Origin of the sequence: Hydrocarboniphaga sp. (assembly GCF_028291725.1) — a bacterium.
Taxonomy (GTDB): domain Bacteria; phylum Pseudomonadota; class Gammaproteobacteria; order Nevskiales; family Nevskiaceae; genus Hydrocarboniphaga.
Map to the genome: position 1 here is coordinate 1 of NZ_JAQGNT010000030.1, position 50,004 is coordinate 50,004.

A 50,004-nucleotide genomic window follows, 5' to 3' on the forward strand; every position below is an offset into this window, starting at 1 on the left:
AGGGTGGCGCGGAGCGCCGGGTGAGGGGCTTCTTCCCGCCGAACAGCCCCTCATCCGCCCCTTCGGGGCAGCATCGAACGCAAGCGGGAGAAGGGACCGCAATGCTTAAGGTAGTGCCATTGGGGTCTCGACCCGCCGTTTTCTCCCTCGAAAGCAACAGCGGCGGGTCATGACCCGCCCTACGGCCGTGTGGACTATTATAGAACTAAAGTGAATATATCAAGTATCACATATTCTTTTGAGACCTAATCGCTCGTCCGTACGATGACCGCACACCGGCAGGGTCCGGGAGACCGGCACTACATGAACGCAGACGTACACCGACTCGACGAAACGGAATTCAAGCTCGCCGAACGCATCGTGCAGGCCCTGCGCGGGCTGCGCTATGGCTCGGTCGAGATCGTCGTGCATGACGGCCGGGTGGTTCAGTTCGAGCGTCGCGAACGAGTCCGTTTCGATCGCAGCGAAGAGTCCACGAAGCGGTAGGGAAGCCGCTTTTCGAGCTGGCAGATCAGCAGCACCGGCAGAAAGTTTTCCGCTTTCCAGCAGATCCATTTGATCCATCCATTTGATCCATCCATTCGATCTTTGATCCAAGCGCGACGCGTCCATGACCGTCGCCTTTACGGGGGTTATTAGTCATGAAGAGCAATGCAACGAGCAAACCGGCCGCATTCGTACTGAGCGCGACCGCCGCCGCCCTGCTGGCGAGCTTCGCCGGCGCAGCAAGAGCCGAGGATGCGCCGACCACCGCCGATCTCGACCAGCGCATCAAGGTGCTGGAACGCCAGCTCGAGATCCAACAGGAAGATGCCGCCGCCAAGGCCAAGGATGCGCCGGTGGTCACCGCCAGCGATAAGGGCTTCTCTTTCAAAAGCCCGAAGGGCGACTACGAATTCAAGTTCAAAGGGCTGGTGCAATCCGATTTCCGCTATTACCTCGGCGACGGCCCCTCGGGCGTCGCTCCGGCGGCCACGAATCCGCGCTTCAACGACACGGTGCTGCTACGCCGCGTGGAGCCGACGTTCGAACTAACGGTGGGCCAGATCGGTTTCGTCCGCATCCAGCCGCAATTCAATGGCAGCACGCCGGCAACGTCTGACGTTTATGGCGAAGTGCGCCTGCTGCCCGCGTTCTACGTGCGCGCCGGTAAGTTCAAGGAACCGGTGGTGCTGGAAAATCTGCAGTCCACATCCAACATCGAGTTCATCGAGCGCAGCCTGGTCAACGAGATCGGCCCGAACCGTGATCTGGGTCTGCAGATCGGCGGCGAATTCCTGGGCGGCACTACCAGCTACGCCTTCGGCTATTTCAACGGCGCAGCGGATGGCCGCGATGCCGACAGCACCACCACCAACACCGGCAGCAACGACGTCGACAATCGCAAGGAACTCGCGGCGCGCCTGTTCACCGAGCCGTTCAAGAACTCTCCGGGCCTGTTCCAGGGCCTGGGCTTCGGCGTCGGCGGCAGCTTCGGCCCCAAGGTCGAAGCCCCCAGCGCCAGCGATTCCACGACACAGCAGAACTTCCTGCCCCGCTACCGCTCACCTGGCCAGAACACCGTTTTCCAGTACCGCTCTGCGACGGCGGCGAGTACGACTTGCAAACTCAACACGGGTGCAACCGGCGCCTGCACCAGCGCCAACGGCGTGGTCACCGTTACGTCCGCCGGCTCGAACGGCGTCTATGCTGATGGCGACGAAACCCGCATTTCACCCCAGGCTTACTGGTACTACAACAGCTTCGGCCTGCTCGGCGAATACATCATCTCGTCGACCGAGGTCTCCATCGACCCCAGCTCGGCCAAGCTGAAGAACAAGGCCTGGGAGGTCTACGCCAGCTACCTGCTCACCGGTGAAGACGCGACCTACAGGGGCGTCAAGGTCCGCAACGCTTTCAAGCTCGGCCAGCCCGGTTGGGGCGCCTTCGAGATCGCCGCTCGCTATGCCGAGTTGGAGATCGATAGCGACGCCTTCCCGATCTACGCCAACCCGGTTTCCGCCATCTCCAAGGAGAAGAGCTACACCGTCGGCGTGAACTGGTACCTCAACAACAACGTGCGCTGGGAAATCAACTACTCCAGCACGAAGTTCGACGGCGGCGGCGGCGGCACGGCTACGGCGCCGCTTGATCGGCAGGACGAAAAGGCGCTGTTCGGCCGCTTCCAGTTGTCCTTCTAAACGAACTCCACACGAGACAACGACATGAAATCCGCCCTCAAGAATCTGAGCGCGCGCATCGCCATCGGCGCAGCCGCCCTGCTGCTGCCGCTCGCGAGCTACGCCGCCAACGTCGAGCTGCTCAACGTCTCCTACGATCCGACCCGCGAGTTGTACAAAGCGGTCAACAGCGCGTTCGCCGAGCAGTGGAAGGCCAAGACCGGCGACACCGTCACCATCAAGCAATCGCACGGCGGCTCGGGCAAGCAGGCCCGCGCGGTGATCGACGGCCTTGAAGCCGACGTCGTCACGCTGGCGCTGGCCGCCGACATCGATGCGATCGCCGACAAGGCCAAGACGATTCCGGCCAACTGGCAGAAGCGCCTCGGCCACAACAGCTCGCCCTACACCTCGACCATCGTGCTGCTGGTGCGCAAGGGCAACCCGAAGAAGATCAAGGACTGGGACGATCTGGTGAAGCCGGGCATCAGCGTGATCACGCCGAATCCGAAGACCTCGGGCGGCGCACGCTGGAACCACCTCGCCGCTTATGCCTACGCACTGAAAAAGAACGGTGGTGACGAGGCCAAGGCGAAGGCCTTCCTGGCGGCGCTGTACAAGAACGTGCCGGTGCTCGACAGCGGTGCTCGCGGCGCGACCACGACCTTCGTGCAGCGCGGCATCGGCGACGTGCTGATCGCCTGGGAAAACGAGGCCTTTTTGTCGATCGACGAGTTCGGCGCCGACAAGTTCGAGATCGTCGCACCATCGCTGTCGATCCTCGCCGAGCCGCCGGTTTCAGTGGTGGACAAGGTCGCCGCCAAGCATGGCACGACCAAGGTCGCGGAGGCCTATCTGAACTTCCTCTACACGCCGGAAGGCCAGGAGATCATCGCCAAGAACTACTACCGCCCGATCGACGAGGCCGTGGCCGCCAAGTACGCGGACAAGTTCCCGAAGCTTGAGCTGGTGACCATCGCCGACTTCGGCGGCTGGACCAAGGCCCAGGCCACGCACTTCGCCGACGGCGGCATCTTCGACCAGATTTACGGCGCCAAATAGCAAGCCCCGTCTTCTTTGTAGGTCGGGCTGAAGCCCGACCTACAAAGTCTCCCGACTACATCGCTTCAAAGGACCCATGAACAAGAAGCACTGGCTGGCAGCCTTCGCAACGACGGCCCTGTTGGGCTGGGCTTGCGTTGCCAGCGCAGCCGAGCTGCTCAACGTGTCGTACGACGTTGCGCGCGCCACTTACCAGGATCTCAATCCGGCTTTCATCGCCAGCTGGAAGGCGAAGACCGGCGAGACGCTGACGATCAACCAGTCTCACGGCGGCTCGACCAAGCAGGCGCGTGCGGTGATCGACGGCCTCGACGCCGACGTGGTGACGATGAACAACCCGCTCGATATCGACGTGATCGCCGACAAGGGCTCGTTGCTGCCGAAAGACTGGGCCAAACAGTATCCGAACAACTCCTCGCCCAGCTGGTCGACGATTCTGTTCGTCGTCCGCAAGGGCAACCCGAAAAACATTCACGACTGGGCCGATCTGATCAAACCCGGCGTCAGCATCGTGATCCCGAATCCGAAGACTTCAGGCAACGGCCGCTACAGCTATCTGGCCGCTTACGAGTGGGCGAAGAAAACCCGTGGCGGCGACGACGCGGCCAAAGCTTTCGTCACCGAGCTGTTCGGCCACGTGCCGGTGCTCGACACCGGCGGCCGCGGCGCGACCACCACGTTCTCGCAGCGCGGCATCGGCGACGTGCTGCTGACGTTCGAGAATGAAATCGCGATGCTGAAGCAGGAGCTTGGCGACAAGGTCGAGACCGTGCTGCCGTCGCTGACGGTGCGCGCCGACAATCCGATTGCGCTGGTGCAGAAAGTCGCGGCGAAGAAGGGCAATACGGAGCGCGCCCGCGCCTATCTGGGCTTCCATTTCACGCCGGAAGCGCAGGAAATTTTTGCCAGGAACGATCTGCGCCCGATCGACGAGGCGGTGCTCGCCAAGTACCCGGACCGCTTTCCAACGCTGAACGTGTTCCGCGTCGAAGACGTGTATGGCAGCTGGGCCAAAGCCCAGGCGCTGCACTTCGCCGACGGCGCGAGCTTCGACCAGATCTACGCGGCACGGCGCTGATCACGCCATTACCCCAATTTCACTTCTGCTTCCACTTCTGCCAGGAAGGCTAAGAGCCCCATGTCCATTGCAGCCGTCAATACCCGCAACCAGTTCCGAGGCAAGGTCGCCAACATCCGTCGTGGCTCGGTCGTGTCCGAAGTCGAGATCCTGACGCCGAACGGCATCATCTCGGCCGTGGTCACCACCTCGTCGATCGACCTGATCAACCTGCAGGTCGGTGAAGAGGCGCTGGCGATGTTCAAGGCGACCGACGTACTGGTCGCCAAGCTCGGCTGATCGCCAGGCGCTCGAGCATCCCGCTATGTGCGTGATCATCCACAAGCCCGCCGGTATCGCGATCCCGCATCGCATGCTGACCGCGGCCGCCTCGCTGAATCGCGACGGCTGGGGGCTGATGGGCTTCGACAGCGGCGGCCAGTTTCTGCTGGAGCGTCACGCGCATGTGGACATTGCCAGGCTGATTGCGGCCGAGCAGGAGTACCGCGACGCGGAATACGTATTGCATCTGCGTCTGCTGACTCGCGGCTCGACCGACATGCAGAACGTCCATCCGCTGTGGGTGGAAGGCGGCACGTTCCTGATGCACAACGGCACGCTGGCCTGTCTGGAAACAGCGCAGATTTCGCGTTCGGACAGCTGGCATTTCGCCAGCGAAGTTCTGCGGCCGCTGCTGCAGCGCGACGCCGCTCTGCTGGATCAGCCGGCATTTCTGCAATTGCTGGAAATGGCACTGGGGCCGGACAACCGGGCCGTGCTGCTGCAGCGCAGCGCACGGCGCATCCACATCCTCAACCGCCGCTTCGGTGCGGAGGTGGAGGGCCTGTGGTGCAGCAACACGCGCTGGATCGATCAGCGTCTGTATGCGCTGGCCAGCCCGGCGCAAGCGCAGGAACGCAGCCCCGCAACCGAGAGTTTGCACTTCATTTAAGTCGGACCTTCACACCTGAGGCCGACTGTACCGACAGAGACCTGACAGCATGACTGCATTGAGCGCGGCACCCGATTTACCCGTCAAATCGCTGAAGCATCGCTCGGTGATGCCTGGCTTCGGCTTGAGCCTGGGCTTCACGGTCTTTTATCTGTGCCTGATCGTGCTGATCCCACTGGCCGGCGTGTTTCTGAAAACCGCGGATCTGGGCTGGGGCGGCATATGGCATGTAGTCAGCTCTCCGCGCGTCGACGCGGCGCTGCGCCTGAGCTTCGGCGCCGCCGCGATCGCAGCCACGCTCAATGCGATTTTCGGCCTGCTTGTCGCCTGGGTGTTCGTGCGCTACGACTTCTTCGGCAAGAAGCTGCTCGACGCGACCATCGATTTGCCGTTCGCGCTGCCGACCGCCGTTGCCGGCATCGCGCTGACCGCGCTGTATTCGGGCAACGGCTGGGTTGGCCAGTACCTGGAACCGCTGGGCATCAAGGTTGCGTTCACGCCGCTGGGCGTGATCGTCGCGATGACCTTCATCGGCCTGCCCTTCGTTGTCCGCACCGTGCAACCGGTGCTCGAGGAAGCCGAGAAAGAGTTGGAGGAGGCCGCAGCCTCGCTGGGCGCGACGCGCTGGCAGACCATCATGCGCGTGATCCTGCCGGCGATCCTGCCAGCACTGCTGACCGGCTACGCGCTGTCCTTCGCCCGCGCGGTCGGCGAATACGGCTCGGTGATCTTCATCGCCGGCAACCTGCCGATGAAATCCGAGATCGCGCCGCTGCTGATCATCATCAAGCTCGAGGAGTTCGACTACGCCGGCGCCACCGCAGTCGCCGCGACGATGCTGGTGATCTCGTTCCTGATGCTGCTCGTCATCAACCTGCTCCAGGGCTGGAGCCGTTCGCGTTCCGGAGCCAAGAAATGACTGCCTCCAACCCGATGCTCGACCACACGCTGCAGGACCCACCGAAGCTGCCGTTCGAGCCGCTGATTCAGAAGAACGCGGTCATCACGGAAGCGCGCTGGGTGCGGCGCAGCCTGACCGCGGCCGCGCTGATCTTTCTGCTCGGCTTCCTGCTGCTGCCGCTGATCTCGGTGTTCGTCGAGGCGCTGCGCAACGGCATCGGCGCCTACTTCGACGCGATCGTTGAGGAAGACGCGCTCGCCGCGATCAAGCTGACGATGACGGTGTCGCTGATCGCGGTGCCGCTGAACGTGGTGTTCGGCGTGACCGCGGCCTGGGCGATTACCAAGCACAGCTTTCGCTTCAAGCAGCTGCTGATCACGCTGATCGATCTGCCGTTCTCGGTGTCACCGGTAGTGTCCGGCCTGATCTACGTGCTGATCTTCGGCGCGCAGGGCTGGGCCGGGCCCTGGCTGATGGCGCACGACATCAAGATTCTGTTCGCGGTGCCGGGCATCGTGCTGGCGACGATCTTCGTCACCTTCCCTTTCGTTGCGCGCGAGCTGATCCCGCTGATGCAGGCGCAGGGCACCGACGACGAGCAGGCGGCGCTGTCGCTGGGCGCCAACGGCTGGCAGGTGTTCTGGCGCGTAACGATCCCGAACATCCGCTGGGGCCTGCTCTACGGCGTGCTGCTGTGCAATGCGCGCGCGATGGGCGAGTTCGGCGCGGTGTCGGTGGTCAGCGGCCACATCCGCGGCCTGACCAACACGATGCCACTGCACGTGGAGATCCTCTACAACGAATACAACTTCTCCGCGGCCTTCGCGGTGGCCTCGCTGCTGGCGATGCTGGCGCTGCTGACGCTGGGCCTGAAGAGCCTGCTCGAATGGCGTCACGGCGAAGAACTCGCCGCGACGCGCAAACACTGACGCACAGTCCCTCCCCCCGCGTGCGGGGGGAGGCTAGGAGGGGGGCGAGACGTCAGCGCCGCGCCCTCCGCCCCCACCCCAACCCTCCCCCGCTCGCGGCGGAGGGGGAACATTACGAAGAGCACAACATGGACATCCAGATCCGCAACATCCACAAGGGTTTCGGCAGCTTTCCGGCACTGGCCGGCGTCGATCTCGACATTCATTCCGGCGAGCTGATCGCGCTGCTCGGGCCCTCGGGCTCGGGCAAGACCACCTTGCTGCGCACCATCGCCGGCCTCGAATATCCCGACGCCGGCCAGATCCTGTTCGGCGGCGAAGACACCGTCGCGCTGCCGGTGCAGCAGCGCCGCGTCGGCTTCGTATTCCAGCACTACGCGCTGTTCCGCCACATGACGATTCTGGAGAACGTCGCCTTCGGCCTGCGCGTGCGTCCGCGCAGCGAGCGCCCCTCGGACAGCGCGATCAAGAAGAAGGCGGCGGAGCTGCTGGATCTGGTGCAGCTCGGCGGCCTGGAGAAGCGTTATCCCTCGCAGCTGTCCGGCGGCCAGCGCCAGCGCGTGGCCCTGGCCCGCGCATTGGCGATCGAGCCGCGCGTGCTGCTGCTGGACGAGCCTTTCGGCGCGCTCGATGCGAAAGTGCGCAAGGACCTGCGCCGCTGGCTGCGCGAGCTGCACGATAAAACCGGCTACACCACGGTGTTCGTCACGCACGACCAGGAAGAAGCGCTGGAACTCGCCGACCGGGTCGTGGTGATGAGCCGCGGCCGCATCGAGCAGGTTGGCAGTACCGACGAGGTCTATGAGAATCCGGCGACGCCTTTCGTGTTCGACTTCATGGGCAATACCAATATCCTGCCCGGCAACGTGCGCGGCAAGGAAGTGTTCGTGCAAGGCACTCCAAGCTCGATTGCCAGCACTACACTGCACGAGCCCGGTCCGGTTGACATCTACGTGCGGCCGATCGATCTGCGCGTCGCCGATCCGGGCATCCCCTCGTTTGAAGCCGAGATCCTGAGCACGCAGCGTACCGGCCCGGTGGTGCGCTGCGAGGCCCGCGCGATCGAGTCCGGCGTCACGCTGGAAATCGAGCTGCCGCATTTGCACTTCGACGTGCCGTTGCTGAAACCTTCCGCACGCGTCCAGCTGCGCCTGACCAACTTCAGCGTGTTCCCGAAAGGCACGCCGATCACCCGCCAGGCCCTGCCCGACGTGGTGTCGAATGCGCCGGCGGAATATCGCGAGCGCGGTCGCGCGGGCTAGCACACAGCTTCGCGGTCAAGGACCGCTCCTACAGGATACTTGCGAAGGTCGATTCGCGACGGTAGGAGCGGTCCTTGACCGCGATTCACGCCGTCACCACGGCCGGTGATTTCACCAGCGCGCGCAGCATCAGCGAGTAGGTTGGGGTGAGCCTGCGAACCCCAACATCGCGCGGACGAATGTTGGGGTTCGCAAGCTCACCCCAACCTACCCGGCTGTAGGAGGGGCCCTTGACCGCGATTCACGCAGGCACCAGCACCGGCGGCTTCACCAGCACGCGCAACATCACCTGCGCCAGCACCGCCCAGAACGCGATCACCGCCGCCATGCCCAGCGCGTTGCCGGTGTGTAGCGCGGCGACCACCACGCTGGAGATGCCGGCCAGCATGAACTGCAGCGTGCCGAGCATCGCCGCGGCCATGCCGGCGCGGTCGCCGAAGGGGGCCATCGCACCGGCCTGCGAATTCGGGAAGCTGAAGCCGAGGCTAGAGGTACAGACCAGCAGCGGCAAGGCAATGCCCCAGAAACCGCCGAAGCCGCTCAGCGCGCAAGCCAGCATCGTCATCGCTGCGGCCAGATAGACCCGCAGCGTCGTGCGCAGCACTTTCTCGGCGTGGTAGCGCCTCAGCAGCCGCGCATTGAGCTGTGAAGCGAAGATCAGCCCGAAGGCGTTGACGCCGAACACATAGCCGTAGTGGTCCGGCGCCAGCCCGAAGTAGTCGATGAACACGAATGGCGATGCGGTGATGTACGCGAACATGCCGGCCTGCGCGCAGCCACCGGCCAGCGCATAGCCCATGAAACGGCGATGGCTGACGATGCGCAGATAATCCTGGGCAACGCTCTTGATCGACAGCGGCGGCGAGCGTTCGCGCCGCACTTCTTCGATACCGAAAGTGATCATCAGCATGCAGGCGATACCCGCTGCCACCAGCAGCAGAAAGATCGCGTGCCAGCCGAACCAGACTTCGATCTTGCCGCCGAGCGTCGGCGCCAGGATCGGCGCGATGCCCATCACCAGCACCAGCGTCGACAGCACTCTCGCCATCTCGTCGACCGGGAATCGATCACGCACCATCGCACGCGTGATCACCATGCCGGCGCAGCCGCCAAAGGCCTGTAGCAGACGCAGGCCGATCAGCGCCTCGACGCTGGGTGCGAATGCGCAGCCGATCGATGCGAGCGTGTACAGCGCCAGGCCGAACAGCAGCGGTTTCCTGCGGCCTAGGCGATCCGAGATCGGGCCGTAGATCACCTGGCCGACGGCCAGGCCGATGAAATAGGCGGTCGCCGTCATCTGCACCGAGCCGGCGTCCGCGGCCAGATCGCGGCCGATCGCCGGCAGGCTCGGCAGATACATGTCGATCGACAGCGGGCCGAGCGCGGATACGGCGCCGAGGATCAGGATGAAGCGGCGGCGTGGACTCATCGCAATTCCCTCCCCCGCTTGCGGGGGAGGGTTAGGGTGGGGGCGGAAGTCGCGGAGCAACTCTTTAGCGAACGCCCCCATCCCAACCTTCCCCCGCATGCGGGGGAAGGAGACAAGCGCGATGGCATCAGCTCACCTCGGGCTTCATCTGCGGGAACAGCAGCACGTCGCGGATGCTGGCGCTGTCGGTCAGGAACATCACCAGGCGATCGATACCGACACCGACGCCGGCGGTCGGCGGCAGGCCGTATTCGAGTGCACGGATGTAGTCGGCGTCGAAATGCATCGCCTCGTCGTCGCCCGCGTCCTTGGCCGCGACCTGCTCGAGGAAACGCGCGGCCTGGTCGTCGGGATCGTTGAGCTCGGAGAATCCGTTGGCCACTTCGCGGCCACCGGCGAAGAACTCGAAGCGGTCGGTCACCGTCGGGTCATTGTCGTTGCGGCGTGCCAGCGGCGAGACTTCGGTCGGGTATTCGGTGATAAAGGTCGGATCGAGAAGCTTGGTCTCGACGGTCTTCTCGAACACTTCGGTCAGCAGCTTGCCCCAGCCGTAAGCGGGCCTGGAATCGCCGCCGACTTTTTTTGCGTAGGCCGCGAGGAATTCGCGGTCGCCGAGCTGCTCGATCGTGACGCCCGGATTGAAGCGCATCACCGCTTCCTTCATCGTCCAGCGATTGAAGGGCTGATCGAGATCGTAGTCGCGCTCGGCGTAGATCAGCTTGCCGCTGCCGTTCACGGCGAGGGCGACATTGCGGATCATGTTCTCGACCAGGTCCATCGCATCGCGGTAGTCCGCGTAGGCCTGGTAGAACTCGAGCATCGTGAACTCGGGGTTGTGACGCGTGCTCAGCCCTTCGTTGCGGAAATTGCGGTTGATCTCGTAGACGCGCTCGAAGCCGCCGACGACCAGGCGCTTCAGATACAGCTCCGGCGCGATGCGCAGATACAGCTCGCGATCCAGCGCGTTGTGATGCGTGACGAAGGGCTTGGCCGCAGCTCCGCCGGCGATCGGCTGCAACATCGGCGTCTCCACTTCCATGAAGCCCAGCGCATCGAGAAAGCCGCGGATGAAACGCACCGCCGCGCCGCGCTTCTGGAACACTACGCGCACTTCCGGATTGACGATCAGATCCAGATAACGCTGGCGATAGCGCGTCTCGGTGTCGGTCAGGCCCGACCACTTTTCCGGCAGCGGGCGCAGGCCCTTGACCAGCAGCTCCAGCGATTTCACGCGCAGCGTCAGCTCGCCGGCCTTGGTGCGCATCACGGTGCCGACCGCGGCGACGATGTCGCCGACGTCCCAGGTCTTGAACGCCTCGTAGACCTCGGCGCCGAGTGCGTTCATCTGCACGAACAGCTGGATACGGCCGGAGCTGTCCTGCAGTTCGACGAACGAAACCTTGCCCTGCCCGCGCTTGGCCATCATGCGGCCGGCGAGACGGAACTCGGTGGTCTCGCTCTCCAGCGACGCCGCATCGCGCGTCGCGTAGCAGCCGTGCAGATGCTCGGCCAGCGTGTCGCGGCGGAAGGTGTTCGGGAACGCATTGCCTAGCGCGCGCAGCTTGTCGAGCTTGTCGCGGCGGCCGGCGACGATGTGGTTTTCATCGACAATCTGCGCGGCCGGCGGCGTGTTGTTTTCTTCGGTCATCCTGGAACCTGTCGGAAATCTAAACGTTGCTGCGGCTGAGTAGCCTCAATCGCGGACAAGGTCCGCTCCTACAGTCGCGAATCGACGGTTGTAAAAGTCCTGTAGGAGCGGACCTTGTCCGCGATTCTCCCAGACCCTACAAACCCTGCTTCAGGCTGGCTTCGATGTACGGGTCAAGGTAGCCATCCAGCACCTTCTGCGTATCGGCGATCTCGACGCCGGTGCGCAGATCCTTGATCCGCGACTGGTCGAGCACGTAGGAGCGGATCTGGCTGCCCCATTCGATGTCGGCCTTGGCGTCCTCGACTTTCTGTGCCGCGGCGTTGCGCTTCTGCAGCTCCTGCTCGTACATCCTCGCGCGCAGCATCTTCATCGCCTTGTCGCGGTTGGCATGCTGGCTGCGCTGCGTCTGGCAGGCGACGACAATGCCGGTCGGCACGTGCTTGATACGGATCGCCGACTCGGTCTTGTTGACGTGCTGGCCGCCGGCGCCGGAGCTGCGGAAGGTATCCACTTCCAGATCGGCCGGGTTGATGTCGATCTCGATGTTGTCATCGACTTCGGGTGATACGAACACGCCCGCGAACGAAGTATGGCGGCGGTTGCCCGAGTCGAACGGCGACTTGCGCACCAGGCGGTGCACGCCGGTCTCGGTGCGCAGCCAGCCGTAGGCGTACGGGCCTTCGACACTGATCGTGGCGCCCTTGATGCCGGCGACTTCACCGTCGGAGCGCTCCAGCAACTCGACCTTGAAGCCCTTGCCCTCGGCCCAGCGCATGTACATGCGCAGCAGCATCTCGGCCCAGTCCTGCGCCTCGGTGCCGCCGGAGCCGGACTGCACGTCGAGAAAGGCGTTGCTGGTGTCCTGCTCGCCGGAGAACATGCGCTTGAACTCCATGTCCTCGGCGATCGCGATGTAGCTGAGCACGTCGCGCTCGACGCCGGCGTAGAGGCTGGCGTCGTTCTCCATCTCGGCGAGTTCGAGCAGTTCTCCGGCGTCGGCAAGGCCGCGCGTGACCTTGTTGATCGGCTCGATCACGGCCTCTAACTTGGCGCGTTCGCGGCCCAGGTCCTGCGCGTAGGCGGGCTTGCTCCAGACATCCGCGCTTTCCAGCTCGGCATTGACCTCGACTAGCCGGTCCAGCTTGACGTCGTAGTCAAAGATAGCCCCGGAGCGCGTCGAAACGTGCTCGCAGGGCCGTGATCTCGCTTTTGATCTGATTGGGTTCCATCGGAGAACCGGTGCGCCACTTTGGAGGGCGCGCAGTATACCGGCGCGGCCCGCGCAGCCGCGAGGGGATCGTCCTTTTGCGTGGTTGAAGCACCCCCATTCGCGTGGTACAAGCCCGCAGCCGCGAATGATTCAGCCGTCAGTCGCTGGCCCAAAACTAGAACTGAACCAGAGCCGCCTCACACCTGTACAAAAAAGGGGAGCAAACCGATGCTACGTTCCGCATTGCTCAGCAGCCTGATGGCGCTGACCGCTGCACTGCCGGCGTTCGCGCAGGATAACGCGCCGCCGCCCGCCGTCTCCGACGTCGGATCGCCGGGAGCCACAGTCGCCGAGCCGGCGCCGAGTTCCGACGCGGCGCCGCCTGCCGCGGCCGCCGATGCGGCACCGCCCAGCGACCCGATGGCCGACTCCAGCAGCGAGGCCCCGCCGCCGAGCATGACCTCGGTCAACGGCGGCGACAGTGAAAACGCCGGCGGCGCGCATGGCGCCAACAATGCGATCGGCCGCCGCTTCTACATCGCACCGATGGGCTCCTACGTGTTCGCCGACAAGTCGCGGGACACTGACGACGGTTACGGCGGCGCACTGGCGCTGGGCAAGAAGCTCGGCGCCGCGTTCGCGGTCGAGGCCAGCGGCTACTACAACCGCTTCAGCGACAACCTGCCCGGCGGCAACGGCGCAGCCGAGACCTTCGGCGGCGGCCTGTCGCTGCTGCTGTCGCCGCTCCCCCGCTTCCGCGACGTGTATCTGATCGCCAACGGCCAGTACGGCGTCACCAAGAACCTGCCGGGCGCGCCCGACAACAGCTACAACAGCTGGCTGTACGGCGCTGGCCTCGGCTACCTGCTGCAGCTGACCGACGGCGGCACCGCGCTGCGCGCCGAGGCGCTGTACCGCGTCGACGACCACAAGCAGGACGACGCCGGCCAGAAGAACTTCGAGGACGTGATGTTCAACATCGGCCTGATGATCCCGCTGGGCGGCGACAAGAAGCCCGAAGTGACCGACAGCACCACACCGGCTGCCGTCGTGCCGCTGGGCGCCGACGACGACAACGACGGCGTGCCCAACGAAACCGACCAGTGCCCGGGCACACCGCCCGGCGCGATCGTCAACGCCCAGGGCTGCGAGAACGACGAGGACGGCGACGGCGTCGTCGACCGCCTGGACCGCTGCCCCGGCACCCCGGCCGGCACCGCGGTCAACGAGGAAGGCTGCCCGGTCGCCAAGGGCTGCAAGACCCCCGCCCCGGGCGAGGCGATCACGCTGGAAGGCTGCGCCGCCGGCGACACCGTCGTGTTGCAGGGCGTGACCTTCGAGTTCGACCAGTCGCGGCTGACGCCGAACGCCAAGGTGATTCTCGACGGAGTCGGCGACGCCCTGGTGGCCAGGCCCGAGATCAAAGTCGAAGTCGGCGGCCACACCGACGCCAAGGGCTCGGACGAGTACAACCTGAAACTGTCCGAAGGCCGCGCCAGGTCGGTCGAGCAGTATCTGATCGGCCGCGGCATCGACACCGGCCGCATGAGCGCCAAGGGCTACGGCGAAAGCATGCCGGTCGCCGACAACGAAACCGACGAAGGCCGCGAACTGAACCGGCGCGTGGAACTGAAAATCGTTCCCTAAGCCCGCCATTTCATAAGTGCGTCGACGCATGAATCCCTTCTCCCGCTTGCGGGAGAAGGTGGCGCGAAGCGCCGGATGAGGGGCTTTTGTTCGAGCAGCGCAAGAAAAGCCCGTCACCCCTGCCCCCAGGAACCTCCCCCTCCCCCGCGAGCGGGGGAGGGCCGGGGTGGGGGCGGAAGGCGCGGCGCTGTCGCCTCGCCCCCATCCCAACCTTCCCCCCGCACGCGGGGGAAGGAGCTGGCCGGTTCCGGGCATCAAGCCAGCTGCTATGAAACTGCTGCGATCTCTCCCGCAAGCGGGAAAGGGGAGTCGTATACGGGGTGGAATGGGTGAAAAGGACCACTTAGCCCAGAGACTCGACATTGACCCGGCCGGCCGGTGACGCGGATAATCCGCCACCGGCCACGCCGGTTTTTTAGTGTCGGGGTATAGCGCAGTCTGGTAGCGCGCCTGCTTTGGGTGCAGGATGTCGGGAGTTCGAATCTCTCTACCCCGACCAACTAAATCAACACGTGCTCGGGCACCGATTTGCGCAGGGGCTTGCCTGACTCCCCGCCTCAGCGCCCTGTGACCCACGAACAACTCGCAATGAGGCAGCGCCGGCAGCTTTGACCGGGACGCCGATGCAGCTTCGAATGCAGTACCGCACCCGCTTTTGATGCTGCTTGGCGCGGATCAGCAGCTGCCGAGGCTCGCCACCGCTTTGGGCTTGCAGCCTTGGGTAGTCGCAGGGGTTGCCATGCTCTACCCTCTGCCTACATCGAGCGGCAACTCGAGGGGCCACCGCGCGACCCCCAGTTGGGCACGGTTCGTCAATTCGATTCTCCACTTCCGCAGATGGGTCGACGATCCGGCGGCAGGTACCGCCAACTGAAGAACAGGAATCTTCGATGAACGGAAGCAGCTTTCTGCCCCATGGATACTGCATTGCGTGGAATCCAGCGCTGCTGTGGACCTTCGTGATCTCGGATACCGCGATTGGCCTTGCGTATTTCTCGATACCGCTCGCACTGATTCACTTCGCCCGGCAAAAGCCGGCGGCCGTGTTCAACTGGATTTTCGCGCTGTTCGGCTTTTTCATCTCCGCCTGCGGCACTACGCATTTCATTGACGTACTTAACATCTGGCATCCGGTCTATCACCTCGATGCCGCAGCTCGGGCGATTACCGCACTTGCATCCGTGGTCACTGCCGCCGCGCTGTGGCCGCTGTTGCCAAAAGCGCTGGCGCTATTCGAGCAACAGGCCGACAGCCAGCTGGCGCAGACCGATGCGAACGATCGTCTGAATGCCTCGCTGCAACTGCTCGCCGAGCGCAACCGTCAGGTCGAGGAGAGCGAGAGGCGCTTCCGCCTGACGCTCCAGCATTCGCCGATCGGCCTGGCCGTGGTTGCCCCGCACGGAAGCTTCATCAGCGTCAACCACGCGCTGTGCTCAATCGTCGGCTACAGCGAACAAGAGTTATTGGTGCTGAGCTTTCAGAACATCACACACCCGGAGGATCTGGAGGGCGACCTGGATCTGCTGCATCAAGTGCTGGACGGCTGGCGCGAGACCTTCCGTATGGAAAAGCGCTATATCCACAAGCTGGGCCATGAAGTGCGGATTCAGCTCGATGTCTCGCTACTGCGGGACGAGGCCGGACAGCCCCTGCATTTCATCGCGCAGATTCAGGACATCACCGAGCGCCACGAGGCACAGCAGGATTTGCGGCGCCTGGCCGCCGAGGTGGAAGACCTCTACGACAACGCTCCCTGCGGATACCACACTATCGACGAGAACGGCGTGTTCCTGCGCGTCAACCAGACCGAACTGCAATGGCTGGGCTACGCGCGTCACGAACTGGTTGGCCGGAAGACGCTAGCCGATCTTCTCGACGCGGAAGGGGTAAGCCGGTTTCGGGAGACGTTTGCCCAACTCAAGGCCGAAGGCCATATCAGCGGTGTGGAATACCAGATCACCCGCAAGGACGGCAGCCGCTTCCCGATAATGCTGGCCGCTTCGGCGATCACCGATGCCGCCGGCCGATATCTGCGCAGCCGCGGCACCATCGTGGACATCACGGAACGCAAGCGGCTCGAACGCGAGCTGGAGCGACAAGCGCGTACCGACGTGCTGACCGGCGTACACAACCGCCGCCATTTCATGGATCTGGCCGCGCAGGAGGTAGCACGCGTCAGGCGCAGCGGCGGCCACGTGTCGGTGCTGATGCTGGATCTCGATCACTTCAAATCGGTCAACGACAACTATGGGCACCAAACGGGCGACATGATTCTTTGCCAGGCCGCCGGCATCGCCGTCCGGTCGATGCGCGAGATGGATACGGTATGCCGTGTCGGCGGAGAGGAGTTTGCCATCCTGCTGCCGGGAACTGATCGGCAACGGGCCGTGAGTGCCGCGGAGCGCCTTTGCGAGGCCATTGCGATGGCGCCGATCTCCATGCCTGATGGGGGCTCCCTGCGCATTACGGCGTCGGTAGGCGTTGCGGTTTGCGATCAGACGGATGCCGACGTGGATGTGCTGCTCAAGCGTGCGGATATCGGCCTGTATGCGGCTAAAGGCTCAGGGCGCAATCGGGTTTGCTTGCCTGAAGATAGGCTGACGCCGACCGGGTGATTATGACGCTCGGTACGGTGGCCAACGCCGAGGGCGTCCTTCGCAATCTCCAGCTCGGCTGAGCACAGCAAACCCCGACGAGCGCGCCATGAAACGACGGAAGCTGTCGGGGTCAGCGGCGCTCAGGCAGCGGCGACAGACGGGCCGGCAGCTGCGGCGACGGGCCGCTCGACGTTGACGCGGTTACGGCCCTGGCCCTTGGCGTCGTAGAGCGCGGCGTCGGCGAACTTGAACAGCACGGAGGAACCCAGCGAGCGCTCCGGCGTGCAGACGGCAACACCGAGGCCGATGGTGACGTGGGCAGCGACCGACGAGGCTGCATGCTCCAACGCCAGATCCGCAACCGCCTCGCGCATCGCCTGGGCCACCGACATCGTCGCGGCTTCGTCGGCGTCGGTCACCAGCATTGCGAATTCCTCGACGCCGTAACGCGCCAGCACGTCGGTGCTGCGGCGGGCGAGCTTGGACATGGCTTCGGCGACGGCGCGCACGCTCGGCTGCTACGAACTGACCGCCGGCAATGCCCTGCGCTGTCGTGTCGTCCTGTTCCGACGCCCACCCCAACATCGGCACCAGGCGCTGTGCAGAACGTCCAAGCCTGCCTGCGGCGGTCATGCCTCGAAGATGGCCCGAGCCGCCAAAGAGCCCTGGTTGCTGGCACACAGCGAGACGCTCAATGCCTACAGCCCGCAACAGATCGTGCGTTGGTATGCCTTGCGGATGCAGATCGAGTCCTCGTTCCGGGATCTCAAATCGCATCGCTATGGCTGCGCCTTTGAAGACACCCTCACGCGCAGTGCCGAGCGACTGGACGTGTTGCTGATGATTCATATGCTCGCCACCCTCGTTGCCTGGCTCGCTGCCTTGGCCACTCTCGACCTGCATGAACACCGGTTTCGTATGTCGCTGCTGCGGCGAGGCTGGGAATATCTGCGCGTCGCCGGCGGTCTGCATCCCGACTCGTAGACGCAGCCAATCCATCCGTATGTACCCTTGAGATGTGGGGAATCCTCAGGGTCCGTTCCCATTTGTCGCGCGTGCTACAGTTGCCCAGTTCATTTTGAACTGGAAATGACCCGCGATCGACATCGGGAAACGCCCCGGCCTCGCGAAATTGGAGACTCAAGCATGTCGCGCATTCTCATCGTCGACGATATGCCGAGCATCCGAGATTTTACCCGCGCAATCCTGGGCGAGTTGGGCCTGAACAAGGTCGATGAGGCCAAGGACGGCCAGGAAGCCCTGGGCATGCTCAACGCCATGCGCTACGACTTGCTGATCAGCGACTGGAACATGCCCCGCCTGGACGGCCTTGGCCTGCTCAAGGCGGTGCGTGCCAGCGAGACGATGAAAGCGATGCCGGTGATCATGCTGACCGGCGAAACCAGCAGAGAAAACGTCGAAGAAGCGATCGGGCTGGGTGTAGCCGGCTTTGTCGCCAAGCCGTTCAAGCCGCAGAGTTTGATGGCCGCCATTCGCCGGGTCATTCCCGCAGCGGCGTAGTTTCGGCGTCGCGCGGGATCCGCGGCGTCGGCGGCACCACGTCGGCGTTCTGCGCACGATGACGCAGCAGGTGGTCGATCAGGGGACAAATGTAGCTCTCGGGAAAACGTGGTCTGTCCCGAATGCCGAATGTCCCGAATGTCCCGCTTGCAACGTTCGCTCCGTTACAAGCGGCGCTGACGCGCCACGGGAGAAAGCACGGCGCGGCCGTCGAGTTGGGTGATTTGTGTTTGTGGCACGCCGCAGTCGGCGAACTCGGTCTTCCAGTGCTGCGCGAGCGTGGTTTCCACTTCGTCGACGATGGCTTCGGCCTCCGCCAGCAGGAGCCCGAAGCGGCCGGCTTCGCTCAGGGCGTTGGCAAGGGTGGACGCGCGCCCTTCGCGGCCGACGGCCATCGCCTGCCTTGCTTCCTGGCCGAGGCGCAATGCAGGCACCAGGTCGTAAGCCGGGGTCAGGCGCAGCCAGCGACCATCCCAGAAGGCCGCATGATTCTTGGCATGGTCATCGGTATTGCCGATGAGCAGATTGAAGACCATGCGCCGGAACAATTGCCGGGCATCGCCCACGCCGTCCTGGGCGAGCCGTCGCAGCAGTTCGGCGAGTTCCGGATACGAAGCGAGGCTCGCCTCGGTGTCGTCGAGATCCAGCAGTGTGAGCGCGGAAAGCATCTGGTAGCGCAGCGTGTCTGCAGGCACGGGCTGACGATCATGATCGTCAGCAGCAGCATCGCCGGCAACACGACGATCAAAGCGCTCGACCAGCAATACATCCTTGCCGAGCACGGTATCGACCCACGCATCCGGGGTGGGGATTCCGCAGCGCCGCGCGAGCCGCAGGCAGGCCCACTCCGCGCGCACGATGGCCCAGCGGTCCGTGGCGGATGCGAATTTGGCGATCAGCGCGCGCCGACCATCGCGCAGCGTCGCCTTGGGCCGCGCGCCGCCGATGGAGCTGCCGTGCTCAAGCGCATTGGCCAGCTCCGGCGGCAGCGGCTGCTCGCGCTCCAGCGCGTCTGCAGCGGACAGCAAATCCGCCAGCGTGGCTGGGGCGAGCACGGATGGGATGTAACGCTTGGCGCTGGATTGAAAGTGCAGCGCACCGATGCGATCACCGTGGCTCAGGCGCAGATAGTCCAGTTCGGCGAAACCGCCCGCCTGGTGGCGGTATTCGATCACGTGCCGACCCCAGGCATCCGGTGCGGCGTCGGCGATCGGGCCGGGTAGCTGGCCATCGCGCCGAGCGCTGAACGGCCCGCCGGCCAACGGCATGCGCTCCGGCATCAGCGGAATAGCCTCGGCGCGCGCGCGGTAGGAGCGGCCGTAGATGAAGCTCAGGCGCTCGCCCTCCACAAACAGGCGTCCGCAGACCACCGCCTCAGTCGCCTCCGGCAGCCAGAGCCAGACGAACAGTTCAGAAGTCATCCTGTGCCTTGCGCCTTGCGCGGGTCTTGGCGTTACTGGCAGCGGCCCGCGCCGCCTGCTCGCTCACCGGCGCCGACAGCGGACCCAGGCCCACGGCCCACAGCAGCGTGAGTAGCACACCCGCCGAAACCCCTGGATCGCCCTTCTCCGCCACCCGCAGCGTGCGCTCGCCGATACCCAGGCGCTGCGCCAGCGCGCGCTGCGACTCGTTGCGCGCAATACGCGCGCGGCGCAGGGCCGCGCCCAGCCGCGCGAGTTCATCGGCAACGGGGGCCGGCAGGGTTTTCGACAGGCGGAGAGTCTGGCTCATAACGGCCGTATACTGCCGTATAAGACCAATAACCGGCAAGATCACGCCGGTTCATATTCAGCAGGTTCTTAGGTGAATCTCTGCGCCCCGACGAGCGCTAGCCAGTTTTCGCGCACGCCCAGAAGACCGCGAACCATGCGTTCGACTCAAAGTCTGCGCCCAAGAAAAAACCCCGAACCTTGGTAAAGGCTCGGGGCTAGAGTGCCTGCACGGGTCTAGGGAACAGGCGCACCAGTCGGGGAAGACATGGCGAGTCAAACCTGCCACTTGCCGTCTGTCATGTCTGTGCGATAGCGCTCATACGGGAAACGAGCGGAAACATTCCGGCGTACCAATCGGCGGCTGTGCAAACAGCCGGGTTTGCTTGGATCGAGCCAAGAAAAAGCCCCGTACCAGGGGTGGGATACGGGGCTTTTGGTGCCGGCTCGGCCAAGAGTCCGGCGCGTCTTCGAAGGGGAAGAAGACAGTTCCAGATTGCAGCAGCCGTAGCGGCCGATGTGCGAATCGCTGATCGGCGGCGCAGAAAGACCGAGTTATGGGCTATCAGACTCCACCGCGCCGGGAAACTTAGATTGTCTGCTTACGATGCCTGCTGGCTCGGCAAGCGGCCGACATCGGATGAATCCTTATGAGCCAGCCAGTCGACCAGTTCCGCCCGGCGCCGGATGCCGAGCTTGCTGTAGAGGTTGTAGAGATGCGAGGACACCGTCGATGGCGCGACATCGAGTTCGCGGCCGATCTCCTTGAAGGTGAGGCCCCTGGCCACGCGCCGGGCGATCTCCTGCTCGCGGGCCGACAGTTCGGGATGCCGCCGGTTGGTTCTGATCTGCACTTCAAAATGCTCACCGGCCCGTTTTCCCGAGACATGGAGGCCCTGGTAGATGAAACCCGCGATCGGGCCGTCCTCGGGGCAGTCGACGTTAAAGGGCAGCGAAACACCGTCCCAGTTGCGATGCGCAGCGCGCAGAAGGTCGCGGAAGCTCGCGGTAGCCGACAGCAAATAGCCCTCGAGGCTGACGATCGCGCTGCCGTCACCGGCCGTGGCACGCGGGGCCGAGGCCTGAGCCGACACGTGCATCGCGTACTGCTGGTTCAGGTGTTCCGCATGGGGCAGAAAGCCGCAATAGCGGTGCAGGAGTTCGCGTTCGGAGTCCGAGAACTCAGCGGACTCGCGGAAAAACCTGAAGTCGTGACCAAGGCCGGGGACCATACCGGCGACGGTGATCGCCAGGCCGATGGCATCAAGCGCCTGCGTATCCTGCTCGGGCGCCAGGCCAAGCACTCGCCGCGCGACGCGATTGCCATAACCGTCACGGATTTCCCAGCTGACACCCGAGCAACCGACCTCGCTGGTGATCTGCGCCAGCGCCCAGCCTGCAAATTCCGATGCGGACACCTGGAACCCGCCCTCATAAAGAGCACGAACCAGCCGATCATCGCGCGCCACACCCTCTTCCTTGTGCTTCAAATCGAATCCCTTTTTGCTGCAACCGCTTCGCCTGTCAGTATTTTCTGACGTAGTTTTTACTAGGCTAGCGGTTTTTTTACGATGTCCTGACCCTGCTGTCAGCTATACATTAAGGAAAATTCTGACAGCTGGAGCTTACAGTGTTGTTAACCGCCCGCGCCGCCGCCTTCTCACTCTCGCTGTTCACCGGCGCCGCTCTGGCGGGACCGCTCAGCAATCTGACTGCCGCGCTGGGCCTGCCCGGCAACGGCACCACGACCGGCAACACGGCGGCTACCGGCAACACCAGCTTCCCGAAACTCTCCGGCGATTCCAGCGGCTTGGCAGCGGTGGCGCGCCGCAACTCGAATTCGCGCTCCCCGCTCGCGCTGCCCGGCCTCGGCAGCCTGGGCATCACCCTGCTCAAGGAAGGCGCCGACGGCTCCGGCATCGGCGACGTGCTCAACCTCGGCCCGGCCCACCCGATCATCGCCGACCAGCTCGACGGCCTGCTGGTGACGCCGCTGCTCGGCCTGGACGGCAATGGCGGACTGATCGATATCGCCTTGTTCGACGGCAACGGCACCGCCTACGTCCGCCGCAGCGGGCTGGTCAGCGGCGCGCTGTTCTCGGGATCGAACACCGGCCTGGGCGGTCTGATCGCGCTCGGCGTGCGCAACGGCAACAACACCGGCATCGCCGACACGCTGCTCGGCCTGGCCGCGCTGTCGGGCGACAACGCCGGCCTGGGGCCGATCGGCGTCGGCGTGCTCAACGGTAACAACACCGGCAATGGCTCCGGCCTGCTCGGCCTGGCCGCGCTGTCCGGCAACAATGCCGGCAATGGCCCGATCGGTATCGGCCTGCTCAATGGCAACAACACCGGCAACGGCTCTGTCCTGCTCGGCCTGGCCGCGCTCTCCGGCAACAACGCCGGCAACGGCCCGATCGGTATCGGCTTGCTCAACGGCAACGACACCGGCAATGGCTCAGTCCTGCTCGGCCTGGCCGCGCTCTCCGGCAACAATGCCGGCAACGGCCCGATCGGTATCGGCCTGCTCAACGGCAACAACACCGGCAACGGCAAGTTTCTTGCCCTCGCCGCGCTGTCCGGTGCGGGTTCTGGCGTGGCCAGCCAGGGCTTGGGTATCGGGCTGCTCAATGCCGACGACGTGATCGCGCTCTCGTTCGGCGGCGACCGCTTCCTGACCACGGCCGTGCTGCGCACCGCACTGCTCGAGCAGGCTGCCAAGATTTCCGGCATCGATGTCGGCGGCATTGCCATCGGCAACCCGACCGGCACGGTCAAGACCTCCAATCCGCTGCTCAACCTCGGCCTGCTGTCGGGCAGGAACTCCGGCAATGACGGCCTGATCGGCGTTGGCATTCTGGCCGGCGACAACTCGGCGCGGGCGAATCTGCTCGGCGTCTGCCTGCTGTGCGGCAACAACTCCGGCGTCGGCGCACTGGGCGTTGCGGTGCTTTCCGGCCGCAATTCCGGCCTGTCCCGCGAGTTCGGCAAGCTCGCCGGGCTGATCGGCGTCGGCGTGCTCAACGCGGAGAACTCCGGCAACGGCGGCCTGATCGGCGCCGGCATCCTGAATGGCGCCAACTCCGGCAACGGCATCATCGGTGCCGGCATCCTCAATGGCGCGAATTCCGGCAATGGCCAGCAGATCGGCGTCGGCGTGCTCAATGGCGCCAATTCCGGCAATGGCCTCGCTCTGCTGGGCGCGGGCGTGCTCAACGGCGACAATTCGGGCAACGGCGGCGTCATCGGTGCGGGCGTGCTCAACGGCAGCGGCTCCGGCAACGGCCTGGCACTGCTGGGTGCCGGCGTCCTCAATGGCAGCCACTCGGGCAACGGCGGCCAGATTGCCGCGGGCGTGCTCAACGGTAGCGACTCCGGCAACAGCGCCGGCCTGCTGGCGGCCGGTGTCCTCAACGGCGCCAACTCGGCCAACGCGGGCAGCATCGCTGCGGGGGTGCTCAACGGCGCCAATTCCGGCAACGGCGGCGTCATCGGCGCCGGCGTCGCCAACGGCAGCAACTCGGCCAACGGCGGCAAGATCGGCGCCGGCGTGCTCAACGGCGGCGGCTCCGGCAATGGCGGCGTCATTGGCGCGGGCGTGCTCAATACCGCGACCTCCACCGCATCGGCCGGCGGCACCGGTACCGGCGGTGGCCTGGGCATCGGCCTGATCAACACCAACGCGTCGAACTCGGTCGCAACCATCAACCCGAACACCGGTAGCGGCAACTCCAACAACCCCGCCACTCCCTCCGACTCGGCTGCTCCCGGCTCGCTATGCACCGTGCAGGTCAGGGACAGCCGCGGCGTCGTGCAGTCGGTCAAGACCCAGTGCGTTGCCAAACGCCGGGCCTGATGCCGACCCGGGTCTGGGGCATGCGCCCGCTGGACGCACCGGAGTCGGCCGATGCGATCGATCTGCTCGACGGGCTGGCGTCGCGCCTGGAGCAGGCGCGCTCAGTGGCCTGGGCGATGTCCGAGCAGATTGAGCGCTCAGTCAGCCAGGACCCGATGCGCCGCACCATGTGTGGAGAAATGGGCATGGTCTACAGCCAGCTGATCGAGTCGCAGGAACTCGTCGAGCGGCTGTTCGCCAAGCTCCAGCGGCGTGGCAACGCGGCATAGGCAAAAAATCCACCGCAAGCACCGGGACCGGGTGCGTAGCGGTGTCACCCGAAAGCGCCGGCCGGCTTGGATGCCGCCGGTGCCTTCAACCGGTGTTCGCAAGACAATTCGCAAAACAATTCGCAGAACAATTCGATTCTAGAAATTTAATTTCAAAAATTTAAAAAGGGTAGGACATGGCCGTCACGCTTCCCCCGGTACTTCCGCCGCAGCAGGGCGCTGCAGAACAGTTGCAGCAGCAGGGCAGCGAGATCGCCGCCTTCGCTTTCCAGAACTATCAGGTGCATCTGCTGGGCACGCCGGTGCTGAGTCCGGAGGCAGCCGCCTCTGCGGCGTCCGGCGCCGAGTCACTGTCCGACGTCGTGCGCAATCTCGGCGCGCTGTACTACGGCGCGGGCTATCCGGCGACGCAGATCACCTACGGCCTGGCCGGCCAGGACCTGTACGTGGTCGCGACTCCGGGCCGGGTCACCAGTGTCACCGGCCCTGCCGAACTGACGCCGTATTTCCAGCACCTGGTCGGCACCGCGCCGCTGACCGATGACGCGCTAGAACCGCGCCGCGCGCTGGCCTCGATCCACGCCGATCGCGCCGGGATGCAGAGCGAGCCGGTGCTGAGTTCCGACGGCAGCGCCGACGGCTACACGATGGATCTCAGGCCACTGCCCGACAGCCCCGACCCGACCTCACTGAAGGCGGAATTCGGCAATCCGGGCAACCGCTTCGTCGGCCGCCATTTTCTCGACCTGGACATCCGCCATGCCTTCACCACCGGCGACGAGCTCGCCGCCACCTGGCGCAGCGGGCTGCCCGGCCTGAACGGTGACGACGACGCCGAGGACTACCACGAGGAGTCGCTGAGCTGGAGCCGGGTCACGCGCTGGGGCATTTTCGGCCTGTCCGGCCGCAACGTGGACTACAGCATCGACATCGGCGCCGTGCCGGTGAACGGCGACCTGCAGCAGGCCGAGGCCGCCTGGCTGTTCCCGATCTTGGGCAATTTCCAGAGCCGCCTGACGGTCAACGCAAAAGTCGACTACACCAACAAGGAAGTCAGCCTGCGCAGCAACGGCGCCGTCGCGCAGAGCCAGGAATACGGCTCGGTCGAAGCCGGCAGCGCTTACTCCCACATCATCAGCCTCGGCGGCACGCAGCACCTCGATCTCGACGCCGGTGTGGCGGTGCGCAAGGGCCTGGGCGACGACAAAACCGGCGAGCCGACCACGCTGGCCGACCAGGGCTACCTGTTGTTCCGTCCGCAGGCCAGCGCCCGCTACGCTTTCGACGAGCACCTGAGCACCCGCCTGGATCTGTACGCCCAGATCACCAGCGACACCGTGCCGGAGCAGAGCCAGTGGGTGATGGGCGGCCTGGGCAACATCGTCTCGTACCTGCCGGGCGTCGCCACCGGCGACTCCGGCGGCCTGGCGCGCCTGCAGATCGAGTACAAGGATCTGGGCGATGTCTACGGCCTGACGTTCACGCCGCGCGTGTTCGCCGAATACGGCTACACCAAGTACGAGAACACCATCGCCGGGCTGCCGGACGGAACGCCGACGATCGCCGACGCCGGCGCCGAGCTGGTCGCCGCCTACGCCAGCTGGCTGGAGGCGAGCGTCGCCTACGCGCACTCGTTCTATGACAAGGATATCGATCAGCAAACCCTGGACGACTCCGAAGCCAATCTGTATTTCCGCCTGACACTGAAGCTCTGAGCCCTTGCACGGCTCGATGCTCGGCAAAACCAAAGATAAAATAAACAAGGGATCTTTCATGAAATTTCGTTCTGCTGGAATCGCTGCCGGAATCACTGCTGGGGTAGGCGGCCTGCTGGCCGCAATCAGCATGTGCACCCCGGCGCTGGCGCAGGAACTCGACAGCCTCGATTCCGCCGCCAAGCCCAGCGAGACGGCGACCGCAACCGACACCGGTACCGGTGTGCTCGACGGACGCTTCTACATCTCGCCGATGTTTTCGTACCTGCTGGCCGACGGCGATCGCCTGACCGACGACGGCCTCGGCGGCACGCTGACCTTCGGCAAGGGCATCACCGACAACCTCGCGCTCGAAATCAGCGGCTATTACCTGCAGGCCGACAGCAACACCTCGGCCTCCAGCGACACAGCCAAGCTTTACGGCTACGGCGCCAGCCTGCTGGTGTTTCCGCGCAATCAGTTCCGCAACGCCTACGGCATCCTCGGCGTGACCTACGACGAGACCAAGGATCATCCCGGCTCGCCGAGCAGCTTCAACGGCGTCGGCTACAACGCCGGCCTCGGCTATCTGCTGCCGCTGGGCTGGTTCGGCGCCGCGCTGCGCCTGGAAGCCCTGTTCCACCTCGACTCACACAACGAGGAGAATGCCGGCGCCGGTGGCAAGAGCGAGTTCTACGACGGCCTGTTCAACGCCGGCCTGTTCATCCCGATCGGCGCCAAGCCGGTGGTGGCGGCCGCTCCCACCGAGCCGGTCGCGGTGGTCGCGCCGATCGTATCGGTGGACAGCGACGGCGATGGCGTCCCCGACGACCGGGACCAGTGCCCGGGCACGCCGCAGGGCACGCCGGTCGACAGCGTCGGTTGCCCCTTGAAGCCGCCCTGCCCGACGCCCGCGGCCGGCGAGCGCCTGACTCTCGAAGGCTGCGCCGCTGGCGATGTCGTCGTGCTGCAAGGCGTCACCTTCGATTTCGACAAGGCCACGCTGACGGTGAACGCCAGGACCATCCTCGACGGCGTCTCCGATTCGCTGCAGTCGGTGCCCGCGATCAAGGTGGAACTCGGTGGACATACCGACAGCGTCGGCACCGACGCCTACAACCTGAAACTCTCCGACCGCCGTGCGACCACAGTGCGCGAGTACCTGATCGGCCGTGGTGTGGATGGTGCCCGCATGAGCAGCCACGGTTACGGCGAAGCTCAGCCGGTCGCCGACAACAGCACCGACGAAGGCCGCGAGCTGAACCGTCGCGTGGAACTGAAAATCCAGGCGCAGTAGCTGCCGGGGCGCCCGGGCCGGATGCCGACATGCGAAAAAAAACCCCGCACTGGGCGGGGTTTTGAATGCCGGACGGGTCGAAGGCCGGCGTGTCTTGGGGAGACAGTCTCAAGATGCGGCAAGCCGCCTTGCCCGGGAGTGAATTGAAACCAGGGCCCGGAAAACCAGGGCCCGCTATTGGCGGCTCGCCATCAGGCACAGCACGATGGACGAGGCGACGACGGCAGAGCCCATAAACAGCGGAATCCAGCCGAGGAACAGGAACTCCTGCGACAGCAGGTAGCTGCCAAGGCCGCAGCAGCCCAGTCCGAGCATCACCCCGTCCCACATTCCGCGACTCACGTCTGACTGCCTCATGCCGGCTGTACGCAATTGCGGAATGTTGGCAGCAAGCCCGGCGCTGCTGCGTAGGAGGTTCGCGGCAGCGATGTAAGACAATCGCCCGATAGGCTCCGGGCATCAGCACAGATGGGCGGCAACATCGCAGTCCCGCCATCGACTCCGCCATCTGCCGCACTGCTCGCCAAACTGTCCATCGGACTCTCCGTGCCGCCCCGCCGACGCCTTCGACCACGTCGATCGCCTGCACCGGCTGACCCCATTCAATCGCCCGGTAATCCCACTGTCAGTGGTCCAAATCCACTACTGGCGACCTGAGGCGCCGAACCGGCTGTCGAGACCGACAAACGGCTCCGATCCACAACGCCGACGCGCCTCCGGATAACTGACGGCCTGGCCTGAACAGGCCGTTCGCCTTAGCCTGGGCTCCGATCGAAGGTGTACTACCAACGGAGACTGCGGATGCTGACCGACGCCGACCGGATTGCCCTGCTCCACCTGGCTTGCGCACTCGGTGCCGGCATCGCGCTCGGCCTGAATCGCGACCTTAAGGGCAAGCCCATCGGGGTGCGCACGCTCGGCCTGGTTGCACTGGCCTGCTGCACGCTGACCGAGGCCGCATTGCAGTTCGGCACTGCGCACGGCCAGACCTCGGAGGTCGTCAGCCGCTCAGTCCAGGGACTGATGGCCGGTATCGGTTTTCTCGGCGGCGGCGTGATCCTGCATACGCCGAGCAAGATCCACGGACTGACGACGGCGGCGATGGTCTGGCTAACCGCAGCACTCGGCGTCGCCTGCGGCCTGGGCGCGCTGCATATCGTGGCCTTCGCCGTGATCGCGGCGCTGGCGCTCGTGCTGCTCGGCGGGCCGTTCGAGCGGACGATCCATCGCTGGGCAAGCCGCGACAAGACGCTGCCGATCGAAGCCGACACTTCCGGCGATTGACTCCATCACCGGTGCTCGCGCAATGCCGATCCGCGTTCGGATGAAAGCTACTGCTTGATCAGCATCCGCCGCAGCGAGGTCGCGGTCTGTCGCGCGTCGTAGGATTCGGAGGTCTGCGGCATCGGGTTCTTGCCCATCACGATCTCGACTTCGGACGTGTACGAGGTTGAGCTGCTGGTCGTGCTGGCGCCGCCGCCGATGACGCCGGGTGATGTGGTCACGACCGACTCGCAACGCAGCAGGCCGCAGCGCTGATACACCGCCTGCCGCGGCAGGTAATCCGGGCCGGTGTCGACGGTCGAAGCCTGGGTCTTCGTGTCGGTATTGCGGCTGGCCAGCTGGAACCAGTCGTTGCCGTTCTGCAGGGTCAGTTCGGCGGCCCGCAACAGAGCAAAGTCGCGAGTCGCATCGGCCGGCGTGCTGGCATTGCCGGTGAACACGACGCGGTAGCGATCGCTGGTCAACTTCGTTTCGGAATACCCGTAGGTGTCAGCCCTCGCGGCCGGCTGATACGGCATCTGGCTGGCGCACGCGGAGAGCAGCAGCGCCGTGGCGGACATGAAAAAAACGACTTTACGAGATGGTATGAAGATTTTTTTCATTTGGGTTTCCCGGTGGAAGGCAGACGGTAGACAGCGGCTGGCCACAATAGTCTCCTGCAATCCTCGAAAGACATCTGAGCCAAATGGCACTCTTGCAAACCAGCGGCGTGGATGCGCTGTTCGAACAACACGGCTCACGGATCAGTGACGCTTGTCGCGATGCCGCGCGGGTGCTCAACTTCGCTCGAACCCGTGCCCGAATGTGAGCCGCACCGATGATGCATCCCGATCTGCCCATCTCGCTGCCGATTCATGGCGACCGACTCCACGGCTCATTGAAAATGCCGGCGACCCCAGGGCCTGCAGCAGTCATCCTGATCATCGCCGGCTCGGGGCCGCTCGCAGCGCCGGCCAGATCATCCGCGATCAAGTGCGAGGCAAGCTTGGCGACGCACTCGAAAAACGCAATGAAGAGATCCTCCGCGCGCTGGAGAACGGCTCAACCGTCGACGCGGTACCGCAGGAGCTAATGCCGCTGTACCGGCCCAGCGCACAGCCCTACCTGATGTCGTGGCTACGCATGCGACCAATCGACGAGTTGAAAGCGCTTTCGATGCCGACACTCATCGTGCAAGGCACCAGAGACGTCCAGGTCAGTGAACTCGATGCGCGGGCCTTGCAGGCTGCCAGCCCCGGCGCTGGCCTTGCCATCATTGACGACATGAACCACGTGCTGAAAGCCGTTGCCGACGATCCGGCCGAGCAGATGGCCGCCTATTCCGACCCGAAGTTTCCGATTGCGGGCCAACTCGTCGAATCGATCGTGCGCTTCCTCAAGCAGGCTCGCGGGCCTGCTTGATCGGCTTCACCGCCCGGCATGAACCTGGCCAATGGCTTGCGCGATAATCGCGGTGCGGCGCTCCCCGGACACCCAAAATCAAAGTCAGGAAAAAGTCATGGCAGACACGATCGGCAGGCAGTTTCCGGGATGGGTTCTCGGCGTGATGCTCAGCGGTGCTGCGCAGGCGCAAGGCAGCGCTTTGACGCTACCCGAGCTGCAGCGCTGCGCGAGCCAGGTTCAACAGCTGCGCCAGGATTCGGCGCGCCTGACCCAGCAGAGCAGGCAACTCGACGCCGAACGCAGCGCGATCATGCAGCGCACTGATGAGCTGAACGCCGAGCAGGCGAAATTGAGCGCTGACGACCTGAAAAATGGCCTCGCGCTGCACGAACGCAGGAAGAGCAATCAGCAGCAGGCGCTTGCCCTGAACACGCGGGTTGTGCCGCTGCGCCGCGAGATCGATACGCTGAACCTGCTCAAAACCGACTACGACCGCAACTGCTCGAGCCGGCCTTATCGGCGCGCCGACCTCGACACGCTGCCCGAAGCACAGCGCTCGGCGATGCGCGCCGGCATGGGCGACGTGCAGGTGCCCTACATAGACCCGGCACCGCCGGCGAGCGCCGATACTCCCTGACCGCAGGCCGGTTGCGCGACTCGCCGGTTTGTTATGGCTCGATGCTCCCGATACCTTAAGCCGAGAGTCTGGCAACCAGACCCACTGCGAGGAGCCAACAATGATCAAAGTCAGCGTGATGTATCCGTCCGGTAAGGACGCGAAGTTTGATATCGGCTATTACACGGGCACGCATATGCCGCTGGTCCAGGCCCGTCTCGGCGCGGCATTGAAGAAAATCGCGGTCGAAGAAGGCCTGGCCGGCGGCGCTCCGGGCGCACCACCGCCCTATGCGGCCTTCGGTCATCTGTATTTCGATTCGGTAGAGGCCTTCCAGGCCGCGTTCGGACCGCACGCGAATGAAATCATGGGCGACCTGCCCAATTTCACCAATATCCAGCCAACGATCCAGATCAGCGCGGTCAAGCTCTAGCAGCCTCAGCCGTCTGCATGCGGAGGCGGTGACTTTTCAGGGGCTTTCGCAGAAAAGCCTTTCCCCTCCACGATCTTTTGGCTATGATGCGCGCCCTCGACGGTGGCCGTAGCTCAGTTGGTAGAGTCCCAGATTGTGATTCTGGTTGTCGCGGGTTCGAGCCCCGTCGGTCACCCCAATCGAGGGGCATGCAGCAGGTTCTGGGGGTTGCTAGCTCAATTGGTAGAGCAGCTGACTCTTAATCAGTAGGTTCCCGGTTCGAGTCCGGGGCGACCCACCACTTGCTTTGCGATAATCAGCCGGCCGAGCCGGCTTTTTTTTGGCTTTCCTGGTTTTTTGGTTCCGTCGTACTGCCGAGGCTAAATGAGCGCGCAACTCATCGACGGCAAGTCGATTGCCGACACGCTGCAACGCGAACTCGCGGCGACGGTCCAGAAAATCGTCGTTGCCGGCAGGCGCGCACCCGCTCTGGCGACGATGCTGGTCGGCGGCGACCCCGCGTCCCAGGTTTACGTGCGCAACAAGCGCCTGGCCTGCGAGCGTATCGGCATCCGCTCGCTGCCGCTGCACTACGGCGACGACATCAGCCAGCAGCAGTTGCTGGCCGAGATCGACCGGCTCAACGCCGACGCCGAGATCGACGGCATCCTGGTGCAGCTACCGCTGCCGGCGCAGATCGACGCGACCACCGTGATCGAGCGCATCCGCCCGGACAAGGATGTCGACGGCTTCCACCCCTACAACCTCGGCCGGCTGGCGCAGCGTCAGCCGGTGTTGCGTCCGTGCACGCCGTTCGGCGTGATCGAGATGCTGCGCCGCTCCGGCGAGAGCTTCTACGGCCGCCGCGCGGTCGTCGTCGGCGCCAGCAATCATGTCGGCCGGCCGATGGGGCTGGAGCTGCTGCTGGCCGGCGCCACGACCACGATCTGCCATCGCTTCACGCAGAACCTGGCCGACGAGGTCGCGCGCGCCGAGATCGTCGTCGTCGCGGTCGGCAAGCCCGGCTTCGTCAAGGGCGCGTGGATCGCACCGGGCGCGACCGTAGTCGACGTCGGTATCAACCGCCAGGCCGACGGCAAACTCTGCGGCGACGTCGAGTTCGACGCGGCCCGGGAACGCGCCGCGTGGATCACGCCGGTACCAGGCGGGGTCGGCCCGATGACGGTCACGATGCTGATGCACAACACGGTGCAGGCGGCCTCTGCTCGCGACACGGTGTGATAGCGAAACATTAGCAAGTACCGTCATTCGCCCCGGCTTCGCCGACGAGCAACCGGCGCCGCATTGAGCGCCGCTACAGGCGCTGCTGCATCAGCCGGTCAACCAGAAGCTTGTAGTGATTGCTGGCCTCTTCTGTCGCCTTCTCGGCGCTGAGACGTGCTTCGGCGGCCGCGCTCTGTGCCGCCAGCGCGACAAGCCGCTCATTGGCCTGGACCCAGGCCGCGTGCGCCAGGCTTATCTCGTCCATCAACCGAGCCCGGGCACGATCGGCCTCTGCACCGCGCGGGCGCAGCAGGCGTCGAAGTGAAGGAAACGGGGCAGCCATGATCACGCGCTTGTCGCCGGATCGGAAAAGGGATCCCCGATACTAGCGAAACGCCAACGACCAACGATAGCCGCGCACGCGTTGGGGTCTGCAAAGGTCGGCGATTTCCGGATCCGGGCGCGGGATTTGCGCTAGACGATTTTTAGCGCGTCGTCGGTGCGCTTGCCCGCACAAAAATCAGACACCGATGCGAACCATCGCCGTCGGTGTTGTGATTTTTCCGCCGCCTGCGGCAACGCATGACCGACGGGCACATCTACCCGACGGACGGGGCAGCGTCGCCCAAGCCATTTCGCTTAACCCTGCATTAACTACCGCTCACCGTGTGTCAGCGCACAGACAAACTCGAAAACCGAAGCTTGCTCCGCGGCTCGCCATCTCATGCGATGCCGGATCAAGGCAAGAACCCCATTTCGGTTAGAGGAACAGCATCATGCGCAACATCCTGCTTACGGGCGAGCCTCGGGCGCTCGTCGGTGCACTATTGTCATCGGTACGGCGATGCTCGCCGCGGACCGGCATTGCGGCCCTGGTCCTGGCCACGCTGACACTTCTCATATCGGGGACCGCGCTCGCACAAACCAGCCCACAGCAGTTGATCAATTCGTTTTCTCCGACCAGCGGCCCGGCAGGTACCGTGGTCACCCTCAAGGGCAGTGGTTTCACCGGCTCGAACGCCGCATGGGTCGGTGACGCGCACAATGCGAAACTGAAGGTCGTCAGCGACACGGTAGCCAAAATCACCGTCCCGCCGGAAGCCCATACCGGCGCTGTCGCGATCCTCAATGCCGCCCATGCGGCGTTCACCGCCAGCTCGTTCACGATCACCGATGCGGCGGCTCTGCCGCAGCAGAAAATCAGCGCGATCTCGCCGAAATCCGGACCGGCCGGCACGGTTGTTACGGTGACCGGGAAAGGATTCACCGGCTCAACCTCGGCCTGGGTCGGATCGGCCCACGATGGTGGGCTCAGCGTCATCAGCGACACCCAGGCTCTGGTTACGGTCCCCGCCGACGCCAGTTCTGGCCAGGTCGCCATCCTCAATGCCGAGCACTCGGCGCTGTCGGCACAGACGTTCAAACTGACCACCACTGCAGCCCCGCTGAAACAGCAAACCATCAGCGGCATTTCTCCGCTCAGCGGGCCGGTCGGCACTGTCGTCCGCGTGTCGGGTACCGGCTTCACCGGATCCAACTCGGCCTGGGTCGGCAACGCGCAGAACGCCAGCCTGACCGTGATCAGCGACACGCAGGCCAACATCACGGTGCCGGCTGCGGCGGCGTCCGGGGCTGTCAGCATACTGAGCCCACAATACTCGGCGGTCTCGTCATCGACGTTCAATGTCACTGCCGCACAGCCCGGAACACAATCCCTGCGCGTACTCGGCAACCGTTTCGTCGACGCCAATGGCGCGACCGTCCAGCTGCGCGGGGTGAACTACAGCGGCTTCGAGTTCGTCGCTGTCCAGGGCTGGAACCCGTCGGATCCGTCCGGCGCGCAGGCTGGCCAGGCCGGCGGGCCGAAATGGTCTGCCATTCAGGCCTGGAAGGCGAATACGATCCGCATTCCGCTGAACGAGGCGTCGTGGCTCGGCTACAGCTGCACCGACACCAGCGGCGTCGTGCACAACCCCGATCCGGGCGGCAACTATCAGTCCGCGGTGAAGACGCAGGTCGACCAGGCGATTGCGGCCGGACTGTACGTGATCATCGATCTGCACTGGACCGCTCCGGGCAATGCCTGCCCGATGCTGCAGACCCAGATGGCCGACGCCGATCATTCACTCGCGTTCTGGACCTCGGTCGCCGGCATGTTCAAGACTTATCCGGGCGTGCTGTTCGAGCTGTTCAACGAGCCGTTCATGAACTTCGAGTTCAGCGGCGACAGCTGGAGCTACATGATGCAGGGCACCGGCGGCTCGTTCACCGGCTATCCGGCCACCAGCAGCAGCGGCAACTGGACCGACGTGAAGCAGCCCTGGGCCATCGCGAGCTACCAGGCGATGATCGACGCGGTCCGCGCCACCGGCGCCGGCAATGTGCTGCTGATCGGTACGATGCAGTATTCGCAGGAGTTCAGCGGCTGGCTGTCGCACAAGCCGACCGATTCCTTGAACCAGATCGCCGCCGTTTGGCATGCCTATCCCACGTATGGCAACGCCTGGGGATCGGACGCCTACGCCCAGCCCAACTTCGCACCGGCGGTCTACACCGATATGCAAGCAATACTGGCGGCGGGCATCCCGGTGATTGCCACCGAGACCGGCGACCAGAACACGCCCGGGACGGTCGGCGCGCCGCTGGTATCCAACATCACGGCCTGGGCGGATCAGAACGGCGTCAGCGTCGTCGGCTGGGCCTGGGACGTCTGGGGCGTTCCGGACAATGTGCTGATCAAAGACGTCGATGGCACGCCAACGGACGGCTACGGGCAGGTCTATCGCAGCTGGCTGCTGGCCCACTGAGGGGCTGACCCGGTTCACCGACGAGGACGCCGCGGCGCCCTCGTCGGCGGCTCCCTATCGGCCGGCGGTAAAGCGCGTTTCCACACAGACGGCACGATTCGATCGGTGCAAGGTGCGGCTATGGCCCCGTCCCCGCCGCCCGTGCTGCTGTCCGACGCGGAGTACCGGCGCTTCTTCCGGTCTCCTGCTATCGGCATGCTGCGCCTGCGCAGCGACGGCCGCATCGTCGGTGCCAACCCGTTCCTGTGCGGACGGCTGCAATACTCTCAACTGGAAGTCAATGGAAAACTCCTGGCGGAACTCGGCGGCCTGCCCGGCTCCGATGCCGAGCAGCCGGTGTTGCGCGCGCTGCTTCAGCGTGGCTACCTGCGAAGCGCCGACCTGCCGCTGATCAGAAAGGACGGCGCCAGCCTGTATTTCGAGTTCCGGCGGCTGGGATCGCTGGCGGATCAGACGGAGCTGATCGAATGCCATTTCCAGAGCTTCGAACTCAGTCCGCAAGGCCTGATTACCCGGCTCCCGGCGCCGGACAACACCGAGCCACCGCTGCAGCCGCTCGATTTCGAGGGCGTCGCCAATCGTGAAATCGAGTTGACGCGAAGCCAGGGGCGACCGCTGTCGCTGCTGAGCATCATGATCGATCGCCCCGACCGGACCAGCGATCCACGATCCGCCACGGTGTCGCTGCCGCTCGACGAATTCGCCAGAGCCTGCACCAGCGTACTGCGTACCAGCGACTCTGTGGGCCAACTCGACGAGGCCATGTTTCAGATCCTGCTGCCGGGAACGCCGGCCAGGGGTGCGCTGCGTACCGCAGAACGCCTGCGATCGGCTTTCGCCGCGATGGCGATCCCGACCGCGCACGGTCAATTCAGGAGCATCACCGTTTCGATCGGCGCTGTTACCACGCGCACCGGCCTGACCTCGTACCTGTCGCTGCGCTCGCGTGCCGACGCCAAGCGCGACGACGCGCGCAGCTGCGGGGGCAACCGCATCGTTGCAGGTCGCGGTGGCTAGCGGCAGCGATCAATCTGCTTGTCAGCAGCACGGCTCGATTGAGAAGCCCGAGAAGACGCAGGCTGATCGACTCTTTGAACGCACAGGAGGCCGCATCACCCAACTGCGACGCCCGCCAGATCTCAAGCTGGCTCTCGGTCGACGGCGCCGTCCCGGACACCGCCTTGCCGCTGGCAACTGCTGGTCGACGCTGTGGTGGCGAAAGCTCAGCAAGCTCAAGCATCCGTCAGTGTCACAGGCACAGGTGATCGCCGGAGCGGGCGGTAGAGATGCCGCCGCCGGCCACGGCCGAAAACGAAAACCAGCAGCGACCATAGACCACACCAGACACTCCAGCTAAGCCAGAAATACCCGTCGTTCCAGACAAACTGAATCATCCTTGATTCCTCGATTCAAGCACGCGGTGCGACTCACCCGCCTGCATTGGGCCTGGCGCGTCGAGCGCCGGTTTGCGTGACTTGCGAACATAGACCTGTCCGCGGGTGTTCTCCGTGCGTTGGCCAACTAAGGAGGCTCGAAAGCGCACTGCCTCACTCGAAACGCAGCAGCAGTTCGACTCCGAGCAGCAGGTCATCGAAGGATTCACTGTCGAAATTCGAATTCCGGTACCGGCAAGACACAAAGCTGATCCGGCGGTTCGTGACGTTTTTTAATCTGATGCCCTGTTCAGCTACTAGTTAGCTCGGTCTGCACATTATTGCGACACAGCAGGTGCCGGCGGCGTGTCCCGGCGTGGTCGCAACAATAGGCAGGGGATATGAGCCAAGCTTGGACAGGGATGTCTAGCGATGATGTCTAGCGATCGCACGCGGACGAGCATCGCCCGCGTGATCGAGCAGCAGTGGCAGAGCAGCCCCGGGCACGACGCCGTGCACGCGGCCGGCCGCTGGTGGCGTTCCACCGAAATCGAACGGGAAAGCCGGCGCATCGTCACTGCGCTCGCCGAGCTTGGCGTGCAGATCGGCGCGGTAGTCGCGGTGTTGCTGCCGCGCGGCATCGATCAGTTACTGGCGATCCTGGCGGTGCACCGTCTCGGCGCGGTCTGCCTGCCCCTCGACATCGAGGCACCGCTCGAACGCCTGCGTCACTGCCTTGATCAGAGCGGCGCCTGTCGGCTGATCGGTGACCGGGCGCAATGGCACTCGCTCGATCCGGAAGCAGCGCGACGGGTCGAAGACAGCTGTCATTTCATCGACATCCTCGATCTGCGCCGGAGCCGCGAGGGCGCGCCGGTTCAGGCGCCGCTGCTGGGCGACGACGCCGCATTCTGCGTGCTCTACACCTCCGGCTCCACCGGCCGGCCGAAAGGCGTAGCGCTCAGCCAGCGCAACGTCCTCAACTGCCTGCAGTGGATGCAGCAGCAGCATCCGCTGGGCGGTGACGAGGTGGTGCTGCACAAGACGCCGATCGGTTTCGATGTGTCGATGTACGAGCTGTTCTGGCCGCTGATGGCCGGCGCGCGCATTGTCATCGCCGACGAGCATGGCCACAAGGACGCGGCGTATCTGGCCGAACTGATACAGCATCACGGCATCACGGACGCGCACTTCGTACCGGCGATGCTGGCCGCGTTTTCGGACCAGGCCGAAACCCCGGCCTGCGCCAGCCTGAAGCGTATCTATGCGTCCGGCGAAGCCCTGCCCTGGGCGCTGGTACGCCGACTCGGCGATATGCTGCCGCAGGCCCGCATTTACAACTGGTATGGGCCGACTGAAGGCGGCGTGGTCAGCCATCAGGCCTGCGACGGCGATCAGCGCGACGGCTTCGTGCCGATCGGGCGCGCCGTCGCCAACACCAGTCTGCACGTGCTCGACGACGATCTGCGGCCGCTGCCCCCCGGCAGTGACGGCGAGTTGTACATCGGCGGCGCCCAGGTAGCGCTCGGCTATGTCAATCAGCCGGAGCTGACAGCGCAGCGCTTCGTGCAGCATGCGCGCTTTGGACGCCTGTATCGCAGCGGCGACTTCGTCTGCGAACGCGCCGATGGCGGGCTGGAATATCGCGGCCGCCGCGATCAGCAGGTCAAGCTGCGCGGCGTGCGGGTCGAACTCGGCGAAATCGAATCGGCACTGCTCGCTTATGCAGGCGTCACCGCGGCCGCCGCCGGCGTGCGCGATCTGCATGGGCAGCCGAGCTTGCTGGCCTGGTACCAGACACGCATCGCGATCGACGTTTCCGCACTGCGGGCCTTCCTGGAACAGCGCCTGCCAGCAGCGATGCTGCCGCAGCACTTCATCGCGATAGACTCGCTGCCTCAACTCAGCAGCGGCAAGATCGATCGTAGCGCGCTGCCTTTGCGCGTCACGCCGGCGCCGCGTCAGCGTCCACTGGTCGCGGCCGTCGGCGACTTGCAACAGCGGCTGCTGGCAATCTGGCAGAACGTGTTGAAACTCGATGCGATCGGCGTCGAAGACCGATTCTTCGAAGCCGGCGGCAACTCGCTGCAGGCGGTGGAGTTGATGGGACAACTGCGGCGCGCGCTCGGGCAGCGCGTGCCGCTGATTCGCTTCTTCGAAGCGCCGACGATTCGCGCGCTTGCGACGCTGCTCGAGCGCGATTACGCGGCAGCGCTTGCCCACTGGCTCGGCAATGAAGTCCCGGGCAGGCACCATGCGCCAGTCGATGCCGTCGCAGCGAAGCCCAAGGCACTCGCCGCGGGCAAGGCGATCGCGATTGTCGGCATGTCGTGCCGCGTTCCGGGCGCCGAAGATCTGGATGCGTTCTGGCAGCAGATCGCCAACGGCCGCGAGGGCCTGCGCGATTTCACCGACGAGGAACTGATCGCCGCCGGCGTCAGCGCCGCCGATATTGCCGACCCGGGCTATGTGCGGCGCGGCGGCGCGATCGACGAACCCTACGGCTTCGACGCCGCATTCTTCGGCTACTCGCCGCGTGAAGCCGAGCTGACCGATCCGCAGCAGCGCGTACTGCTCGAAGCCGCCTGGCACGCGCTCGAAGACGCTGGCATCGCCGCGGGCCGCGGCGAGCGCATCGGCGTCTACGTCGGCCTGGCTCGCAACCAGTATTTCGATCGTCAACTCGCCAGTTACGAGGACTTGCGGCTTGAAGATCCGGGATTCCAGGTTCTGCTCGGCAACGACAAGGACTACGCCGCAACGCGCATTGCTTACAAACTCGACCTGCGCGGCCCGGCTCTGAGCTTGCAGACCGCCTGCTCGAGTTCCGGCGTCGCCGTGCACCTGGCCTGCCAGGCACTGCGCCAGAACGATTGCGATGCCGCGATCGTCGGCGGCGTGCGCTTGAACCTGCCGCATCGTGCCGGCTATCGGCATGTCGACGGCGGACCGCAGGCGATCGACGGCCGGGTGCGCCCGTTTGATGCTGCTGCCAGCGGCATGGTGCTGAGTTCGGGCGTCGCCTGCCTGGTGTTGAAGCCACTGTCACGAGCGCAAGCCGATGGCGATCGCATCTACGCTCTGATCAAGGGCAGCGCGATCAATAACGACGGCGCCGCCAAAATCGGCTACACCGCGCCTTCGCTGCAGGGACAGCTCGCGGTGATCCGGGCTGCGCTCGATAGCGCCGGCGTCGAGCCGCAGAGCGTCGGCTACGTCGAGGCTCATGGCACCGGCACGCCGCTGGGCGATCCGATCGAAGTGGCGGCACTGTCGGGCGCCTACGAGCAGGCCGACCACATCGCGCTCGGCAGCGTCAAGGGCAACATCGGCCACCTCGACGCCGGCGCCGGCGCGATCGGCCTGATCAAGACCGCGCTCGCCTTGAAGCATCGGCAGCTGCCGCCGTCGATCCACTTCGATACGCCGAATCCGGAATGCGACTTCGATCGGACTCCGTTCTTCGTCAACACCGAACTGCTGGCCTGGCATAGCCCAACACCGCGCCGCGCCGCGGTCTCGGCTTTCGGTTTCGGCGGCACCAATTTTCATGGCGTGCTCGAACAAGCGCCCGAGCCGATGGCGTCGCCCGCGGCCCGCCAGCACCAGGTACTGCGCCTATCGGCGCGCGACGACCAGGCGCTGAGCAGGCTCGCAAGCCGGCTCGCCGCGCACCTGAAACAACAGCCGGAACTTGCGCTGGCCGACGTGGCTTACACGCTGGACGTCGGCCGCGCGCGACAGGCGCGGCGTACCGCGATCGTCGCGACCGACACCGCCGACGCCGTTGCGCAACTCGAACGCTTCGCCACCGCCGGCAGCACCAGCGCAGATCCGAGCCTGGTCTTCATGTTCCCCGGCCAGGGCGCGCAGCACGTCGACATGGGCCGCGACCTGTATGAAACGGAGCCGCTGTTCCGCGAGCTGATCGACGAATGCGCGGATCGCCTGACGTCCAGCCTTGCGGTGGACTTGCGCTCGATCCTGTATCCGCAGCACAGCGATCGCGAAGCCGCCGAGCAGCTGATGCGCACGACCGAATACGCGCAGCCGGCGATCTTCGCTGTCAGCTACGCGAGCGCACGCCTGTGGCAATCCTGGGGCCTGCAGCCGGATGCGCTCGTCGGCCACAGCCTCGGCGAGTTCGTCGCCGCAACACTGGCCGGTGTTTTCACGCTGGACGACGCACTGAAGCTGATCGCACAGCGCGGGCGTCTGATGCAGTCAGTGGCGCGCGGCAGCATGCTCGCGGTACATCTGTCGGAAGCCGATGTGCAGCCGTATCTTGGCGACAATGTCGCGCTCGCCGCGATCAATTCGCCGCAACAGCTCGTGCTCGCCGGGCCTGATGCGGCTCTGGCCGGCGTCGCCGAAAAACTGCGCGCGCACGGCATTGCCAGCAGCGTGTTGCACACCTCGCACGCCTTCCATTCGTCGATGATGGCCGAGATCGTCGAGCCATTCGCCGGTTTCGTCGCCGGCACTCGCCGCGGCCATGCGCGACTGGCCTTGATGTCGACGCTGAGCGGCGGCTGGTCGACACCCGAAGATCTGCGCGAGCCTCATCACTGGGCGCGACAGCTGCGCGAGCCGGTGCGCTTCGGCCCGGCCATCCATGCCTTGCTGGCGCAGCCCGGCCGGGTGTTTCTGGAGGTCGGCCCGGGCCAGAGCTTGAGCACGGCGGTGCGTCAGGCGATGCAGCCCGAGAATCAGGCGACAGTGTTGTCGTCGATGCCGCATGCGACGCAGGCTGCTTCGGCCCACGCTCATTTGATGCGGACCGTCGCTACGCTGTTCGTTGCCGGCGTCGAGCTCGAACCGGCGAAGTTCTATGCCGGCGAGCATCGACTCAAAGTGTCCTTGCCCGCCTACCCGTTCCAGCGACAGCGCTATTTCATCGAGGCGGCAGACCGCGCGGGGATCGCAGCGCCGCCGCCGGCCATCGCGCTCGTCGCCGATGACGTACCAGAGGCGATGGCCGCTGTCGCTGCCACCGCAGGCGAAAGCGACGACTTGAGTTCGCGACTGCTGAGACTACTGGCGCAGCTGACCGGACGAGTCTTCACCGACGAACACCGGGAGCACAGCTTCCTCGAACTTGGTATGGACTCGCTGACGCTGACCCAGCTCGCCAGCAAGCTCAGGCGCGAATTCAAGGTCGAAGTGCGCTTTCGCAAGCTGCTCGAGGAATACGGCAGCATTCACCTGCTGACTGCGTATCTGCGCGAACAGGGCGCGAGCGCAGCGGTCGTGGTGCCTTTACATCACAACGCAGCGCCAGCTGCCGCGACCGGCGGCGCAACCGCCAGCTTCGGTGCCGGTACCCGCATCCGCCGCGAATACCTCGGCGGCTTCACCTCGCGCCAGGCCGCGGCGGTCGATGCGCTGGCCAAGCGCTATCTGGCCCGCACCGGCCGCTCGCGCGAATATGCCGCTGCGCATCGCGCGGTACTCGCCGACCCGCGAACCGTGTCCGGCTTCCGGCCCGAGACAAAAGAACTGGTCTACCCGATCGTCGTCGATCGCTCGGAGGGCTCGTATCTGTGGGATCTCGACGGCAACGGTTATGTCGATGCGACCTGCGGCTTCGGCTCGATGTTCTTCGGCCATCGAGCGCGCTTCGTCAGTGATGCGATCGCCGCTCAGCTCAAAATCGGCTGGGAAATCGGTCCGCAGACGCCCTTGGCCGGCGAATGCGCGCGGCTGTTCTCGCAGGCCACCGGCCTGGCGCGCGTCGCGTTCTGCAATACCGGCTCCGAAGCGGTGCTTGCAGCGGTGCGGCTCGCGCGTACCGTCACCGGCAAGTCGCTGATCGTCAGTTTCACTGGCGACTATCACGGCATCCAGGACGAAGTCCTGGCCCGCGCCGGCATCGGCGGCCGTTCGATTCCGGCAGCGCCGGGCATTCCGGCCGAGTCGGTCGCCAACACGCTGATTCTCGATTACGGCGACCCGGACGCGCTGCGCGTCATACGCGAGCGTGCCGACGAGATCGCCGGCGTGCTGATCGAGCCGGTGCAGTCGCGGCGTCCCGACTTCCAGCCGCGCGAATTCCTGCAGCAACTGCGCACGCTGACCTACGAAGCCGACATCGCCTTCATCATGGACGAGGTCATCACCGGCTTCCGCAGCGGACTGCGCGGCGCGCAGGGCTACTACGGTGTCGACGCCGACATCGCGATCTACGGCAAGGTTTTCGGCGGCGGCATGCCGGTCGGCGCGGTCGCCGGCATCCCGCGCTATCTCGACGCGCTCGACGGCGGTGCCTGGCAGTACGGCGATGCATCGGTGCCGGAAATCGGCGTGACCTATTTCGCCGGCACCTTCGTGCGCCACCCGCTGGCGCTGGCGGCGGTGCGCGCGAGTCTGCAGGCGCTGCTCGAACATCCGGAGTGGCCGGACGAGTTGAGTGCCACGACGGCGCGCATGGTAGACGCGATCAACGACGATTGCGCCGTCGCCGGCGCACCTTTGCATCTGCTGCGCCATGCGTCGCTATGGAAGCCCCAATACGAATTCGAGCAGCGCAACGGCGACCTGCTGTTTTTCTATTTGCGCGAGCGCGGCGTCCACATCTGGGAAGGCCGGCCCTGCTTCCTGAGCCTCGCTCACAGCGAAGCGGATTGCCAGCAGATCATCGATGCATTCCGCTATGCGGTCACGCAGATGCAGGAAGGCGATCTGTTCGACCTTCCCGCAGCCGGCATCACCGCACTGCGTTCCCGATCTCCGGCGACGCGGCGGCCGGCGCTCGCCAACTTGTCCGCGCTGACCGGATCGCAGAGCGAAATCTGGGTGGCGTCTGCCTACGATCCCGATTTGAACCGCGCCTACAACGAAGGTATTGCGGTGCATATGTCCGGCGCGCTGGACGTCGATGCGCTGGAACGGGCGCTGAAGCAGCTGATCGAACGTCATGATTCGCTGCGTGCGGTATTCAGCCCGGACGGCCGCTGGATGAAAGTGCTCGAAGCGATGCCGCTGCAGATCGATCACAGCGACCTGACGGGTGAAGCGTCGATTGCCGCCGCGACCGCCCATTTCATGAACCAGAGCATGGATCTGGCGACCGGGCCGCTGCTGCGCTGCGCGCTGATCCGCAGCGCCGCGCAAGAACATCGCCTGCTGTTGCTCGCTCACCACATCGTTTGCGACGGCTGGTCGATGGCGCAGCTGCTGGTCGAACTCGGCGCGCTGTATTCGGCCGGGATCGATGGCCGGCCAGCCGCCCTGCCCGAGGCGCCGCGCTACACCGAATACGCCGAGATCGAACATCGTTTCATGCGCTCGCCCGAGGCCGCCGCGCAGATCGACTGGTGGCGGCGGCAACTCGCCGAGCCGCCGGTGCCCGTGGAGTTACCGCTGGATCACGCCAGGCCGTCGCAGCGCCGTTTCGCGGCCGCGCGTGAAGATCGCCGCCTGCCCGCCGAACTCACCGGCGAGCTGCGCCGTATCGCCGCCGCGCAGGGCAACAGCCTGGTGATGACGCTGCTCGCGGTGTTCGCCGCGCAGCTGCATCGGCTGACCGGCGTGCAGGATCTGGTGATCGGCCTCGCCGCCGCCGGCCAGGCGCTGCACGAGCGTCCGCAACAGATCGGCCATTGCGTCAATTTTCTACCGTTGCGGCTGCGGCCGAACGGCGAGACTACGCTGGGCGCACTGCTGAAGCAGACGCGGCAGACGGTGCTCGACGCCTACGATCATCAGGGCATCAGCTTCGGCGAACTGCTGCCGCGGCTGGATATCGCGCGCGACGATTCGCGGCCACCGCTGATCTCGCTCGCATTCAATCTCGACTTGCGCGACGACGACATCCGCCATAGCGGTCTGTCGGTGCGCTATGAGACGCTGGCGCGGCAGTACGAGACCTTCGAGATGTTTCTCAACGTTGTCGACGACGGCCGGGAGCTGGCTCTGGAATGCTCGTACAACCGCGAGCTGTTCGACGCCGCGAGCATCCGCCGGAGGCTTGGCGAATACGAACAGCTGTTAGGTGTCGTGGCGACCCATCTCGAGCGTCCACTGCGCGATCTGCCGCTGATGTCGTCTGCGGAACGCCGGCGGCTACTGCACGAGTTCAATCCGCCGTCTGCTCCGATCGCGGCCCTCACGCTGCATGACGCGATCGCCGAGCAGGCGCGTGCGCGGCCCGATGCGATCGCGATCCAATGCGCGGACCGGCAGCTGGACTACGCCGCCCTTGTGGCACGCGCCGAGCAGATCGCCGCGGCGCTGCAGACGATCGGCGTCGGCACCGGCGACTTCGTCGGCGTATCACTGACGCGCAGCGTCGATCTTCCGGCCGCGCTGATCGCGGTGATGCGCTGCGGTGCAGCCTACCTGCCGCTCGATCCGGAGCTGCCGACGCAACGCCTGCAGTTCATGGCGCACGATGCGTCGATCAAGGCGCTGATCCATGAGGCCGCAACGGTCGCGGCCATCGCCGGGATCGAAGCGCGCCGCCTGAATATCGGCGAAATCGGCGAACTCGGCGGTGGCGGCACAGTGTTCAAGCCGCTTGCGGTCGACGCCGGCGCGCCGGCGTACGCGATCTACACCTCGGGTTCGACCGGCCAGCCCAAGGCCGTGGTCGCGCATCATCGCGGCGTCAGCAACTGCCTGGCCGGCACCCGCGAGCGCATCGGCATCGGCCCCGGCGACGCCCTGCTGGCGATCGCGACCTACGCCTTCGACGCCGCAGTGCTCGAACTGTTCCTGCCGCTGGTCTATGGCGCGCGCCTGGTGCTAGCGACCGGCGAGCAGACCGGCGACGGCAGACAGCTCGCCGACGCGATCGAGCGTCATCGCATCACCCGCATCTTCACCGCGCCCGCCGCCTGGCGTCTGCTGCTGGCTTCGGGCTGGGGCGGCCGGCGCGGCCTGGTCGCCTGCTCCTGGGCCGAACCGCTGAGCCGCGAGCTGGCAGGCTCGCTGCTGCCGCGAGTCGACCAACTGTGGAACCTCTACGGTCCGACCGAGACCACGGTTTGGACACTGGGCGCACGCATCGTCGACGCCGACGACACGATCACGATCGGCTCACCGATCGCCAACACCCGCGCCTACGTGCTTGACGAACATCGTTCGCCGCTGCCGGTGGGTGTTGTCGGCGAACTGTACATCGGCGGCGCCGGAGTGACGCTGGGTTATCTGAACCGCGCCGAGTTGCAGGCCGAGCGCTTCTGCGAGCATCCGGAATTCGGCGCGCTGTATCGCAGCGGTGATCTGGCGCGCTGGACCAATGACGGCGAGATCGTCTGCCTCGGCCGCGCCGATCATCAGATCAAGCTGCGCGGCTTCCGTATCGAGCTCGGCGAGATCGAAGCTCGGCTGCAAGCTCACGCCCACATCACTAGCGCAGCCTGTGGTGTGGTCGAGCGCTCGGCCGACGATCCACGACTGGTCGCCTGGGTACAGCCTGCAGCGCATGCGGCGATCGACGCGATCGACGCGGCCGAGCTGCGGCGCCATCTGCGCACCATGCTGCCGGGCTACATGGTGCCGCAGCATTTCGTGGTGCTCGACGAGCTGCCGCGTCTGTCGAACGGCAAGCTCGATCGCTGCCGGCTGCCCTCGCCTTTCGGCATCGAGACCGCAGCGGCACGGGCACCGGACAGTGACAGCGAGCAGCGCGTCGCCGCGTTGTGGCGCGAGGTGCTGGGGGACGCGGCTTTCGGTGCCGACGAGCGCTTCCTCGATGTCGGCGGCCATTCGCTGCTCGCGGTACAGATGGCCGCGCGGCTGCAGACCGAACTCGGCGTGAAACTGTCGCTGCGCGAAGCGATGACCGGCACGCTGGCGCAGATCGCCGCCGCCTGCGATGCGCAGCAGGCATCGCTGCGGCCGACCGCCGCGGCTGCCAGCAACGATCCTGCCAGCAACGATCCCGTCATCCATCAGACCCGAGCGCCTGCCCAGCGCCGCTGGGCCTGGCCCCGCTGGTTGCAGTGATGACCGCGCCGCGACTCGAAGCCCTGCATTTCGGCCGCGATCTACGCTTGTTCGGCCTGCGCTCCGAACCCGCCGCAAGGCCGCGCCAGACCGCGATCGTGATCTGTCAGAGCTGGGGCGCCGAAAGCATGCGTTGCTATCGCGGACTGCACCTGCTGGCGCAGCAACTCGCCGAACGCGGCTTCGAAACGCTGCGCTTCGACTACACCGGCACCGGTGATTCGGCCGATATCGACGATGCACCGCTGCCGCTGTGGCTGGACGACATCCGCGACGCCGCCAACGAACTGCGTGAACTCTCCGGCGCCAGACGCATCGCCCTGCTCGGCTTGCGACTCGGCGCCTTGCTCGCCTCCGAGGCCGCCGCTGCGGCACAGGCCGAGCTGCTGCTGTGGGACGCGCCGCAAAGCGGACAGCAATGGAGTGAACAAATGCTCGCGATGAATCGTCAGCAATACGAGCACAAGAATCGCACGCGTCCGCTCGCACTGAGGCTGCACATTCCGCACGATGAACTGCTCGGCTCACCCTGGCCCAGCGACTTTGCGGCTGCGATCGGCGCGTTGCAGCTCAACACCGGAGTCCGCGCGCTGCGCCATTTCCACAGCGCCGATACCGCGATCCCGCGGCATCCTCTGGCCGACGCCCTGCCCGATGCCTCGCATTGGGGCGAGATCGGCAAGCTCGACGCGCCCTGGGTGCCGGCACGATCGATCGCGCAACTCTGCGAGCGGCTGGCGGAGCAGCTGCCATGATCCGCGAACGCGCCCTTCAGTTCGGTCCGGGCCGCCGCCTGCTCGGCATACTCAGCCTGCCGGAGACAATCGATCCCGCGCGGCCGGCGATCATCATGCCCAACACCGGCTTCGAGCATCGAGTCGGCCCTCATCGCCTGCACGTGCATCTATGCCGCGCGTTTGCGCAAGCCGGGTTCGCTGCGTTGCGCCTGGATCTGTCCGGCATGGGCGACAGCGACAGCGGGCAACTCAACGATCCGATTGCCGATCAGGGCGCTGCGATGGACGAGCTGGCCAGGCTGGGCATCGCCACACGCTGCATCCCGATCGGCCTTTGCTCCGGCGGCCACGACGCGCATCGCTTTGCAAAGGCCGATCCGCGCGCGGTCGCGGCAGGCTTTCTCGATCACTATCTCTATTCGACGCGGCGCTCGCGGCGGATATCGCTGTGGCAGAAGCTCTCCGAACTTCGCCGTGTACTGAACTTCCTGCAGCGACGTTGCGGAGCCTTCGGCAGGGCCGGGATCAGTTCCGAATCCGCTGGCGACAACTGGTTCGAGCGTCCGGATCGCAGAGCCTTCCAGAGCGATGTCGACGGCTTCATCCAGCGCGGCATGCCGCTGTTTTTTCTGTTCACCGGCGAATACCAGAACGTCTACAACTATCCGGAGCAGCTGCTCGACATCTGCCCCCGGCTCGGCGACTACGAGCTGTATCACCTGCACTACTTCGCCGAATCCGACCACACTTTCAGCCAGTCGCAGATGCGGCGCAAACTGATCGACGCGCTGCTGCTATGGCTGAACGCTCAGGTGCTGACGCAATTACCACACGGTCCGCGCGCCGCCATCACGCCGCTGCAACCGGCTCAAAGCCTGCGCGCCAGAACCGCGGCCGCGGTCACCACGACGGCGTCGGTGAACCAGACGCGGCCGCAGACCTGGGCCGCGCTGGACGCCGCCGCGCTTACCGGGATGACCCGGAAGCTCGGCGCGGACGCATGAGAACCATCGCCGACATCGAACACAATTTCGACTTCATCGAATTCGAGGAACACGCCGGTCAGCGGATTCAGCGCCTTGTGCACGCATTCCTTGGCGCCGAACAAGGCCCGGCTCCAGCGCGCATAAGAATCCGGCAACTGCTCGAGATGCGCGCGCTCCTTGCGGCCGATGACGAGTCGCGCCGCGTCTTCGGGCAAAGGCAGCAGCGGCTCGACATCGACACCCAGGGCCGCGTAGCGGCTGGATGACGCCAGCAGGGCCACACTCCATTGCGGATCGTGGGCGAGGCTGCCGACCCAGCCTGCGGGCCACTCCGGCGATCCATCGTCGCGACGGCCGATGCCGACGGGCCCGGCGCCCAGTTCGCGCATGGCGATTCGCGCCAGTTCCCGGACAGCGAGCGACTGGCGGCGACGCAGCGGATGCGCAATTGCGGCCAGCGCCTGCTCTTCGGCGTAGGCGCTGCTGTCGCCGGTGCCTGCATGGGATGCCAGCAGACACAGGCTGCCGGGGAAAGGCCGCCAGTGCCTCACTCGAAGCGCAGCAGCAGTTCGGCTCCGAGCATCATGTCGTCGAAGGATTCGGTGTCGACATTCGAATTCCGGTCGCGATACGACGCAAACGGGCGCAGCGTCAGCCAGTGCAGCGCCTGATACGACAGGTCGAGCGTCGCGGTGCCGTAGTCGTCGCTGCGGCCGGAATCTTCGCTGCCGTCGCCTTTGAACGCGGAATGGATGAATTCGTAGCGCGCGCCGACCGCGGTCTTGGGCGTCGGCGTCCAGCCCAGCCCCAGCGATCCGCCGGTGGAAATGAGCGCGCTGGCGCCGGCCACATAGCTTTCGACGCGCCTGAAAATTTCGGTCTCGACACGAGTCTTCGCGCTCAGCGTGCGCGTATACGCCAGTGAGCCGGTGAAACCGGACAGCTTGCCGCTGTCGCCATTGTCGGCATCTTCGTGGCGTTGGGTGCCGCCGATCCTGGCGCGCAGATGGCTCATGCCGCTGACATCGTAGTCGCTGGTCAGCTGCACGGTTCCCTGCTGGTAATCGAGGCGGTGTTCGAGGTTGCCGTCGTACTGGCCGTCGTGGTACTCGGTCAGCACACCGACGGAAAAGCCGGCCAGGCCTGTGTATTTCACTTCCACCGATCCGCTGGTGTCCTTCAACTTGAATTCCGGATCGTCGCTCAGCGGCAACTCCGACTCGGTGCGCCCGGCGCCCGCTTCAACGCGCCAGCTCGGCGTCACGTCGTAACCCAGCAGCGCGCTGGCGCGCCGATCGGTCTGCTCGGTCAGCTTCGACGTCCCGAGGTCGGCGAAGGACGCGATGCGATGTTCCTGCCGGTAGTCGATATTGCCATCGGTGTGCGCGCCCAGCTTCCAGGCGAAACGACCACCGAACTTGTATTCGTCGTGGTTGAGGTCGTCGAAATGCGCGTACTCGAGTCGCCGGTATTCGCCGTCGACTTCGACCTGTTGCTGGCCGGCCGTGACTGTCGCCTCGATCCCGGCCTTCGCCTGGTAGACCGAATCGGATTCCTTGCGATCGCCCCGTTCCGCCTCGGCCTCGGACGGACCCGATACCTCCAGCAGATTGCTATGGAACTCGTACTGCGCCGATCCGTAGGGCACCAGCTTCAGTTCGGCCCAGGTAGCAGCGGACGGCACGCAGAACGCGAGCGCCGTCCAACGCAAGGACCGGGTTGAAAGGCGGAAACACGGATATCGAGCCGGCCCCGGAGCACGAGGGTTTTGATTGATGACCGACACGGCACTCCCTGCCAGCGGACTAAGAAACCTGCTGAATGCTAATTCGACAAATGCAGCTGGATGCTTAACGGGACGTCGGTCGGCATGCGCCGGATTGCCGTGGATACGCCGCCGCCCACTAGTGTCTAATTGCGCAAGTTAACGATAGTGTTTCGAAGCTGAGCGCCCTTGACCTCACGCTTACGCCAGACGAAGGGAGCGGCATTGTTGTTGTAAGCGGCGGTGAAGCTACGAATCGCGTCG

Annotated in this window: 38 protein-coding genes, 3 tRNA genes and 1 pseudogene; 29 read left to right on the forward strand and 13 right to left on the reverse strand. The window is 65.1% G+C overall.

The annotated features are described in order from the left end of the window. Positions 1–303: 303 nt before the first annotated feature. From JWQ90_RS08510 to JWQ90_RS08550, 9 genes are all read left to right on the forward strand, one after another. The gene (locus JWQ90_RS08510; RefSeq protein WP_299692094.1) at positions 304–486 is read left to right on the forward strand and encodes a YezD family protein; all 183 of its coding nucleotides are present in this window, start codon (positions 304–306) and stop codon (positions 484–486) included. A gap of 155 nt (positions 487–641) precedes the next feature. Next, a complete protein-coding gene (locus JWQ90_RS08515) occupies positions 642–2,180 on the forward strand; it encodes a porin (protein ID WP_299692097.1) in 1,539 nt (512 codons plus the stop codon). A gap of 24 nt (positions 2,181–2,204) precedes the next feature. Beyond that, positions 2,205–3,221, forward strand: a complete 1,017-nt coding sequence (locus JWQ90_RS08520) for a sulfate ABC transporter substrate-binding protein (protein WP_299692100.1) — start codon at positions 2,205–2,207, stop codon at positions 3,219–3,221. Positions 3,222–3,297: 76 nt separating this feature from the next. Further along, the gene (locus tag JWQ90_RS08525) at positions 3,298–4,299 is read left to right on the forward strand and encodes a sulfate ABC transporter substrate-binding protein (RefSeq protein ID WP_299692103.1); all 1,002 of its coding nucleotides are present in this window, start codon (positions 3,298–3,300) and stop codon (positions 4,297–4,299) included. Between the two features lie 60 nt (positions 4,300–4,359). Then, a complete protein-coding gene (locus JWQ90_RS08530) occupies positions 4,360–4,578 on the forward strand; it encodes a TOBE domain-containing protein (protein ID WP_299692106.1) in 219 nt (72 codons plus the stop codon). Positions 4,579–4,603: 25 nt separating this feature from the next. Continuing rightward, complete coding sequence (locus JWQ90_RS08535) at positions 4,604–5,230, forward strand: class II glutamine amidotransferase (RefSeq protein ID WP_299692109.1); 627 nt, start codon at positions 4,604–4,606, stop codon at positions 5,228–5,230. A gap of 49 nt (positions 5,231–5,279) precedes the next feature. Next, positions 5,280–6,149 (forward strand): sulfate ABC transporter permease subunit CysT, encoded by an 870-nt coding sequence (cysT, locus tag JWQ90_RS08540; RefSeq protein WP_299692112.1) that lies wholly within the window; start codon positions 5,280–5,282, stop codon positions 6,147–6,149. Next, entirely contained in the window at positions 6,146–7,060 is a 915-nt protein-coding gene (cysW, locus tag JWQ90_RS08545) for a sulfate ABC transporter permease subunit CysW (protein WP_299692115.1), read from the forward strand. The genes cysT and cysW overlap by 4 nt, the downstream gene beginning before the upstream one ends. 128 nt (positions 7,061–7,188) lie before the next feature. After that, the gene (locus JWQ90_RS08550) at positions 7,189–8,322 is read left to right on the forward strand and encodes a sulfate/molybdate ABC transporter ATP-binding protein (RefSeq protein WP_299692118.1); all 1,134 of its coding nucleotides are present in this window, start codon (positions 7,189–7,191) and stop codon (positions 8,320–8,322) included. Positions 8,323–8,563: 241 nt separating this feature from the next. Here JWQ90_RS08550 and JWQ90_RS08555 read toward each other — a convergent pair whose 3' ends face one another. From JWQ90_RS08555 to prfB, 3 genes are all read right to left on the reverse strand, one after another. Next, complete coding sequence (locus JWQ90_RS08555) at positions 8,564–9,751, reverse strand: Bcr/CflA family multidrug efflux MFS transporter (protein WP_299692121.1); 1,188 nt, start codon at positions 9,749–9,751, stop codon at positions 8,564–8,566. A gap of 127 nt (positions 9,752–9,878) precedes the next feature. Next, positions 9,879–11,399, reverse strand: coding sequence for a lysine--tRNA ligase (gene lysS, locus JWQ90_RS08560; protein WP_299692124.1), 1,521 nt, complete (start codon positions 11,397–11,399; stop codon positions 9,879–9,881). A 136-nt stretch (positions 11,400–11,535) separates the two neighbouring features. Then, positions 11,536–12,631 (reverse strand): peptide chain release factor 2 gene (prfB, locus tag JWQ90_RS08565; protein WP_299692127.1). Its coding sequence is split into 2 segments (ribosomal slippage): positions 11,536–12,558 and positions 12,560–12,631, totalling 1,095 coding nucleotides; the frame shifts between segments, so codons are not numbered across the junction. 209 nt (positions 12,632–12,840) lie between these two features. On the opposite strand from prfB, the gene JWQ90_RS08570 reads away from it, so the two are divergent. The 3 genes from JWQ90_RS08570 (at position 12,841) to JWQ90_RS08580 (ending at position 16,874) form a co-directional block, all read left to right on the forward strand. Beyond that, entirely contained in the window at positions 12,841–14,259 is a 1,419-nt protein-coding gene (locus JWQ90_RS08570; protein ID WP_299692130.1) for an OmpA family protein, read from the forward strand. Between the two features lie 422 nt (positions 14,260–14,681). After that, positions 14,682–14,758 (forward strand) — tRNA-Pro (locus tag JWQ90_RS08575). 391 nt (positions 14,759–15,149) lie between these two features. After that, a complete protein-coding gene (locus tag JWQ90_RS08580) occupies positions 15,150–16,874 on the forward strand; it encodes a diguanylate cyclase (RefSeq protein ID WP_299692133.1) in 1,725 nt (574 codons plus the stop codon). Positions 16,875–16,996: 122 nt separating this feature from the next. Here the strand turns inward: JWQ90_RS08580 and JWQ90_RS08585 are convergent, their stop codons facing one another. Then, positions 16,997–17,344, reverse strand: a complete 348-nt coding sequence (locus tag JWQ90_RS08585; protein ID WP_299692136.1) for a diguanylate cyclase — start codon at positions 17,342–17,344, stop codon at positions 16,997–16,999. Here JWQ90_RS08585 and JWQ90_RS08590 point away from each other — a divergent pair. Together JWQ90_RS08590 and JWQ90_RS08595 are read left to right on the forward strand one after the other, a co-directional pair. After that, positions 17,343–17,840: a transposase gene (locus JWQ90_RS08590; protein ID WP_299692139.1), complete on the forward strand. Its 498-nt coding sequence runs from the start codon at positions 17,343–17,345 to the stop codon at positions 17,838–17,840. The genes JWQ90_RS08585 and JWQ90_RS08590 overlap by 2 nt on opposite strands. A gap of 162 nt (positions 17,841–18,002) precedes the next feature. Next, on the forward strand, positions 18,003–18,377 hold the full coding sequence (locus tag JWQ90_RS08595) for a response regulator (protein WP_299692142.1): 375 nt from the start codon (positions 18,003–18,005) through the stop codon (positions 18,375–18,377). A gap of 164 nt (positions 18,378–18,541) precedes the next feature. On the opposite strand, the gene JWQ90_RS08600 is transcribed toward JWQ90_RS08595, so the two are convergent. The 3 genes from JWQ90_RS08600 to JWQ90_RS08610 form a co-directional block, all read right to left on the reverse strand. Further along, positions 18,542–19,747 carry a type II toxin-antitoxin system HipA family toxin gene (locus JWQ90_RS08600; RefSeq protein WP_299692145.1) on the reverse strand — a complete coding sequence of 402 codons (1,206 nt, stop codon included), beginning with the start codon at positions 19,745–19,747 and terminating at the stop codon, positions 18,542–18,544. A 40-nt stretch (positions 19,748–19,787) separates the two neighbouring features. Next, the gene (locus tag JWQ90_RS08605) at positions 19,788–20,108 is read right to left on the reverse strand and encodes a helix-turn-helix domain-containing protein (RefSeq protein ID WP_299692148.1); all 321 of its coding nucleotides are present in this window, start codon (positions 20,106–20,108) and stop codon (positions 19,788–19,790) included. Positions 20,109–20,688: 580 nt separating this feature from the next. Then, the gene (locus JWQ90_RS08610; RefSeq protein WP_299692151.1) at positions 20,689–21,576 is read right to left on the reverse strand and encodes a helix-turn-helix transcriptional regulator; all 888 of its coding nucleotides are present in this window, start codon (positions 21,574–21,576) and stop codon (positions 20,689–20,691) included. A 140-nt stretch (positions 21,577–21,716) separates the two neighbouring features. On the opposite strand from JWQ90_RS08610, the gene JWQ90_RS08615 reads away from it, so the two are divergent. From JWQ90_RS08615 to JWQ90_RS08630, 4 genes are all read left to right on the forward strand, one after another. Next, complete coding sequence (locus tag JWQ90_RS08615; RefSeq protein ID WP_299692154.1) at positions 21,717–23,942, forward strand: hypothetical protein; 2,226 nt, start codon at positions 21,717–21,719, stop codon at positions 23,940–23,942. Beyond that, complete coding sequence (locus tag JWQ90_RS08620) at positions 23,942–24,211, forward strand: hypothetical protein (RefSeq protein WP_299692157.1); 270 nt, start codon at positions 23,942–23,944, stop codon at positions 24,209–24,211. Before JWQ90_RS08615 ends, JWQ90_RS08620 begins: the two co-directional genes overlap by 1 nt. A gap of 176 nt (positions 24,212–24,387) precedes the next feature. Further along, positions 24,388–25,926, forward strand: a complete 1,539-nt coding sequence (locus tag JWQ90_RS08625; RefSeq protein WP_299692160.1) for a ShlB/FhaC/HecB family hemolysin secretion/activation protein — start codon at positions 24,388–24,390, stop codon at positions 25,924–25,926. A gap of 58 nt (positions 25,927–25,984) precedes the next feature. Further along, positions 25,985–27,202 (forward strand): OmpA family protein, encoded by a 1,218-nt coding sequence (locus JWQ90_RS08630; protein WP_299692163.1) that lies wholly within the window; start codon positions 25,985–25,987, stop codon positions 27,200–27,202. A 174-nt stretch (positions 27,203–27,376) separates the two neighbouring features. On the opposite strand, the gene JWQ90_RS08635 is transcribed toward JWQ90_RS08630, so the two are convergent. Next, the gene (locus tag JWQ90_RS08635; RefSeq protein WP_299692166.1) at positions 27,377–27,544 is read right to left on the reverse strand and encodes a hypothetical protein; all 168 of its coding nucleotides are present in this window, start codon (positions 27,542–27,544) and stop codon (positions 27,377–27,379) included. Between the two features lie 459 nt (positions 27,545–28,003). On the opposite strand from JWQ90_RS08635, the gene JWQ90_RS08640 reads away from it, so the two are divergent. Next, positions 28,004–28,486: an MgtC/SapB family protein gene (locus tag JWQ90_RS08640; RefSeq protein WP_299692169.1), complete on the forward strand. Its 483-nt coding sequence runs from the start codon at positions 28,004–28,006 to the stop codon at positions 28,484–28,486. Positions 28,487–28,533: 47 nt separating this feature from the next. On the opposite strand, the gene JWQ90_RS08645 is transcribed toward JWQ90_RS08640, so the two are convergent. Then, on the reverse strand, positions 28,534–29,088 hold the full coding sequence (locus JWQ90_RS08645) for a hypothetical protein (RefSeq protein ID WP_299692172.1): 555 nt from the start codon (positions 29,086–29,088) through the stop codon (positions 28,534–28,536). Positions 29,089–29,290: 202 nt separating this feature from the next. Here JWQ90_RS08645 and JWQ90_RS08650 point away from each other — a divergent pair, with 202 nt between their 5' ends. From JWQ90_RS08650 to folD, 6 genes are all read left to right on the forward strand, one after another. After that, positions 29,291–29,887 carry a hypothetical protein gene (locus JWQ90_RS08650; protein ID WP_299692175.1) on the forward strand — a complete coding sequence of 199 codons (597 nt, stop codon included), beginning with the start codon at positions 29,291–29,293 and terminating at the stop codon, positions 29,885–29,887. Between the two features lie 97 nt (positions 29,888–29,984). After that, the gene (locus tag JWQ90_RS08655) at positions 29,985–30,506 is read left to right on the forward strand and encodes a hypothetical protein (protein WP_299692178.1); all 522 of its coding nucleotides are present in this window, start codon (positions 29,985–29,987) and stop codon (positions 30,504–30,506) included. 100 nt (positions 30,507–30,606) lie between these two features. Further along, positions 30,607–30,918 carry an EthD family reductase gene (locus JWQ90_RS08660; RefSeq protein WP_299692181.1) on the forward strand — a complete coding sequence of 104 codons (312 nt, stop codon included), beginning with the start codon at positions 30,607–30,609 and terminating at the stop codon, positions 30,916–30,918. A gap of 102 nt (positions 30,919–31,020) precedes the next feature. Then, positions 31,021–31,096 (forward strand) — tRNA-His (locus JWQ90_RS08665). Between the two features lie 26 nt (positions 31,097–31,122). Further along, positions 31,123–31,198, forward strand: a tRNA-Lys gene (locus tag JWQ90_RS08670). 83 nt (positions 31,199–31,281) lie between these two features. Next, positions 31,282–32,139, forward strand: a complete 858-nt coding sequence (folD, locus tag JWQ90_RS08675) for a bifunctional methylenetetrahydrofolate dehydrogenase/methenyltetrahydrofolate cyclohydrolase FolD (protein WP_299692184.1) — start codon at positions 31,282–31,284, stop codon at positions 32,137–32,139. A gap of 73 nt (positions 32,140–32,212) precedes the next feature. Here folD and JWQ90_RS08680 read toward each other — a convergent pair whose 3' ends face one another. After that, the gene (locus JWQ90_RS08680) at positions 32,213–32,470 is read right to left on the reverse strand and encodes a hypothetical protein (protein ID WP_299692187.1); all 258 of its coding nucleotides are present in this window, start codon (positions 32,468–32,470) and stop codon (positions 32,213–32,215) included. A gap of 427 nt (positions 32,471–32,897) precedes the next feature. On the opposite strand from JWQ90_RS08680, the gene JWQ90_RS08685 reads away from it, so the two are divergent. From JWQ90_RS08685 to JWQ90_RS08700, 4 genes are all read left to right on the forward strand, one after another. After that, positions 32,898–34,928 (forward strand): cellulase family glycosylhydrolase, encoded by a 2,031-nt coding sequence (locus JWQ90_RS08685; RefSeq protein WP_299692190.1) that lies wholly within the window; start codon positions 32,898–32,900, stop codon positions 34,926–34,928. A 120-nt stretch (positions 34,929–35,048) separates the two neighbouring features. Next, positions 35,049–35,945: a diguanylate cyclase gene (locus JWQ90_RS08690; RefSeq protein ID WP_299692193.1), complete on the forward strand. Its 897-nt coding sequence runs from the start codon at positions 35,049–35,051 to the stop codon at positions 35,943–35,945. A 788-nt stretch (positions 35,946–36,733) separates the two neighbouring features. Next, positions 36,734–46,252, forward strand: a complete 9,519-nt coding sequence (locus JWQ90_RS08695) for a non-ribosomal peptide synthetase/type I polyketide synthase (protein ID WP_299692196.1) — start codon at positions 36,734–36,736, stop codon at positions 46,250–46,252. Further along, the gene (locus JWQ90_RS08700) at positions 46,252–47,007 is read left to right on the forward strand and encodes a hypothetical protein (RefSeq protein ID WP_299692199.1); all 756 of its coding nucleotides are present in this window, start codon (positions 46,252–46,254) and stop codon (positions 47,005–47,007) included. The genes JWQ90_RS08695 and JWQ90_RS08700 overlap by 1 nt, the downstream gene beginning before the upstream one ends. An 850-nt stretch (positions 47,008–47,857) precedes the next feature. Here JWQ90_RS08700 and JWQ90_RS08705 read toward each other — a convergent pair. From JWQ90_RS08705 to JWQ90_RS08715, 3 genes and pseudogenes are all read right to left on the reverse strand, one after another. Then, positions 47,858–48,526, reverse strand: a complete 669-nt coding sequence (locus JWQ90_RS08705) for a 4'-phosphopantetheinyl transferase superfamily protein (RefSeq protein WP_299692202.1) — start codon at positions 48,524–48,526, stop codon at positions 47,858–47,860. Beyond that, on the reverse strand, positions 48,523–49,659 hold the full coding sequence (locus JWQ90_RS08710) for an outer membrane beta-barrel protein (RefSeq protein WP_299692205.1): 1,137 nt from the start codon (positions 49,657–49,659) through the stop codon (positions 48,523–48,525). The genes JWQ90_RS08705 and JWQ90_RS08710 overlap by 4 nt, the downstream gene beginning before the upstream one ends. A gap of 227 nt (positions 49,660–49,886) precedes the next feature. After that, positions 49,887–50,004: pseudogene (locus JWQ90_RS08715) on the reverse strand (IS630 family transposase); the annotation flags it as partial.

Excerpts from the sequence above, each read along its gene's own strand:
- JWQ90_RS08510 (WP_299692094.1), top strand. The coding sequence starts at position 304 with ATGAACGCAGACGTACACCGACTCGACGAAACGGAATTCAAGCTCGCC.
- JWQ90_RS08515 (WP_299692097.1), top strand. The coding sequence starts at position 642 with ATGAAGAGCAATGCAACGAGCAAACCGGCCGCATTCGTACTGAGCGCG.
- JWQ90_RS08520 (WP_299692100.1), top strand. The coding sequence starts at position 2,205 with ATGAAATCCGCCCTCAAGAATCTGAGCGCGCGCATCGCCATCGGCGCA.
- JWQ90_RS08525 (WP_299692103.1), top strand. The coding sequence starts at position 3,298 with ATGAACAAGAAGCACTGGCTGGCAGCCTTCGCAACGACGGCCCTGTTG.
- JWQ90_RS08530 (WP_299692106.1), top strand. The coding sequence starts at position 4,360 with ATGTCCATTGCAGCCGTCAATACCCGCAACCAGTTCCGAGGCAAGGTC.
- JWQ90_RS08535 (WP_299692109.1), top strand. The coding sequence starts at position 4,604 with ATGTGCGTGATCATCCACAAGCCCGCCGGTATCGCGATCCCGCATCGC.
- cysT (WP_299692112.1), top strand. The coding sequence starts at position 5,280 with ATGACTGCATTGAGCGCGGCACCCGATTTACCCGTCAAATCGCTGAAG.
- cysW (WP_299692115.1), top strand. The coding sequence starts at position 6,146 with ATGACTGCCTCCAACCCGATGCTCGACCACACGCTGCAGGACCCACCG.
- JWQ90_RS08550 (WP_299692118.1), top strand. The coding sequence starts at position 7,189 with ATGGACATCCAGATCCGCAACATCCACAAGGGTTTCGGCAGCTTTCCG.
- JWQ90_RS08555 (WP_299692121.1), bottom strand. The coding sequence starts at position 9,751 with ATGAGTCCACGCCGCCGCTTCATCCTGATCCTCGGCGCCGTATCCGCG.
- lysS (WP_299692124.1), bottom strand. The coding sequence starts at position 11,399 with ATGACCGAAGAAAACAACACGCCGCCGGCCGCGCAGATTGTCGATGAA.
- JWQ90_RS08570 (WP_299692130.1), top strand. The coding sequence starts at position 12,841 with ATGCTACGTTCCGCATTGCTCAGCAGCCTGATGGCGCTGACCGCTGCA.
- JWQ90_RS08580 (WP_299692133.1), top strand. The coding sequence starts at position 15,150 with ATGAACGGAAGCAGCTTTCTGCCCCATGGATACTGCATTGCGTGGAAT.
- JWQ90_RS08590 (WP_299692139.1), top strand. The coding sequence starts at position 17,343 with ATGGCTTCGGCGACGGCGCGCACGCTCGGCTGCTACGAACTGACCGCC.
- JWQ90_RS08585 (WP_299692136.1), bottom strand. The coding sequence starts at position 17,344 with ATGTCCAAGCTCGCCCGCCGCAGCACCGACGTGCTGGCGCGTTACGGC.
- JWQ90_RS08595 (WP_299692142.1), top strand. The coding sequence starts at position 18,003 with ATGTCGCGCATTCTCATCGTCGACGATATGCCGAGCATCCGAGATTTT.
- JWQ90_RS08605 (WP_299692148.1), bottom strand. The coding sequence starts at position 20,108 with ATGAGCCAGACTCTCCGCCTGTCGAAAACCCTGCCGGCCCCCGTTGCC.
- JWQ90_RS08620 (WP_299692157.1), top strand. The coding sequence starts at position 23,942 with ATGCCGACCCGGGTCTGGGGCATGCGCCCGCTGGACGCACCGGAGTCG.
- JWQ90_RS08625 (WP_299692160.1), top strand. The coding sequence starts at position 24,388 with ATGGCCGTCACGCTTCCCCCGGTACTTCCGCCGCAGCAGGGCGCTGCA.
- JWQ90_RS08630 (WP_299692163.1), top strand. The coding sequence starts at position 25,985 with ATGAAATTTCGTTCTGCTGGAATCGCTGCCGGAATCACTGCTGGGGTA.
- JWQ90_RS08640 (WP_299692169.1), top strand. The coding sequence starts at position 28,004 with ATGCTGACCGACGCCGACCGGATTGCCCTGCTCCACCTGGCTTGCGCA.
- JWQ90_RS08645 (WP_299692172.1), bottom strand. The coding sequence starts at position 29,088 with ATGAAAAAAATCTTCATACCATCTCGTAAAGTCGTTTTTTTCATGTCC.
- JWQ90_RS08655 (WP_299692178.1), top strand. The coding sequence starts at position 29,985 with ATGGCAGACACGATCGGCAGGCAGTTTCCGGGATGGGTTCTCGGCGTG.
- JWQ90_RS08660 (WP_299692181.1), top strand. The coding sequence starts at position 30,607 with ATGATCAAAGTCAGCGTGATGTATCCGTCCGGTAAGGACGCGAAGTTT.
- folD (WP_299692184.1), top strand. The coding sequence starts at position 31,282 with ATGAGCGCGCAACTCATCGACGGCAAGTCGATTGCCGACACGCTGCAA.
- JWQ90_RS08685 (WP_299692190.1), top strand. The coding sequence starts at position 32,898 with ATGCGCAACATCCTGCTTACGGGCGAGCCTCGGGCGCTCGTCGGTGCA.
- JWQ90_RS08690 (WP_299692193.1), top strand. The coding sequence starts at position 35,049 with ATGGCCCCGTCCCCGCCGCCCGTGCTGCTGTCCGACGCGGAGTACCGG.
- JWQ90_RS08695 (WP_299692196.1), top strand. The coding sequence starts at position 36,734 with ATGATGTCTAGCGATCGCACGCGGACGAGCATCGCCCGCGTGATCGAG.
- JWQ90_RS08700 (WP_299692199.1), top strand. The coding sequence starts at position 46,252 with ATGACCGCGCCGCGACTCGAAGCCCTGCATTTCGGCCGCGATCTACGC.